The sequence below is a fragment of the Stenotrophomonas sp. 05L413 genome (assembly GCF_056397945.1).
Genome location: NZ_JBFTOL010000005.1, coordinates 340,631 through 397,408, shown reverse-complemented (window position 1 = coordinate 397,408; position 56,778 = coordinate 340,631). Strand labels below are relative to the sequence as shown.

Below are 56,778 nucleotides of genomic sequence, written 5' to 3'. Positions count from 1 at the left end.
GGTCGAATATGCCGGTCAGCCGCAGCAGCGGCTGGCGCACGTAGACCACGGCCGCCCCCTGCGGGCCAAGCTCCACCGCCGCGGCCAGGCCGAGGCGCTGTCCGCCGGCATCGCGCACCACGCGGCCGACGGGTTTGTCATCGGCGATGGCCGCCTCGAGCAGGGCCAGGCGCGAGTAGCCGAAGGCCTTCGGATCGGCGTAGGCCGCATCGAGATCGGCGGTGAGGATCTGGACGTCTTCCACACCGGGCCAGCCTTCGCGGATGGCGACGGCGGCACCGTGTGCGTTGCCGCTGGCCAGTGCGCTGGCAACGCGCTCGGTCTTGAGCACCTTGCCGAACGTGCCGAGCTGACCGGTCAGCGCCGTCTGCAGCCCCTCGACCACCTGATCGCGCGACTGTTCAAGCTCGGCGCCAACGGCCGCCTGACGCCATTGGCGCACACCGCTCCACCCGAACCAGACCGCCAACAACACCAGCAGCACGGCCAACAGCGGCACCGAGCGCCCTGTGGTCAACCGCGGCCGTCCTTCCGCCTTCGCCTTGCTCATGAAGCTCCCCTGTCAGCGCACCCCGGTATGGCCGAATCCACCCGTTCCCCTGGCGCTGTCGGTGAAAGTATCCACTACCTGAAGCGCCACGCGTGCAATCGGCAGCACCACCAGCTGGGCGATGCGATCGCCGGGCTGCAGCGTGAACGGCTCACGGCCGCGGTTCCAGGCGCTGATCAGCAGCGGGCCCTGGTAATCGGCGTCGATCAGGCCGGTGCCGTTGCCCAGCACGATGCCGTGGCGATGGCCAAGCCCGGAGCGCGGCAGCACCACGGCGGCCAGGTTCGGATCGGCGATATGGATGGCGATGCCACTGGGAATCAGCGCGGTGTCGCCGGGCTGCAGGGTGAGTTCGGTCTCCAGCGCGGCGCGCAGATCCAGCCCGGCGCTGTGTTCGGTGGCGTAGGCCGGCAGCGGCCATTCGTCGCCGAAACGCGGGTCGAGCAGCTTGACCTGCAACGGCTGCAGGGAGGAATCGATGGTCATGCGTGCAACCTCTGGGCAATCAGGGACAACAGTTGTTCGGCCAACACGGCCTTGGAGGTGCCGGGGAACACCTGTTCGCCGCCCTGCCAGTAGGCCGTGGCCGCGTTTTCATCGCTCTCGAAACCGCCGGTGCTGATCCCGACCTGGTTGGCGATCACCAGGTCCAGGCGCTTGTCGACCAGCTTGCCGCGCGCGTACTTCTCCACATCGTGGGTCTCGGCGGCGAAGCCGACCACCAGCTTGAGCGCGTTGGTCTGCGTGGCCACTTCGGCCAGGATGTCCGGGGTGCGCACCAGCTCCAGCGTCAGGCTCTGGGTGTCGGCGGTCTTCTTCAGTTTCTGCGGGGCAACCTGGCGCGGGGTGTAATCGGACACCGCGGCCGCACCGATATAGATGTCGGCCGGCAACGCACCGAGCACCGCTTCGCGCATCTGCGCGGCCGAGCGCACATCAACGCGCTGCACACCGGCGGGCGTGGCCAGCTGGACCGGGCCACTGACCAGCACCACCTGCGCGCCCAGGCGGGCGGCGGCGGCGGCCAGGGCGTAACCCATCTTGCCGCTGCTGCGGTTGCCGACGTAGCGCACCGGGTCGATATCTTCATAGGTGGGGCCGGCGCTGATCAGCACGCGCAGGCCCTTCAGTTCACTGCTCGGCGGTGGCTCGGCGGGGGCCGGCGCGTGCAGCCCGGCCAGCGCGGCCACGATCGCGTTCGGTTCGGTGAGCCGACCGGGGCCGGACTCGCCTTCGGCCAATGGACCGTCTTCCGGCCCGATCACCTGGGCACCGCGCTCGCGCAGCAGGCCGATATTGGCCTGGGTGGCCGGGTGCAGCCACATGCGGTGGTTCATCGCCGGGCACACGGTCAGCGGCGCGGTCGTGGCCAGGCACAGGGTGGTGACCAGATCGTCGGCGTGGCCGTTGGCCAGGCGCGCGAGCAGATCGGCCGTGGCCGGCGCGACCACGACGCGATCAGCCCAGCGTGCCAGCTCGATATGGCCCATGGCCTGCTCGGCCGCGCTGTCCCACAGGGTGGTGCGGGTGGGCTGGCCGGACAGCGCCTGGAAGCTCAGTGGGGTGACGAACTGCTGGGCCCCGGCGGTCATCGCGACCTGCACCTGGGCTCCGGCATCGCGCAGGCGGCGCACCAGTTCCAGCGACTTGTAGGCAGCAATCCCGCCACCAACGCACAACAACAGCTTCTGGCCTTCCAACGGGCGCGCGGACGCCGGAGAAGCCTGGGGGGAGTCAGCCACCTTGGGTGTTCCTGTCGAACCGAGGCGATTAGCTTACCCGATGGTCCGTAAGCCGCCTGATGCGCCAGCGGCATAAGGAGGCAGGTTTTCGTCATAAGCAACCGCCTGACTTGGCACGATGCCCTGCATTTACCGACACGATGCCGCCCGGTTCACCGATGGTGGCCCGCTCCGCACCGAGGGAGACTGGGGCCATGTCGATCCGAGACTGGCCCAGTGCCGAGCGTCCCCGCGAAAAGCTGCTTGCCCAAGGCGCCGGCGCCCTGTCCGATGCCGAGCTGCTGGCGATCTTCCTGGGGTCCGGCCTGCGCGGCCGCGACGCGGTCGAAACCGCCCGCGACCTGCTGCAGGCCCACGGTCCCCTGCGCAACCTGCTCGACCTCCCGGCCGCCGCGTTGGCGGCCCTGCCCGGCCTTGGGCCGGCGCGCAGCTGCAAGCTGGTGGCCGGGCTGGAACTGGCGCATCGGCATCTGGCGGCCGAGCTGGCCCGCGGGGAGAGCCTGCGCGACCCGGCCGCCGCCGGGCGCTACTTCAAGCAGCGGCTGCGCGCCCGGCCCAACGAGGTGTTCGCCGCGCTGTTTCTCGACAACCAGCACCGCACACTGGCCTGCGAGGAGCTGTTCAGCGGCACGGTGGATGCCGCGGCGGTCTACCCGCGCGAAGTGGTCCGCCGCGCCCTGCTGCACAACGCGGCCGCGGTAATCGTCAGCCACAACCACCCCTCCGGCAGTGCCGAGCCCTCGTTGGAGGACCGCCGGATCACCGCGCTGCTGCAGCAGGCCTTGGCCCTGGTGGATATCCGTCTGCTTGACCATGTCGTGATCGGCGACGGGGCACCGGTATCGATGGCCGCGCGCGGCTGGATGGGCCCCGGAACCACCTGAGCCGGGGTGGGAAACGGCGCCGCTCTGCCCCGGTTCAATGGATCGGGGTGGCTTCTGGGCTAAAATTGCCGATTCCGCCGCTCCAGTCCCAAAGCAGGCCTTGTGAAAAATCTCCTCCGCGCCCTGATCAGCCAAGGCATCGAAGCCTTGCGCGCCAACGGCACTCTGCCGGCCGATACCCTGACCCCGGAATTCGTGGTCGAACGCCCGAAGACCCGTGAGCACGGCGATTTCGCCACCAATGCCGCGATGCTGCTGGCCAAGCCGGCGCGCAGCAACCCGCGCGCCCTGGCCCAGGCGCTGCTCGATGCGCTGCCCAAGAGCAATGATGTGCTGCGCGTCGAGATCGCCGGCCCCGGCTTCATCAATTTCCATCTCGCTCCCAGCGCTTACCAGCGCGAAGCGGCCAGCGTGCTCAAGGAAGGCGCCGATTACGGCCACAACCTGAGCGGCAACGGCCGCACCGTGGGCGTGGAATACGTGTCGGCCAACCCGACCGGTCCGCTACATGTCGGCCACGGCCGCGCGGCGGCGATCGGTGACTGCCTGGCGCGCCTGCTGGAAGTGAACGGCTGGAACGCCAAGCGCGAGTTCTACTACAACGACGCCGGCGTGCAGATCGAAAACCTGGCGCTGTCCACCCAGGCGCGTGCGAAGGGCCTCAAGCCCGACGACGCCGGCTGGCCGGAAGCCGGCTATCGCGGCGATTACATCGAGGATGTGGCCAAGGCCTACCTGGCCGGCGCCACGGTGGAGCTGGAAGGCCACTCGGTGGTCGGCGAGCGCGACCCGGACAACCTCGATGCGATCCGTCGCTTCGCGGTGGCCTACCTGCGCAACGAGCAGAACCAGGACCTGGCCGCGTTCGGCGTGGATTTCGACATCTACTTCCTGGAAAGCTCGCTGTACAAGGACGGCAAGGTCGAAGAGACCGTCGCCCAGCTCAACGCGGCCGGCCATACGTATGAGGAAGGCGGCGCGCTGTGGCTGCGCTCGACCGACTTCGGTGACGACAAGGACCGCGTGATGCGCAAGTCCGACGGCACCTATACCTACTTCCTGCCGGATGTGGCCTACCACCTCTCCAAGTGGCAGCGCGGCTACGAGCGCGCGATCACCGAGCTGGGCGCGGACCATCACGGTTCGCTGGCGCGCGTGCGTGCCGGCCTGCAGGCGCTCGACGTCGGCATCCCGAAGGGCTGGCCGGAATACGTGCTGCACCAGATGGTGACGGTGATGCGCGGCGGCGAGGAAGTGAAGCTGTCCAAGCGGGCCGGCAGCTACCTGACCCTGCGCGACCTGATCGAAGAAGCCGGCCGCGATGCCACCCGCTGGTTCCTGATCGCGCGCAAGCCCGATTCGCAGCTGACCTTCGATATCGATCTGGCCCGCCAGCAGAGCAACGACAACCCGGTGTTCTACGTGCAGTACGCGCATGCCCGGGTGTGCAGCCTGCTGCGCCAGGCGCAGGAGAAGAAGCTGAGCTACACGCCGGCCGAAGGTCTGACCGGGCTGTCGTCACTGGGCGATGAGGCGTCGCTGTGGCTGATGGTGGAAATGTCGCGCTTCCCGGAAGTCGTCGAAGCGGCCGGCCTGGCGCTGGAACCGCACCTGATCGCGCAGTACCTGCGTGAATTGGCGCACGCCTTCCACACGTGGTATCACGGCACGCAGGTACTGGTAGCCGACGAAAGCGAACGCAACGCCAAGCTGACGCTGGCCTGCGCCGCGCGCCAGGTCCTGGCCAATGGTCTGAACATCCTGGGCGTTTCCGCCCCGGAAAAAATGTAAGCAGTGGAGAAGCAGTAAATGGCAGCACGACGCGGCAAGAGCCAGGCACGGCGCAACAGCAACCAGGGCACCCCGGGATGGGTGTGGCTGGTCGCGGGTGTGGCGATTGCGGCCGTGGTGTTCCTGGCGGCACCGAACCTGTTCAAGAACGACGGTGATGGCTTCCTGCGGGTCGGCCCGCAGCCGGACCCGAACGCCCAGCCGGCCCCGGTGAGCGATGCCGATACCGACGTCGGCACCGAGCTGCCCAAGTCCGGCGCCGCCAAGCCCGCCGAACCGGCCAAGCCGGCGGCGACGCAGTACGACTTCTACACCCTGCTGCCCGGCAAGGAAGTGGAAATGTCCGATGCCGAGCTGGCGGCCAGCGCACGCGCCGAAGATCAGCGCCGTGCCAAGGCCGATGCGCAGCGCGCGCAGGCGGCGCTGGAAGGCCGTCCGTTGCCGCCCGCACCGGCGCCGACCAGCACCGCCGCGACCACCACGCCTGCGCCAGTCAGTACCGCTGCGTTGCCGGCGCCGGTGAATGAACGTCCGGCTGCCACGCCGGCACCGGCGGCATCGGCCCCGGCCACGGTGGCCACCGCGCCGAAGCCGGATGCACCTGCGGCGACCGCCCCGGCTGCCGCCGCTGCCGCCGCCGATCCGGCCGCGGGCAACGTGCGTTACATCCTGCAGGCCGGCGCCTTCGGTGCCTCCGGTGATGCGGAAGCGACCAAGGCCAAGCTGGCGATGATCGGCCTGGCTGCACGCGTGGAATCGGCCCAGATCAACGGCAAGACGGTGTACCGCGTGCGCATGGGGCCGTATGGCAGCGCGGGCGAGCTGGCCGAAGCCAAGCAGAAGCTGGATGGGACCGGGCTTCAAGCGATGGCGATCAAAGCGCAGTAGCCGCGCTGCGACGTATACAGGAACGCCGGGCATCGCCCGGCGTTTTTTTTGATCGCCCAGAGCAGCCGACCAACGGTCGGCTCTACCGGGTGGCGGTCCGGTTGGATCAGTCGCGCGCGACCTGGAACCCGGCGAACGACTGGCTGACCGGCATCACTTCGAGGCGATTGATGTTCAGGTGCGCCGGCAGCGAGGCGACCCAGAAGATCTGCTCGGCGATGTCATCGGCGGTCATCGGGTTGGCACCGGTGTAGAGCTTGTCCGAGGCCGCCTGGTCGCCATGGGTGCGGACCACGGTGAACTCGGTTTCGGCCATGCCCGGCTCGATCGTGGTCACGCGCACGCCGCTGCCGTGCAGGTCCGAGCGCAGCCCCAGCGAGAACTGGCTGACGAAGGCCTTGGTGCCGCCGTAGGCGTTGCCGCCCGGGTACGGGTACACGCCGGCGACCGAGCTGATGTTGATGATCGCGCCCTTGCGTGCGACCAGCTGTGGCAACAGGCGATGGGTCAGCGTCACCAGGGCGGTGACGTTGGTGTCGATCATGGTGCGCCAGTCTTCCAGCGAGGCGCTCTGGGCCGGGGCGGTGCCCTGGGCCAGGCCGGCGTTGTTGACCAGCAGGTCGATGTCGGCGAAGCCGGCCGGCAGGGCGGCCAGGGCCGCTTCCATCGCCACGCTGTCGCGCACGTCGAACACCGCCGCGTGCACGCGCTCGGGACCGTAGGCATCGACCAGCGGCTGCAGGCGCTCGGCACGGCGCCCGGTGGCGATCACGCGCCAGCCGGCCTGGGCGAAACGGTGGACAGCGGCGGCGCCAAAGCCGGAGGTGGCGCCGGTAATCAGAGCGGTACGGGTCATCGAGGTACTCCGTGGAGATCCCGACCATTTTCGCACCGATGCCCGCCCGGTGCAGAGCCGGGCGCTGCTCCGCTGCCTGCCGCTACGGGGCGTCGCGTCAGCGGATGCGGAACACCCGTGCCTTGGGCAGGTCTTCATCCACCTGCAGGAACCAGCGGCCGGCAATGCCCGGCACCACGACAATCCCGGGGTTGCTGCGGGCGGTCTTGAGCGTCATCTCGCCCTTGAGCACCTGCCACTGCTGGCCGTTGTCGAGGGTGAACACGGTGCCGGGAGCCCAGCCGCTCACCTGGCCGGTGACCTTGGCGGTGATCGGGCCATCGTCCAGCCCGGGGAACATCGGGGCCGGCGTCGGCACACCCGGGCCTGCGGCAGGTCCTGCCGCGACGGCCACCGGTGCCGGGGCATCTGCCTCGGCCTGGCGCAGCAGGCGGTTCAGCGTCTGCAGCTGGGCCGGGGTCAGCCCGACCTCGGCCAGCGCCTGCGGATCCAGCCGCTGTTCCAGCGCCACATACGGAACCTGCGCGCCCGCCTGGCCCGCCAGCAACATGCCCACACACCCGAGTACCTGCCACCTGCGCATTGCCTGCTCCACTGCCTGTCGATGCCTGATCGCGGCACTGTGCTTCACTTTCATGGCAGCCAGATGACAGCGACCACCGGTCGCAGCCGGCGGCGCGCCCGGCACGGGGTAAAATGGCCGCCAGCCGCGCAGCCGCGCCGGCGGTATTGGACGTCCCATGATCAACAACGATGTACTGCGCAGCATCCGCTACATGCTCGACCTCAGCGACGGCATGATCGCCGACACCTGTGCCCTGGCCGATCCGGCCTTCGTGGTCGACAAGGCCGATGTGGCCGGCTGGCTGCGCAAGGAAGACGAAGAAGGCTTCGTGCCCTGCGACGACCGCACCCTGGCGCATTTCCTGGATGGCCTGATCGTGCATTTCCGTGGCCGCGACGAGAGCCAGCCGGTGCGCCCGGTGGAAAAGCGCATCACCAACAACCTGGTGCTGAAGAAGCTGCGCGTCGCCTTCCAGCTGAAGGACGTGGACATGCACGACGTATTCGACGCAGCGGGGTTCTCGGTCTCCAAGCCGGAACTGTCCGCGCTGTTCCGCCAGCCGGACCACAAGAACTACCGCGCCTGCGGTGACCAGATGCTGCGCAATTTCCTCAAGGGCCTGACCCTGCGCGTGCGCGCCGCCTGAGTGAGGCCTTGGTGCGTGGCTCCGGTGCCGGGGCCACGTGCTGCAGCAGCGCCTCCATGAAGGCCCGCGCCGCCGGCGTGGGCAGGTGTGACCAGACCGCATGTACGCGCCGCGTCGGTGCGCCCTGGATCGCCACACAGGCAACATCGCTGAAGCCGGCCGCGATGGCCTGCGGCACGATGCCCACCGCCAGGCCCTGCTGTACGAAGCGCTCCACCAGCGCCATGTGATTGATCTCGAACGGTACCCGGTGCGGCAGCCCCGCGGCGGCGAAGGCTTCATCGGTCTGCCTGCGCGCACCACTCCCATGCGCGAAATCCACCAGTGGCAGCTCGGCCAGCGTCGCCAGCGAGAGCCGTTTACGCCTCGCCAAAGGGTGGTCCGGAGGCAGCACGGCGACCATCGATTCCTCGGCCAGCAATCGGTGCTGGGTGCCCTCGATCGGGGTGCCCGGCGACAGCCCGACCAGCGCCACATCCAGCCGCCGCTCGCGCACATCGGCCATCAGCACTTCGCTCTTGTCCATGCGCAGGCGGAACTCGACCTGCGGATAGCGCCGGTGAAAGGCCGCCAGGCAAGCGACCAGATCCACCGCGGTCAACGAGGTGATCTGGCCGATGTGCAGGATGCCGCGCACCTGGCCACCGACGGCGGCAACGTCATCGCGCAGATGCCGCAGCGAGGCGAGCACCTGGCGTGCGTGCGTCAAGAGTGCTTCACCGGCGGGCGTTACCCTGACCTGACGCGGCAGGCGCTCGAACAGCGTGGCCTGCAGTTCGTCTTCAAGATGGGCGATCTGGTGGCTCAGCGCCGACTGCACGACGTGGCAGCGCTGGGCGGCACGGGTGAAGTTGCCTTCTTCGGCCAGCGCCACCGCGAACTCGAGTTGCTTGAGGTTCATCGTGCCATCTCATTTTCAGATGCATTGGATGATAACTATTCATTTCCCTCATTTTCCGATCGGGCGGACACTGGCGCCCCTTCTTTCCTGGAGCCCGTCATGACCCACGACGTGCCCTCGCCACTCAGCCGCTGGCAGGTCCTGCTGATGGCCTTCGCCACCGGTGTCGCCGTGGCCAGCAACTATTACGCGCAGCCGCTGCTGCACACCATCGCCGGGCAGTTCGGGGTGTCCTTCGCGCGTGCCGGGACGGTGGTGACCGTGGCCCAGCTGAGCTATGCGGCGGGCCTGATCCTGCTGGTGCCGCTGGGCGATCTGTTCGAACGGCGCCGGCTGATCGTGGTGATGTCGCTGCTGTCGGCGGCGGGGCTGGTGCTGAGCGCGCTCAGCCATCAGTTCGTCTGGCTGCTGGTGGGCACCGCGCTGACCGGGCTGTTCTCGGTGGTGGCACAGGTGCTGGTGCCGTTCGCGGCGACGCTGGCGCGGCCGGAAGAGCGCGGCCAGGTGGTCGGTACGGTAATGAGCGGCCTGCTGCTCGGCATCCTGCTGGCGCGCACGGTGGCCGGGGCGCTGTCCTCGCTGGGCGATTGGCGCACCGTGTACTGGATCGCCGCAGCCGCGCTGGTGCTGACCACGGGCATGCTGTATCGGCATCTGCCGCGCTTCCATCAGACCGCCGGGCTGGGCTATCTGCAGCTGCTGCGCTCGATCGGCACGCTGTTCGCGCAGGAACCGGTGTTCCGCCTGCGCACCGTACTGGGCGCGTTGAGCTTTGCGATGTTCGCGATCTTCTGGACGCCATTGGCGTTCCTGCTCGCGGCCGAACCGTATGGCTACAGCGATGCGACGATCGGCCTGTTCGGGCTGGTGGGTGCAGCCGGCACGCTGGCCGCCGGTGTAGCCGGGCGCATGGCCGACCGTGGCAAGGCCGCGTTGGCGACGACCGTGGCGCTGGTGCTGCTGGCCGCATCGTGGCTGCCGCTGGGCTTCTCCACGCACTCGCTGATCGCACTAGTGCTGGGCGTGATCGTGCTCGACCTGGCCGCGCAGCTGTTGCACGTGAGCAACCAGAACGTGGTGTACGCCCTGCGACCGGAAGCACGCAACCGGCTCAATGCCGGCTACATGACCGGGTATTTCATCGGCGGCTCGCTGGGCTCACTGGCCTCGGCGCAGGTGTTTGATCGCTTCGGCTGGACCGGCGTGTGCCTCACCGGTGCGGGCGTTGCGCTGGTGGCGATGGGCATCTGGGCGGTGTCGCAGGCAAAGCGGGAGCTTTGAAACCACGCCACCGCGGGACGTAGGCAAGGGAACGGTAGATCCACGCATGGTGTGGATCTACCCGAACGCGCCTCAGAAGGTGGTCTGTACCGCGACCTCGACGCGCGATCCCGCATTGCCCGGGAACAGGCGTTTCGCGGCGCCGCCGGTGTCGTGCCCGGTCACCCGCAGCTCCCACGGGCCGTGCACACGCCACACCACGCTGAGCTGGCCATGCGGGTAATCATCGGCCTGCGCGCTGTCCAGCCAGTAATGGCCCACCGCGCCCTCGACACGCCACTGCTCGCCCAGCGGCAAACGCGCGCCGAGCTGCGCATAGGTGCCGCCGTGGCCGCCGGCCAGCGCGTTGTCGGACACGCCGACCTGCAGCCAGGCGCGTTGCCGCCAGGTCACCGTGCCATTGAGCTCGGTCCAGTCCAGATCGACCGTGGTCGAGGGATAAAGGTAGCGGGTCAGATTGACGTCCACGCTCCAGTCCGGCGTCAGCGCACCGCTCCAGCCGGCGATGAGGTCGAATTCGCTGCGCGCGCCGTTGTCCGGGCGGAACGAGACGCCCGAGCCCCACGCCGAGGCATACCAGCCGTTGGCCGTACTGAGCTTCACGCCGGCCTGCGCGGCCGGATCGCCGTCGCTCTGCGAGCTGCCGCGCCAGATGTAATCCGAGGTCAGCGCTGCATTGCCTTCCACCGCGGCCGCGGCCGCCCCGCTCATGACCAGCCCCACCAGCACCACGCCGCAGCGCAGGCGCTGTTTCCACTGTTGATCCACCACGTGTCCCACTCCAGATGACGGCCGCGCCGTCGAGAGCGATAGTCTCCCCAGGTGGGCCGTAACGCCGCCATGGCCTACCCGCGCGATCGGCGCAACGTTTCTGTAAATCCTGCGTCAGGATGGCGCCCGCGGGTGCGCGGTATCATGGCCACTCTGACCTGTTGCGAGTAATGGCGTGGACGCGATCCTGACCCCGGTATCGATTGGCGAGCTGATCGACAAGATCACCATCCTGGAAATCAAGGCCGACCGCATCGCCGATGCGGGCAAGAACGCCAACGTCCGCAAGGAACTCGAGGGCCTGTGGCCGCTGTGGCAGCAGCAGGTAAGCGCTCAGCCGGGGCTGGAGGCATTGAAGACGCAGCTCAAGGCAATCAACGAGCGCATGTGGGAGATCCAGGATCAGCTGCGCGACAAGGAAGCGGCGCAGGTGTTCGACGATGCCTTCATCCAGCTGGCGCGCGGTGTCTATGGCACCAATGGCGAGCGGGTCAAAGTGAAGAACGAGATCAACCGCATCGCCGGCTCGCAGCTGGTCGAAGAAAAGCAGTACCAGGGCGAGTAAGCCCGCCGGTGCGCGCCGGGCTCAGTGCCCGGTCGCGGCCATGAAGCGTTCGCGGTCCTGCTGGGTGCGCCGGCGGATTTCAGCCAGCGCTTCATTCTCGGTGGCTTCCAGCATCGATTCGAACAGCCGCTGGAAGTGGTTGCGCATGGCCGACCGCGCCGCTGCCGGGTCGCGCTGGCGCAGTGCATCCAGAATCCGGGTGTGTTCCTCGTCGCGGGTGTCATCGTCGTTGTGGCAGACGTTGGCGTAGACCTGCTTGACCCGCGGCAGCTCGTTGCGCATCCGCCAGATCAGCTGCACGCAGTGCTCCACCACCGGGTTGCCGGCGATCCGCGCGATCGACAGGTGGAACTGCCGATCCGCCTCGCTGGCCGCTGCCTCGCCCGAATTCGGGTCGACCATGGCCGCGATCAGGCCGGCCAGGTCCTCCAGTTCGTCATCGGTGATGCGGCTGGCCGCCATCGCGGCCGCCTCGGCCTCGATCACCGCACGTGCCGCGGTCAGGTCGAACGCCGAGACGTCGGGCAGTGCGCCCGGCGCCTGCGACGGCTTGGCCTTCACGTACACGCCGGAGCCGGTCTTGATGGTGATCAGGCCCTGTGCTTCCAGCGCGATTTCTGCCTCGCGCACCGTCACCCGGCTCACGCCCAGGCGTTCGGCCAGGTCGCGCTCGCCCGGCAGGCGCGAGCCCGGCGGGAACTCGCCCTTCTCGATCAGCGCGACGATTTCGGCAGCAATGGACTGGTAAAGACGGGGTTCGGACATCATCAAAGGCCTGCTGACAGGTGGCTGGGGACCGACAGGCGACCGCGCCTTCAGAGAGCGGCGCGGTCGGAAAAACCGCGCCACTGACCTCAGAAGCGGTAGCGCACCCCCAGATAATACCGCCGCCCGTACGTGGTGTACTCGCGGAAGCTGCCGAGGATGGGCATATCCGACACCCGCGGCTCATCGGTGAGGTTGCTGGCCGACAGCGACAACGACAAGTGCTTGTTCACTTTGTAGGTGGCGCGGAAGTCCAGCGAGCCATTGTCCCGCACATAGCGGTTCTGCGACGGGTCGCCGACAAACTGCTGGTAATAGTCGGAGCGGTACTTGTAGATCGCCTGCAGATCGAGCTTGCCCAGGCCCCAGTACACCTGCGCCGAGGCCACATGCTTGGAGAGGCCGAAGATGTTGGCCGGTTCGACGATGCCCGGTGTCACCACGCCGGTCGAGGGGTCGGTGGACTCGCCCAGGCGCAGGTCTTCGGTCTTGAAGTTGGAATCGGCGTAGTTGTAGCTGGCCTTCACGCCCAGCCCGGAGAAGATGCCCGGCAGGTACGAGAAGCTGTGCGAGGCGGTGAACTCCACGCCGAACAGATCGCTCTTCTGGTCGCTGGTGGCCAGCTGCTCCACCGGCACGGTCACGCTCTGACCGTCGATATCGAAGGTCTCGTTGACGATCACCGGCATCGAGCCGCCGTTGAATTGCTTGTAGTACAGCGCACCGGACAGCATGGTGTCTTCGTTGGCGTACCACTCCAGCGAGAGATCGCCATTCCACGACATCAACGGCTTGGCGCGCGGGTTGCCGGTGGCGGTGATGCTGCGCAGCGCATCGCCCACACTGTTGAACTCGGTATCCACCTCGCCCAGGTTGAAGGTGCGGCCGTAGCCTTCAGCGGCCAGGTCCGGGCGCGACATCGCCCGATACGCACCGACGCGCAGCAGCAGGTCCGGGCGCAGTTCGAAGGCGGCGTTGAAGCTGGGCAGCCATTCGGTATTGCTGGATTTGAGTACCTGCGAGGTGAAATCGCCGGTCGGCTCCAGGGTCACGGTGCCGTCGGGATTGTTGATCACATCCAGGCCGCTGCGCAGGCCGACCGAGCGCACTTCGGTCCGCACGCCGCGCACGCCGATGTTGCCGGTCACCGGCAGGCCAAACCATTCGGCGCTGTAATCGCCCATCAGGTACAGCGCGCTGGTTTTCTCGGTGACATCGTTATTGGCCGGGTTGCGCAGGTCCGCGCTCAGGCCGGTGTCGTCCACGCCGGTGAAGGCCTTGAACAGGCAACGGCTGTCGAAGCTGGCCCACTGGTCGATGGTGTTGCCGCTGGCATTGGCCAGGAAATCGTCCTGCGGGAAGGCTTGGCGGCAGGCCAGGTTGGCAGCGCGGATCGCAGCGACATTGGTGGTGGTCACATCCACGGTGTCGGTGTAATCGGTGTAGGTCGCCTCGGAGCGGCGCAGGCCGCCCTTGATCGCGGTGAAGAAGCCGCTTTCCGGGGTGAACGTGGCATCGAAGCGGCCGGCACGGATGGTGTGCTCGCGATGCTGCTGGCGACGACGCACCAGCGCCGAATCGGTGAAGTTGTCCGGGTTGTTCACATCGAACGCGGGATCAAGATAGATGCTCGGCACGTCACCGCTGTAGTCATAGGTGTAATCGACGTAACGGGTGTTCTTGATGCCGCCGACCGGCCGACCGTTGACGTCGGTGCGACCGGCGCGCAGGCGGGTGCTGCGTTCGATCTGATCGCGCTCGGTGTTGGAGTAGGACAGATCGGTGGACAACGTCCACGCCGGGCTCGGCCGGAAGATCACGTTGAGCCCGCCGCCGGTGTATTCCTCCTGGCGCTCCAGGAAATTGCCGGTGGAATCGACCGTGGTGCTGCCGGTGTGGTGCAGCAGCGCGCCGTCGTCGGTGACCACGCGGTTGTTGAGGTTGCGCATCATCGAGGACAGCGACAGATCCGAGCGGTCTTCGGTGTAATCACGCTTGGAGTGCTGGTAATCCAGGTTCACTTCCACCGTATCGCTGGGCCGCCACTGCAGCGCGGCGAACTGCGAATCGCGCTTGTCGTGCTCGATGAACTGGCGGTAGATGCGGCTGCTGGGCACCAGGTAATACGGCACGCCGTTGGCGACCTGGTTGCCGTTGACCTGGGTGCAGTTGCGCGTCGCGCCGACCACTTCACGGCCATCGCAGGCCACCCAGGTGGAGCTGCTGGAGAACATCTCTTCCGGGTTGCTGCCTTCCAGCGCCTGCACACCGATGGAGACACCGAGCTTGCCGGCGTTGCCCATGTCGAACTGGTCGATGTAGCTGGCGGTACCGCGCCAGCCGACGCCGTCCTTGTCCTTCAGACGGTCATCGTAGTCCTGCCAGGTGCCCCGGCCATCGAGCTGGAACGTGCGTTTGCCGTACTCCAGTGGTTTGACCGTCTCCATGTTGATCGTGCCGGCCACGCCACCTTCGACGAAGTCGGCGCGCTGGGTCTTGTAGATCGCCACGGTGTTGATCAACTCGGACGGGAACTGGTTGAAGTTCACCGAGCGGTCGCCACTGCCATTGGTGGCCTCGCGGCCATTGAAGGTGGACGAACCGAGGAACGGGCCCAGGCCACGGATCGAGATTTCCGACGCACCGCCCTTCTCGCGATGGGTGGAGGCACCGGTGATCGTCTCGATCGCTTCACCGATCGACAGCGCCGGCAGATCACCGATGTCGTCGGCGGCCAGCACATCGGAGACCACGGTCTCCTCGCGCTTCTTGTCGATCGAGGTCTGGATGGTACTGCGGATGCCGGTCACCTGGACCTGATCCAGGGTGGTGGCTTGCCCCGGCGGCGAGGCCGGTGCGTCGGCATCCTGTGCGTGGGCCAGCGGCAGTGCCGCGGTGGCGCACAGGGCATAGAACAGCGCGCTGTGCAGCGCGGTGCGGCGGAGGCCTCGTGGTGAGGCCGTACGGCGGTCATGCAACATCGTGATCTCCCTCCCAGGATGGATCGTCCGATTACACGGATTCGATCCGGACGATTCACGACTGATGAACCAATGTCAATGAATTGGTACTAAAGTCTACCCCGCACCACTGTCCAGACCACTTTGCATGGAATTAATGTGCGGACGCAGCAGAAAAATGCGCAAACCACATACCACATTCATCTAAAGTGGTATGCGATTGTGGTTGACGTGCGCGCCCGGCAACCTGTTAGGATCGTGGCTCGCGTCAGTCGCCACGGTTCATCTGGGAGGGTAAGCCCGTGACTTTGCAACACTCGTATGCGCCGTTGGCGCGGCGTCCCATGGCCAAGGCCCTGCTGTTGAGCCTGTCCCTGGCGGCATTCCCTGCCGTGGCGGCCGATTATCTGGTGCGCGACGCTGCTGCCTATGCCACCGCCGTACGCGCCCTCGCCCCCGGCGATACGGTGATCCTGGCGAACGGCGTCTGGCGCGACGTGGACCTGCTTTTCCGGGGCACCGGCAAAATTGGTCAACCAATTAAGTTGACGGCGCAGACGCCCGGCAAGGTGATTCTCAGCGGGCAGTCCCAGCTGCGTCTGGCCGGTGAGCACCTGGAGGTGTCCCATCTCGTCTTCCGGGATGGTTGGGCGCCTGGCGGTGAAGTGATCTCGTTCCGGCGGTCAGCCAGCGAATGGGCCAACCACAGCCGGGTGACCGGGATCGTGATCGACCGCTACAACAAGCCGGATCGCCAGCAGTCCGATCACTGGGTGGCGCTGTACGGCCAGCACAACCGCTTCGACCACAGCCAGCTGGTCGGCAAGACCAATGCGGGCACCACCCTGGTGGTGGTGCGCAACGCCACCAGCGGCCTGGACAACCAGCACCGCATCGACCACAACTGGTTCGGCCCGCGCCCCAACCTCGGCTCCAACGGCGGCGAGACGATGCGCATCGGCACCAGCCACGACTCGCAGTCCGATTCGCGCACCGTGGTGGAGAACAACTGGTTCGAGCAGTGCGATGGCGAGGTGGAGATCGTCTCCAACAAGTCCGGCGGCAACACGTACCGCGGCAACGTCTTCCAGGACTCGCGCGGCTCGCTGGTGCTGCGCCACGGCCACGGCAATCAGGTCGAACGCAATGTGTTCCTCGGCCATGGCAAGGCGCATACCGGCGGCGTGCGCGTGATCAACCGCAACCAGACCGTGCGCGACAATTACTTCGAAGGCATCGCCGGCGACAACTTCGCTGCGGCGTTGAGCGTGATGGCCGGTACCCACAACGCGCCGTTGAACCGCTACGAGCAGATCGATCACGCGGTGATCGAACGCAACAGCTTCATCCAGGTCGGCACGCTGTTGCTGGGCGCGGGGCTGGATGAAGAGCGCAATGCGATGCCGATGAACAGCCGCATCGCCGGCAACCTGTTCATCGGCGATGGGAAACGCGATCTGCTGCGTACGCAGGGCGATCTCTCCGGCATCACCTTCGCCGGCAACGTGCAGAGCCCTGCCGTGTCACCCGGCTTCCCCGGCGGTGTCAGCGGCCAGTCCGTGTCCCTGCAGCGCGCGGCCAACGGCCTGCTCTACCCCACCGCCGCCATCGATGCCGGTGCCCCGCGCGATCTGACCCCGATTCCCCGCGACCAGGTCGGCGTGGACTGGTACCCCAAGACACTGCCCAGCACCGCACTGGATAGTGGCGCGGTGCGCAGGGTCGCACCGGGCGAGGACACCCTGACCGCCGCCGTGGCGGCCAGCGCCCCCGGCGACCGCCTGCAACTGCAGCGCGGCCGCTACACCGTGAGCCAGGTGCTGGCGGTGAATCATCCGCTCAGCGTGGTCGGCCCCGCACATGGCCAGGCCAGCGTGCAGTTCTCGCGGCCGAGCCTGTTCGAGATCGGCGCGCGTGGTTCGCTGCGCCTGGCGCGGCTGGATATCGATGGTGCGCTCGCCCCGGATGCCGCCGGCAACGCGGTGATCCGCGTGCCGCCGGGCAGCCAGGCCTTCAACTACACGCTGCGCATCGAGGACAGCCGCGTACACGGGCTGACCGCCAACAAGGCCTTCGATGTGATCGCCACCGGCAAGGGCAGCCTGGCCGCGCAGATCGCACTGGCCAACGTCACGGTGGAGGACATCACCGGCAGCGTGATCGCCGCGGCCGCCGAGACCGATGATCTGGGCACCTACAACGCTGAGCAGGTGGATCTGCTGGACTCCACGTTCCGCCGCATCGGCGGGCCGGTGGTGAACCTGTATCGCGGCGGCACCGACGAAAGCACCTTCGGTCCGGCGCTGCAGGTGCACGGCAACCAGTTCGAGCAGGCCGGGGTGGCCGATGACACCAGCCTGCGCCTGCATGGCGTGCAGTTCGCCAGCATCCGCGGCAACCGCTTCGACCGCAGCGGCCGCATCCGTTTCAGCCATCGCGTCGGGGAACCGACCCTGCGCATGGGCGACAACCCGCTGACGGCCACCGCGCCGTTGCTGTCTGATACCCCTGTTGAGGCCCTGCCATGAATCACGCCCCGCCCCTGATGCTGCTGCTCGCCGCCACCCTTGGCGGGGCCGCGTTGCCCGCTGCGCAGGCCGCACCCGCCGCCCGGCAGGCGCCCGCCGAGGCCGCCACCGCGCCGGTGCTGGTCACCGCCGCGCCGGTGCTGGTCACCGCCGCGCAGTGGACGCAGATGCGTGCCGAGGGTGCGCGCTCGCCGCTGTTCGCCAAGGAACAACAGCGTGCCGAACAGCGCGTGCGCGCGATGATGAAGGCCGGCATCGACGTGCCGGTGCCCAAGGACAAAGGCGGCGGTTACACGCACGAACAGCACAAGCGGAATTACCAGGCCATCCAGGCCGCCGGCGCGCTGTATCGGCTGACCGGTGACAAGGCCTATGCCACCTTCGCCCGCGACCTGCTGCTGGGCTACGCCAAGCTCTACCCGGGGCTGGGCGCGCACCCGCAGGGCCGCGGCCAGATTCCCGGCCGGCTGTTCTGGCAGACCCTCAACGATTCGGTCTGGCTGGTCAGCGCGGCGCAGGGCTACGACGCGATCCGCGACACGCTCAGTGACGCGGATCGCAAGACGATCGACGACAACGTGTTCCGCGCGATGGCCGATTTCCTGTCCGGCACGCCGGAAAATTTCGACAAGATCCACAACCACGCCACCTGGGCGGTCGCTGCCGTGGGCATGACCGGCTACGTGCTGCGCGATGCCAGCTACGTCGACAAGGCCCTGCAGGGCAGCAAACGCGATGGCAGCGCCGGCTTCCTGAAACAGGTGGATCAGCTGTTCTCGCCGGACGGGTATTACGAAGAAGGCCCGTACTACCAGCGCTATGCGCTGGCCCCGTTCATCCTGTTCGCCAACGCCATCGAGCGCAACGAACCGCAACGCGGCATCTTCAAGCGCCGCGATGGCGTGCTGCTCAAGGCCGTGGATGCGCTGGTGCAGAGCAGCTACGGCGGCTACTTCTTCCCGATCAACGACGCCATTCTCGACAAGGGCCTGGACACCGAGGAACTGGTGGCCGGCATCGATATCGCCTACGCGCAGACCGGTGATGCACGCCTGCTGTCCGTCGCCAAAACACAGAAGCGCGTGCTGCTCTCGCCCGAAGGCCTGCAGGTGGCCCAGGCACTGGCAGACAACAAGGCCAAGCCGTTCGCCTTCGTACCGACCCTGCTGCGCGATGGCCCGGACGGCACCGAAGGCGCACTGGCGATCCTGCGCATGGGCGGCGAGAACGGCCAGGCGCTTGTGATGAAGAACACCAAGCAGGGCATGGGGCACGGTCACTTCGACAAGCTCAACTGGTTGTTCTACGACAACGGCCAGCGTGTGGTCACCGATTACGGCGCCGCGCGTTTCCTCAATATCGAAGCCAAGGCCGGTGGCATCTACCTGCCGGAGAACAGCAGCTGGGCCCGGCAGACCATCGCGCACAACACGCTGGTGGTGAACGAACAGAGCCACTTCGGCGGCGACTGGAAGCAGGGCCAGCCACTGGCGCCGACACCGCTGCTGTTCGCGGTCAGCGACGACACCCAGATCGCCTCGGCACGGATGGAGGGCGCCTATGACGGGGTCAGCTTCACCCGCACCCAGGCCCTGCTCTCGCACCCTGCGCTGGGCGAGCCGGTGGTGCTGGACCTGCTGCGCGTCACCGGCACCAAGGCGGCGCGCTATGACCTGCCGCTGCACTTCAACGGTCACATCATGGACGTGGGCTTCAAGACGCAGTCCGCGGTCGCCGCACGTCCGGTGCTGGGCAAGGCCAACGGCTACCAGCATGTGTGGATCGATGCGGCCAGCGAGCCGACCCGCGACGCACGCAGCCTGACCTGGCTGCTGGACGGTCGCTTCTATACCTACCGGTTCGCCAGCACCGCGCCCTCGCGTGCGTTGATCGGCGAGAGCGGCGCGAATGATCCCTCGTTCAACCTGCGCCGTGAGCCGATGCTGCTGCAGCGGGTGGATGGCCAGGCCGCCACCACGTTCTACGGCGTGCTCGAACCGCACGGCCAGTACGACGGCACCGCCGAAACCGTGCGGGGCGCCAACAGCCGCATCGACCGCCTCACCCACTACCGCGGCAAGGATGCAGACGTGCTGGTGCTCGACCTGGCCGGCGGCAAGCAGCTCGCCGTGGGCATCGCCGATGATCCGGCCAAGGGCGGATCGCATGAAGTGAGCGGCGGCGGACACAGCTGGCGCTGGGACGGTGGCTGGAAGCGCTTCGATACCGGCACCCGTACCGGCAAGGACGGCAAATGAAGGTCACCACGCAGGCCCGCACCTATGTCCGTTGGCTGATCGTGGCGCTGATCGCCATTGCCACGGTGATCAACTACATCGACCGCAACGCGTTGGCCGTGATGTGGCCGCAGATTTCCAAGGACGTCGGTGCGACCAAGGAAGACTACGCGCTGCTGGTCACGGTGTTCATGCTGTTCTACGCCGCCGGCCAGTTCGTGTTCGGCCGCCTGTTCGACATCATCGGTACGCGCCTGGGCTTCGCGCTGTCGATCGCGGTGTGGTCGATCTCGATCGCGCTGCACTCGGTCACCCATTCCATCCTGTCCTTCAGCATCGTGCGCGCCATGCTCGGCATCAGCGAAGCTGGCGCGTGGCCGGGTGCGGTCAAGGCCAATGCCGAGTGGTTCCCGGCGCGTGAGCGTGCGCTGGCACAGGGCGTGTTCAATGCCGGCGCGTCGATCGGCGCGATCGTGTCGGCACCGCTGATCGCCGTGCTGTTCCTGTGGCTGGGCTGGCGCGGCACCTTCATCCTGATCGGTGCGATCGGCTTCATCTGGCTGCTGCCGTGGCTGATCATCTACCGCGCAGGCCCGGACAAGCACCCGTGGGTGAGCGCGGCCGAGCGCGCGTTGATCCTGGATGCACCCACCGAACAACCAGCCGTGCCGGTCCCCGAGTACGTGCCCAGCATGCGCCAGCTGCTGGGCCATCGGCAGACCTGGGGCATCCTGATCTCGCGGTTCTTCCTGGACCCGATCTGGTGGCTGTTCGTGTCCTGGCTGCCGCTCTACCTGGCCGATACCTTCGGTTTCGACATCAAGCAGATCGGCATCTTCGCCTGGGTGCCGTATGTCGGCGCGATGATCGGCAGCCTCGGCGGCGGCTGGTTGTCCGGGCGCCTGATCGGCGCCGGCTGGAGCGTGGACAAGGCCCGCAAGGTGGTGATCACCCTGGGCGGCGCGATCATGGCCCCGGCGCTGCTGGGCGCGGTGCTGGCCACCGATCCGGTCTGGGCCGTGGTGACCATCGCCTTCGTACTGTTCGGCTTCCAGATCGCCATCGGCAACATCCAGACCCTGCCCGGCGACATCTTCAGCGGCAAATCGGTCGGCTCGGTCGCCGGCCTGGGCGGCATGGCCGCGGTGGCCGGCACGCTGATCACCACCTGGCTGGTGCCGGCGATGACCCACGAATCCTACGCACCCATTTTCATCCTGGTGGCCGCCCTGGTGCCGGCCTCCCTGCTGGCGCTGTGGCTGGTCACCGGTCGCGTGGAAAAACTCCACGGCCCGGTCGAGCGCCGCTGAGCCCGCTTCTTCCCTTTCCCCCAACGCATCAAAGGAGTGTTTCATGACCCAATTCAAGGACAAGGTGGCGATCGTCACCGGTGGCGGCCGTGACATCGGCCGCGAGATCTCGCTCAAGCTGGCCGCGGCCGGTGCCAAGGTCTGCATCAACTACGCCAACGACGAAGCCAGCGCGCAGGAGACCCTCAAGCAGGTCGAAGCCGCCGGCGGCACCGCGATCGTGCATCGCGCCGATGTCACCGATGCCAAGGCCGTGGCGGCCATGGTCGCTGCGACGCAAGCCGCGTTCGGCCCGCAGATCGACGTGCTGGTGAACGTCGCCGGTGGCATGGTCCAGCGCCGTCCGCTGGCCGAGATCGATGAGGCGTTCTTCCATAAGGTGATGGACCTCAACATGAGCTCGGTCTACCTGACCACGCATGCGGTGGTGCCGCACATGCCCGAAGGCGGCGCGATCGTGAACTTCGCCTCGCAGGCTGGGCGCGATGGCGGTGGCCCGGGCGCGGCGATCTACGCCACAGCCAAGGCTGCTGTGATGACTTTCACCCGCGCCATGGCCAAGGAACTGGGCCCGCGCGGCATCCGTGTCAACGCACTGTGCTGCGGCATGATCGCCACCCGCTTCCATGACGAATTCACCAAGCCGGAAGTGCGCACCGCCGTGGCCGGCAATACCCCGCTGCGCCGCCAGGGCCGACCGCAGGAAGCCGCCGATACCGCGGTGTATCTGGCCTCGGATGCGGCCGGTTTCATCACCGGTGCCAACGTCGACGTCAACGGCGGCACCTACTTCTCCTGATTGACCCGCTGACCGCCTGGGAGGGCCGCCATGCTGCGCTGGATCACTGCATTCTCTCTTGCACTTGCCACCAGCGCTGCGGCGCTGCCCGCCCAGGCCCAGGTCTGGGTGCCGGCCTGGACCGCCTCGCCGGCGCCGGATCGTCTTGATGGCACCCCCGAGGCCCCGGTGCAGTTCGCCAACCAGACCGTGCGCCAGGACATGCGCCTGGCCAGTTCGGCCCGCGCCCTGCGCTTCCGCATCAGCAATGAACTCGGCCAGGCCCCGCTGCATATCGGCGGGGCCTCGGCCCACCTCACCGGCACCGCCACCGCGGCCAAGCCGGTCACCTTCAATGGTCGCGGCGAGATCGTGGTGCCGGTCGGCGCTGCGCTGCTCAGCGACCCGGTCGCGATCACGGCGCCGGCGCTGGCCGACGTCTCGCTCACCGTGTATTTCCCGGATGCCACACGGCCGGCCGTGCGCCGCACCGCGCTGCGCATCGCCGATGGCCGCGCAGCCACCGTGGGCGACGCGGTCAAACTCGCCTACCGGCAGAACGTGGTCTCCGCCGTGCTCGCCGAACGCACGCGCACGCCGATCGTGGTGGTTGCCCTCGGCGACTCCATCACCGAAGGCGCCACCGCCACCCGCGGCAGCAATGGCGACTGGCCTGCACTGCTGTCCGCCCGTCTGCAGCAGGCGTGCCCGGATCAGGTGGTGGTCGTCAACGCCGGCATCAGCGGCAACAAGGTCATGGACCACGGCCGCAGCCACAGCGCGCTGGCGCGGCTGGACCGCGATGTGATCGCGCTGCCGAACGTGGACCGCGTGATCCTGTTCGAAGGCATCAACGACATCCGCCATGATGGCGGCACCCCACCCGTGGCCGGCCGCAACGCAGAGGACATGGTGCTGGGCTACCGGCAGATCGCCGAGCGCCTGCACAGCAACGGCATTCGCCCGATCGCCGCCACGATCACGCCCTTCGGTGGTTCGGACCGGTACGAGCCGATCGCCGCCGCCACCCGCACCACGCTCAACACCTGGATGCGCGGCGGGCGCAGCGGTTTCGATGGCCTGATCGACTTCGACCAGATCCTGCGCGATCCGTCCAATCCGGAGAACCTGCCCGAGGAGATCACCCGCGACCACCTGCATCCCAACGACGAGGGCTACCGGCGGATGGCCGAGGGGATCGATCTGGCGCTGCTCGGGTGCCCGGCGCGATGAGTGCCCTGACCTTCCAGGTTGCGGCCGAGAATGGCCAGCGTTGGGACGCGCTGGCGCTAGGCGAGGTGATGCTGCGCTTCGATCCCGGCGAAGGCCGGATCCGCAGCGCCCGCCAGTTCAACGTGTGGGAGGGCGGTGGCGAGTACAACGTCGCCCGCGGCCTGTGCAGCACCTTCGCCCATCGCACCGGGGTGCTCACCGCCCTGCCGCGCAACGAGTTGGGCCTGCTTGCGCAGCAGCTGATCCAGGCCGGCGGGGTGGATGCCAGCCAGATCGTGTGGCGCGACTATGATGGCATCGGCCGCAACACCCGCATGGGCCTGAACTTCACCGAGCGCGGTTTCGGGGTGCGTGCGCCGCTGGGTATTTCCGATCGCGCGTACTCGGCGGCCTCGCAGCTGCAGCCGGAGGCGTTCGACTGGGATGCGCTGTTCGGGCAACACGGCGTGCGCTGGCTGCACACCGGTGGGATCTTCGCCGCGCTGTCCGAGCACAGCGCGCAGACCGCGATCACCGCGGTGCGGGCCGCACGCCGGAACGGCGTGGCGGTCTCCTACGATCTCAACTACCGCGCCAGCCTCTGGAACAGCCATCCCGACCCGGATGCCGCGCGTCACGCCAACTGCGCCATCGCGGCCGAGTGCGATCTGTTGATCGGCGATGAGTATTCGTTCGCCGCGTGCCTGGGGATGGACCTGAGCGATCTTGGTCGCCGCCACACGCCGATGGATGTCGGTCCGGCGGAGGCAGCCGCCGTGCGCGCGATGGCGCAGTTCCCGGCGCTGCAGGCGGTGGCGTTCACGCTGCGCGACGCCGCCAACGCCGCCCGCCACGGCTGGGCCGGTGCGCTGCGCACGCGGTCGCAGCTGTTTGTCTCCGACGCTCGCGAAGTGGATCTGCTCGACCGTGTCGGCGGCGGCGATGCCTTCGTGGCCGGCGTGGTGCATGCCCTGCTCAGCGGCAAGGGCGAGCAGGCGGCCGTGGATCTGGGTGCGGCACATGGCGCGCTGGCGATGTCCACGCCGGGCGACTACGCCATCACCAGCCTGGCCGAAGTAGAGGCCGTGGCGCGGGGAGATGGCGCCGCCGCACGACGCTGAGCGCCCTGCGCGCGAGGACTCAGTGCGCGATCGAGAGGTGTTCCAGGGCCTTGCGCGTAGAGAGCGTCAGCGGCGCGGGCAGTGCATCCGCGGTGAACCAGCCCAGCCCGAGCAGTGCCTCGGGCTCCTGCACGGACGCGATCGTGGTGTCCTGGGCGCGCACCAGATACACCGGGGCGACCCAGTGCTGGGCAAGCGCCGGCTCGAAATGATCGACCACACATAACAGACGCTCCACCGTCACCTGGAGTGCGGTCTCCTCCTCCACCTCACGGATCACCGCGTGTTCGACGGTTTCCATCCAATCGACCTTGCCACCGGGCAGCCCCCAATGCCCCTGCTCGGGCGGGCGCCCACGCTGGACCAGCAGGATCGCGCCGTCGGCGCGCTGGATCACGGCACCACAGCCGAGGCGAGGCTGCTGCAGATCGGAGGACGGGGGCATTGGGCATCTCCATGAGGGTGCCGCATTATCCCCCGCGCCCGCTGCGGACATCGCGCTCACGAAAAAGGCCCGGCAATGCCGGGCCTTTTCTGCCACGCCGGTCAGGCACGTGGCGATGCGGTCACGCTGGGATTACCAGCTGAAGCGCGGGCCGACCGACCATTCCTTGTCACCATGGCGATCCATCTTGATGTCGCCGTTGATGCCCCAGTTCTGGTTCAACTTCACCTGGCCACCCAGGCGGCCGTAGAACTGGCCATCCGGATTGACGCCGTGCTTCTTGCTGTAATCCTCGTAGCCGGCCATGGCATAGACTTCGGCGTGCTGGCCGAACGCGGTACGGATACCGGCTTCAGCGCTGTAGCCGTTGAAATCCAGGCCTTCCTTCGGGTCGAACTTGTTGTAGGCAACGCGGCCCACGAAGTCGGTGCTGTTGCCGATTTCCTGGTTGTAGCCGACGCCGACGCGCCACTGGTCAACCTTGAAGTTGCCGATGTCGGTCTTCTGCTGGTTGTACTCACCGAAGGCGTGGAAGTTCGGCAGGAAGGCATAGGAACCCTTCACGCCCCAACCGTCGGCCTTGCCGCCATCTGCGTCGGTCTTGACGTAGTCGGCTTCAGCGTAGTTGTAGGACAGGCCTTCAGCCGCCGAAGCGGTGAACGGGAGGGCGGCGGCCAGGGCCAGAGCAATCAACGAAGTCTTCATGGGGGTACACCTTTATGTCTTGGACTACTTGCACCCGGCATGGAGGCCGGACTGCATCGGGAATGTAAATTCTCCGTTATTCGACACAACCCGCCCTGAAGTTGACCGCGTCGACAAAAGTGAATTTTAGGGCGCCGTTCAGACGCGCTCTGGCATACGCGCGTGGCCTTTTTCAGGCGATGAGGACGTGAATGCCCGTCCTGCGCGGCGATCACGCGGGTAACTGAAAAGGGGCGGGGCGAAGGCCACGCGCGGGAACCGCGCGGGGAAAGGATTCTGGTCACGACGGTGCCCTTTCGGGGCGTCACGCGCTGGGGAAGCCGCTCTTGGGGAGTTATCGGCTAACGCGTCCATCCTCCTGGATGCACCGAGGTCCGTGCCGTGGGGCGTTGGACCGCAGGGCGCCGTGGGGCGTCCTGCCCGGCAAGGCCATCATGTGCTGAATGCGTCAGCTGGCCTATCAGGATGTTCCGCACCATGACTCAGAGTTTTCTGACGTTTGTCCCGAAGGCCGCCGAAATTGGCGGATTGGATGCTGAATTTGTTCACTTCGTGACCGTCCTGGACAGATTCACCGCCCGCAACGGCCACCGCGCGCACTGTCGATGTTCCATCCCCCGGTTCGTCGTATGTCATGAAGGCGCCCATCCCGGCGCGTCATCTGGAGCTTTTGCCATGGCCTATATCGATGGTTTTGTACTTGCCGTGCCGACCGCGAACAAAGCGAAATTCCTGGAACACGCGCACATGGGCGATGCGATCTGCATCGAGCATGGTGCGCTGCGCGTGGTGGAGTGCTGGGGCGACGATGTCCCGCACGGCAAGCAGACCGACTTCCATCGCGCGGTAGCGGCCAAGGATGATGAGGCCGTGTTGTTCTCCTGGATCGAATGGCCGGACAAGGCCACGCGCGATGCCGGCATGCAGAAGATGATGGAGGACCCGCGGATGAACCCGGAGAACAATCCGATGCCGTTCGACGGTAAGCGGATGATCTACGGCGGCTTCGTGCCGGTGGTGGAACTCAAGAGCTGAGCGGGGCCAGGAAGGGCATACCCGCTGCGGCAGCGCCGCTTGAGTGCGCGCTGGAGCACCGGCATGCTCGGGGCTCCAGGCTGACAGGAGCACGCGCCATGAGGACGATGCTGCCTGCCGGGCGACCGTCATCAGGGAGCGAGACGCATGGCCGCAGCACGTTCGGGAATGTTTCACTGTCTGCTCGTTCTGGGGCTGGCGGTCACCGCGACCGCCAGCCCGCCGGCCAAGGCCGAGGCACCGGGCCTGATGCAGTACCAGCGCGCCGAACGTGTGCTCGACCAGCGGCTGCGCGGCAAGGTCCGCAATGCTACCGTCGCGCCACACTGGCTGGAGGACGGTCGCTTCTGGTATGCCCGCCAGGAGGACGATGGCCGCACCCGCTACCTGCTGGTCGATCCGGCGGCCTCCACGCGCACGGCGCTGTTTGACCAAAACGTCATGCAGGCGGCACTGCAGGCTGCCGGGGTCGCCGATCCAGGCGCGGTGATGCAGCAGGTGGACCGCGTCGCCCGCAGCGGCGATGGATTGCGGATCACGCTGCGCGTGGACGCAAGGCAGGTCGTGGCCTGCACGCTGCCGCTGCCGTGTGCGCTGCAAACCTCAGCGGTCGCCGATCCCCGCGACCTGCCTGCGCCGGACGGTCGGCACAGCGTGCGGGTCGAGCAGGACAACCTGTGGCTGCGGCGTGGTGCCGACGGTGAACGACGGGCGCTCACCGTGGATGGCGAGCCCTCGTACGGCTATGGGGTACTGCCCGATTTTGCATTGCGCGGCATTCCGCGACGGGAAGGCCGGATGCAGATGCCGCCGTTCGCGGTCACCTGGTCACCGGACAGCCAGCGCCTATTCGGCGCGCGCTACGACGAACGCAAGGTCCTGCCCTATCCCTACCTGGCGACTGCGCCGACCACCGGGTTCCGCCCGGTCGTGCATGAAGTACGCCTGGGCCTGCTGGGCGACGCCGAGCAGGTCCGCGATGCATGGTTCGTCACCGAAGTGGTCGGCGGCACACGCAGCATCGCCGTTCCCGAGGGCTGGCACACGTTGACCGAGGCCGGCGTGCTGGGCTGGTCGGCCGATGCCGCCAAGGTCTATACGGCGATCGTGCGCTATGACCACCCCGCGCGGCTGCGTCTGGTCGAGGTGGATGTCCGCACCGGCGGCGTGCGTACCGTACGGGAAGAGCGCAGCGATACCCGTGCGCAGCTCAACAGCTATCCCTACAACCGGCCGGCGGTGCACGTTCTGCAGCGCGACGATGGCATCGTCTGGTTCTCGCAGCGCGATGGCTGGGGCCATCTGTACCTGGTCGATCGCCGCGATGGACGTGTCGTCCGTCAGCTGACCACGGGCGCATGGCTGGTGCGCGATGTGGTCGGCGTCGATGAGGTGCGTCGCCAGGTGCTGTTCACCGCCGGCGGGCGCGAGCCGGGGGATCCGTACCAACGACGCCTGTACCGCGTGTCGCTGGACGGTGGCGCGCCGGTCCTGCTGACACCGGAAGCAGCTGATCACGCGATCGATGGCGGAACCGGCGTGCTCATGGGCGGGCGGCCCTCCCACCTGCTGTCGCCCTCGGCGGCGTACGTGGTCGATGGCTACTCGCGGGTGGACCAGGCGCCGGTCAGCGTGCTGCGCTCAACGGGCGATGGCCGGGTCGTGCTGGAACTGGAGCGCGGCGACGACCGCGCCGTGCGCGCCGCCGGCTGGACGCCACCGCAGCGGGTGAGTGTCCTGGCCGCCGATGGACGCACCCAACTGCAGGCCACGGTCTATCTGCCGCCTGGCTACCGCGAGGATGGACGGCATCCGGTCATCGATGCCATGTACGGCGGACCGCACATCACCAATACCCCGGTGGGCTTCGTCGACGCCACCGCGACGATGAACCCCGTCGCGCGCTCCAGCCTGGCCCAGCTCGGCTTCGTGGTGGTGAGCATCGATGCGCGTGGCACACCCGGACGTTCCAAGGCTTTCCACGATGCCAGCTTCCTGAGCGCGGCGGATCTGCAGCTGGACGATCACGTCGCGGCGATCCGCCAGCTGGCCAGACGTTATCCGGGCATGGACCTGACGCGGGTCGGCATCTATGGGCATTCCTTCGGCGGCTACAGTGCGGCGCGTGCCCTGCTGCGCCATCCGGCGTTCTACAAGGTCGGGGTGGCTTCGGCCGGCAGCCACAGCTTCCAGGGCATGTACGGCGGCGCGATCCACGGCATGGACCGCCTGGTCGGCGGCCAGCCGGTCTATGCAGACGGCACCGCCGTGCGCCCAGCACCGGATGCAGTACCAGCGCTGTTCCAGCCACTGGCCAACGATGCACTGGCCGATCGCCTGCAGGGTCGGCTGATGCTGGTCTACGGCGACCTGGATGAGAACGCGATGCCGGCGTTGACCCTGCAGTTGGCGCGCGCCCTCACGCTGGCCAACAAGGACTACGACCTGCTCTACCTGCCCAACCAGGACCACGAACTGTTCCGCAACGACGATTACTACATGCGCCGGATGTGGGATTACTTCGTCACCCATCTGATGGGTGCGACGCCGCCGCCCTACCGGATCGGGGCGGCCGCCTCGCCGTGAGCGGATGCGGGCCGCTCAGCGATGAGCGTCGGCAGTATCGTCCGCTCCACCTCCCATGCCAGCACCGCCCATTCCTCCCATACCACCACCGCCTCCACCGCCCATCCCTCCGCCGCCTTTGCCGCCGCCCTTGTCACCCGCATCGCCCTTGCCCTTCGCACCGGCCGAGGGCCGTGCGGGACCCTGGCGCGGGATGGTGACCGTGGTTGGAATCGGATCCAGGTCCAGCGCCTGACGGATGAAGTCACGCAGCGACACCACCAGCTCGGCCGTGGGAACGAGGCGACCCTGGGCCATCTCGTTGGCGGCGTGGGCGGCCAGGCGCACCTGCTCGTCGGTGCCCAGCAGGACGATGTCCGACAGGGCCGCTTCCACCGCATCACGGATCCGCCGCGCACGCTCGCCACCGTTCTCGGCCTCCGCCGGCAGGTGCAGCGCATCGCCGTCTTCGCTGCCGTCGGGCAGCGCGCGGAAATCCCGGCGATGGCGTGGATCGACATCGAGCGTGCCGGTGAATGAGCCGCCAAGGACCTTGTAAGCGGCGATCAGCGTACGCAGACGCTCGTTGATCTGACGATTCTCGCGCTCGCGACGCTGCTGCATGGTCTGCATGACCAGGAGCCGGATGCCGACGCCGATCAACGTAATGATCGCCAACCCGACCAGGGTGGAGAGCATGGCCTGCCAGGAGCTGAAGTCGAGACCGCGCATTGCATCTTCCCGTGAACGTGTGCCGGTCAGGTTAGCAACAGACGCAGGGAGGCACCGTCAAGCATGCTCCGGCTGGGCGCAGGAGCCGAGGGAAGCGGAACAGTGGGGGCATGATCCGGGAGCCTGATCGCACAGTGACGCGATGCGCTCGACCGGGGATGCCGAAATGACCCGGGACGGGCAAATGACCGGGGACGGGGACAGGCCGTTCCCACCATGCCGCTCCCGCCCTCAGGCAGGAGCAGCACGTTACAACTTACTTACTTGCGCGCGCGCTTGGCCGGCGCCTTGCGGGCAACCGGCTTGGCAGCAGCACGCTTGGCCGGGGCGGCCTTGCGGGCCGGAGCCTTCTTCGCCGGGGCCTTCTTGGCCACAGCCTTCTTGGCGGTAGCGACCTTCTTGCCGACGGTCTTCTTGGCGGCCGCGGTCTTCTTGGTCACGGCCTTCTTGGCGGTGGCGACCTTCTTGCCAACCGACTTGCGGGCGACGGCGGTCTTCTTGCCGGCCACCTTCTTGGCGGTCGCGGTCTTCTTGGTCACCGCCTTCTTGGCGGTCGCCGACTTCTTGGCCACAGCCTTCTTGGCGGTGGCGACCTTCTTGCCGACGGTCTTCTTGGCGACGGCGGTCTTCTTGCCGGCCACCTTCTTGGCCGCTGCGGTCTTCTTGGTCACGGCCTTCTTGGCGGTCGCCGACTTCCTGGCAACAGCGGTCTTGGCAGCGGCGACCTTCTTGCCGACGGTCTTCTTGGCGGCAGCGGTCTTCTTGGTCACGGCCTTCTTGGCGGTCGCGGTCTTCTTGGCGACAGCCTTCTTGGCAGTGGCAACCTTCTTGGTCACGGTCTTCTTGGCAGCAGCCGCCTTCTTGGTCACGGCCTTCTTGGCGGTCGTGGCCTTCTTGCCGGCAGCCTTGGTGGTCTTGGTCACGGCCTTTTCAGCGGCGGCCTTCTTCTTGGCGACCTGCTTCTTGATGGCAGTGGCTTCGGCCTTGGCGTTCTTCTTGGCCGCTTCCAGCTTCTGCTTGGCGGTGGCCAGGGTCTTGCCGACCGACTTGGCCGCCTTGTCAGCCTTCTTGGCGACGGTCTTCTCGACCTTGGTCACGGCCTTCTTGACCTTGGCGACCTGGGTGGTGGCCGCCTTGCGGGCGCGCTTGGCGGTCTTCTTGACCGAAGCGACGGCATCTTCCGCAACGTGTGCGATGGTCTCGCCGACGTTGGTGGCGGTTTCTTTTGCATCTTCGACGGTCTGCGAGAGAACCGTGGTCACACCATTACCGTTGCTCATTGAGTGCCTCCTAAGGGGCCTGGTTAGTCAAATCGCTGGCGATGCTATACCGGCGCGGTCCATCGTGGAACGGTCTTGATGCGATGCTCGTGCCACGCCGACAGTAGCACCCCCATCGTCGGCAGCAAGCAACGCACCAACCACTTGCACGAAACCCCTTGAAAACAGCATCGGCGCTCCAGCGCGTGGCGCACGCGATGTGTCTCGATGCGCATGTCGGCTGCATTCAATGAGCCCATGATTGATCGTCGCACTTGATCCATTCCCTGCCCTCGCACCCGGCATTTGCGCTGGTTTCGATGACGCGGATGCGCCTTGCAGGTGCATGACCCGGGTGCGCCTGGACGTTGCCAGGCACACCACACCGCCCTCCTTCGCACCTCGCCACCGGCCCATATCGGCCCCGCCATCCGTGCCCAGGCAACGTCACCGCAAGGCCGACGACGCGGCGAATTTCATCCAAGGTTTAGCCGATTGCGGACACACTCATTCAGGTTGAATTACCGTATACGTGTTTCCCCTGCCCCGTCCCCTCCGACACGGAACCGCCGGACCATGCGACCGCTCCCGACCCTGCTCACGCTCGCCCTCGCCGCTGCCTTCGGCGGGTTCACCGCCACGGCCATCAACGCGCACCTGGACAACCGTGCCGAAGCGGCGCCGGCCGCGTACACGATTCCAACCACGGCCGCGCTGCCCGCAGCGATCGCCGGCCAGGCGGTGCCCTCGCTGGCGCCGATGCTGGAGCGGGTGATGCCGGCAGTCGTCAGCGTCAACACCAAGCAGGTGGTGCGCGTGCGCAACCCCTATTTCAACGACCCGTTCTTCCGCCGGCTGTTCCCGGAAGTGCCGCAGGAACGCATCAACGAATCACTGGGCTCGGGCGTCATCATCGATGCCGCCGAGGGCCTGGTGCTGACCAACCATCACGTCATCGACAACGCCGACGACGTGCAGGTGACCCTGGCCGACGGGCGCACGGTGAAGGCTGAATTCATCGGCTCCGATGCCGATACCGATGTCGCGTTGATCCGCATTCCGACCGGCAACCTGACCGAGATCAAGCTCGGCGACAGCGCCCAGCTGCGCGTGGGCGACTTCGTGGTGGCGATCGGCAACCCCTTCGGTTTCAGCCAGACGGTCACCTCCGGCATCGTCTCTGCGGTGGGCCGCAGCGGCATCCGCGGGCTGGGCTACCAGAACTTCATCCAGACCGATGCCTCGATCAACCCGGGCAATTCCGGCGGTGCGCTGGTCAACCTGCAGGGGCAACTGGTCGGCATCAATACCGCCAGTTTCAATCCGCAGGGCAGCATGGCCGGCAACATCGGCCTGGGCCTGGCGATCCCCTCCAACCTGGCGCGCGATGTGGTCGACCAGCTGGTCAAACACGGCGTGGTGGTGCGTGGCACGCTCGGCATCGAGGCGCAGAACCTGACCCAGCAGATCGCGCAGGGCCTGGGCCTGACCGAGACGCGGGGCGCGCTGGTGACCCGCGTGCTGGCCGGGTCCAGTGCCGCGGCCGCCGGACTCAAGCCGGGCGATGTGGTGGTGTCGGCCAACGGCCAGCGCGTGGACAGTGCCCAGGCGCTGCACAACGTGGAAGGCCTGCAACCGGTCGGCAGCACGCTGACCCTGGACGTGCGCCGTGAGGGCAAGCCGCTGCAGATCAAGGCCACGCTGAAAGAACAGGCACGCGCGGTCACCGGCGAGTCGCTCGATCCGCGCTTGGGCGGGGCCACCTTCGTCGATCTGCCCGAGTCGCTGCGCCAGGCCGGTGTCAGCGGGGTGTTGGTCAGTGACGTCAAACGCGGCAGCCGCGCGGCAGCCTCCGGGCTTGCGCAGGGCGACGTGATCACCGCGGCAACGGCAGGTGAGTTTGCCGACCTCGCCAGCTGGCGCGCCAACTTCCAGCAGCGCCCGGCGCAGCTGGTGCTCAGGATCATCCGGGGAAATGGCGGCGGCCAGCTGGTGATGCGCTGAACGCGGCGTCAGCCGTAACGTCGCTTACACCCGGCCGATGCTATTACCTTGTGTTCGTTGCCGTCGGATCGTCCGCGGTCACCTTCCCCATCGCATAGCAGGAGATACACGATGAGCCCCACCAATACCGAGAACCTGAAGGAACACCTGGGCGAAGCCGGCTCGCACCTGAAGTCGGCGGCCACCGCTGCCGGCGGTGCGATCAAGGGCGCCACCGGCGCTGCCGGTGATGAGCTGCGCCTCGGCAAGGCCAACGTCAAGGCCGAGCTGTCCGATACCGCGCTGTCCGGTCTGGCCGCGGCCGAGTTCGGTGGTGCCGCTGCCAAGGAACAGGTCGATGCACTGATGGACAAGGGCAAGGACCTGGTCGACAGCGCCGCCGAACTGATCCGTGAGCGTCCGCTGGCCTCCTTCGGCGTCGCCTTCGCCGCCGGCTGGATCATCGCCAAGCTGGCCCGCAGCGGCGGCGACAAGTAAGCAGCGGCGTGAGCGATCAAGCCCAGTCGCCCGCCCCCGGTGGCGCGGATACCCCGCCACCGGACAGCGGTGAAAAAGCACCCCGCCTGGACGAGAGCATCCGCCAGGTGGGTGAGGCCGGTCGCGAGACGGTGGATTCGGCCAAGCACACGCTGCGCTCCCTGCGACGGTTGGCCTCGGCCGACTTCGCATTGGCGCGCAGCGCGTTTGGCCGGGCACTGGCCTGGGCCGGCGTGGCGATCGTATTCGGCGCGTCGGCCTGGTTGTTGCTGGCCGGTACGCTGATCGCCCTGATGCAGCGATGGGGCCTGTCCTGGTTCCATTCGCTGCTGATCACGTCGATCGTCAGCCTGCTCGTCACCGGTTACGCGATGTGGCGGGTCTCGTTCTTCTTCCGCCATACCGGCATGCATGCCACCCGCCGCCAGTTGTCGCGGCTGGGCCTGTATGACGAACCGAGCGATGAAGATCCCGATGCCGACGTGGATACCACGGGGGTGAAGCGATGAACTTCGAAGCCTTGCGGCAACGCGTCCAGCGTGCCGAGCTGGTGGTGGCGGTGCGGGTCGAAAAAACCCGCAGCAGCTGGTCCACCCTCAGCACCGTCTGGCGTACCGGATGGACACCGCTGCGCATCATCACCGTCGGTCTCGCCGGCGGCTTCCTGGCCGGCAAGCTGGAGCCGACCGGGCTCGGCGCGAAAGTGCAGGGCGCGCGTTGGCTGCAGATGATCGGCTCGGTCTCCAATCTGGTGGCCAGTACCCAGGCCGCGTTCGCCTCGATGCAGGCCAGCGAAGCGGCTGACACCGCCGAGCAGGCGGCCGACAAGGTGGATGACGCCACCGATCAGGCGCCGCGTCAGGCGGCTCGGGCTCCGGCAGCAGCCGCGCCACGGCTCACTCCGGAACGGCGTGCCGATCCGGCCTCGCCGCATCAGCCGCAACCGGCGGAAGCCGCCACGGACCTGTCCGAACGCTGATCGCACCGCGCTCGGACGCACTATCCAAAGGCCCTGCGATACCCGTCGCGGGGCCTTTCTTCGTCTGCACGCCCCCCACACGCCATGCGCACCCGGCTTGCCCAATAATGACGCTCCTTTCCAGTGTGCGACCTGCATGAGCGTTCCGGTATCCCCTTCCGCTGAAGCCGCTGTCGCACCTTCCCCGCCCCGGCCACGCGCGCCGATGTCGCTGGTGATCCTGGCCACCCTGGCGGTGGCCTTTACCCTGTGGGCGGCGCAGGACGTGGTGCTGCCGATCCTGCTGGCGATGTTCTTCGCGCTGGTCGGCAACCCGATCCTGCGGGTGCTGCAGAAGATCTGGATCCCCCGTTTCCTCGGTGCGGTGCTGGTGCTTGGCGTGGGCCTGAGCGGCGCTGCCGCACTGGGCGTGCAGTTGGTGGGCCCGGCGATGGAGTGGGCCCAGGAGGCACCGCAGCAGCTGCGCAAGGTCGCCCGCCAGGTACAGAACCTGACCAAGCCGGTGCAGCAGGCCAACCAGGCCGCCGAGAACTTCGCGCGGGTGGCCGGTGGCGAAGGCAGCCGCCGGGTGCAGATCGTGCGCACCCAGATGGATGATCCGTACAAGGTCCTGACCCGTGCACCACGGTTGGCTGCTTCGGTGCTGGCGGTGGTGCTGTTGACCCTGTTCTTCATGATTTACGGGCAGAGCCTGCAGAAGCACGCCATCGCCCTGTTCCCCAGCCGCCAGCAGCAACGGTTCACGACCGACATCCTGCGTTCGATCGAACGCGAGGTGTCCCGCTATGTGCTGACCATCACCGTGATCAACACGCTGGTCGGCCTGGTGTTCGCCGGCATCCTGCTGCTGCTCGGCATCTCGCTGCAGGAGGCGCTGCTGTGGGGCACCGTGGCGGCGCTGCTGAACTTCGCGCCGTATGTGGGACCGCTGATCGGCGTGGCGCTGATGCTGCTGATGGGCTTCGTGGAGTTCAGTGATCCGTTCCAGGCGCTGCTGCCGGCCGCGTGCTATCTCGCCCTGCATACCGTCGAAGGCCAGGTGGTGACGCCGATCGTGCTCGGCCGCCGGATGGCGATCTCACCGCTGATCCTGATCCTGGCGCTGATGGTGTTCGGCTGGCTGTGGGGCATGATCGGCCTGCTTCTGGCGGTGCCGCTGCTGGTCTGCATCAAGCTGGTGCTGGCGCGGCTGGATGGCACCCAGGGCTGGGCCAAGCTGCTGGAATAAGCGGTTCAGGGCAAGGATACGGCTGGGCGCGCGATCCCCGGTGCTGCCAGAATACCGGCACCTTTTCGGATGGATCCCGGCCCTGATGTCTTCCCTCGCTGTCCGTTGCCTCGCCCTCGCCGGCCTTGTCACCCTTGCTGCCCCGACGTTGGCCGCTCCCCCACCCAGCGCCGAGGTGGCCAGCCGCCAGCTGATCGAGGCGGTCACCTGCAAGCGTCACCTGACGCCTGCGCAGTTCGCCGCGCTGGCAAAGGTGCTCAAGCCGACCGAGCTGCAGGCGTACGGCGAACTGTCCGATGGCGAGTATGCGCTGACCAAACCATTGCTCGTGCTGGGCCAGCCGGTGAACCGCCTGCACCTGTACGACGGCGCCAGCGGCGAGGACAGCATCGACAGCTATACCGCCTACTTCAGCACGGCCGGTATCGACCAGATCGCAGCGCTGGCGAAGATTCCGCGCAATGAAGCCGGCGACTACACGCTGGAAGTGGGCCGCCACGACCTGAGCGTGCGGCAGGACGAGGGCCAGGCATCCATCGCCTGCTCCTACGACCTGCGCTGAAGCACCTCACCTCGGCGCCTGCGCGCGCCATGAAAGCCCGCGCGCGCAGGCGTAGAATGGCGGGGTGAATTTCCCAGTCCAAGCCATCACCCTCGACCTCGACGACACCTTGTGGCCGTTCGCCCCCATCGGCGCCCGCATCGACCAGGTGTTGTACGAGTGGATGCTCCAGCACAGCCCCGCCACCGCCGCGATGTATCCGGTGGCGGCGATGCGCGAACTGCGCGAGCGCTCCTTCCATGACAACCCGCACCTGCACTACGACCTGAGCGCGCTGCGCCGGTTGACGCTGAGCGAGGCGCTGGACAAAAGCGGCGCCGATCCGGCGCTGCTGGAACCGGCCTACGAGGCGTTCTACGCCGCGCGCAACCAGGTGGAGTTCTACCCGGATGCGATGGACGCACTGGCCCGGATCGCCGCGCGCGTGCCGGTCGCCGCGCTCAGCAACGGCAATGCCGATCTGCAGCGGATTGGCGTGTCCCACCACTTCACCTTCCAGCTCGGCTCGCGCGAGCACGGTGCGGCCAAGCCGGCCGCCAGCATTTTCCACGCCGCCTGCGATCGCCTCGGCATCGCACCTGCCCAGGTACTGCACGTCGGCGACCACGCCGAGATGGACGTGGTCGGTGCGATGCAGGCCGGCCTGCGCGGCTGCTGGATCAACCGCGAAGAACACACCTGGACCCACCCTTCACTGCAGCCCGATCTGCAGTTCGACACCCTGACCGGGTTGGCCGACTGGCTGGATGCGAACGCATCCGCCCAGCACGCGTAAGCCGCCGCCCAAGGAGCACTCGAGTCCCATGTCCCAGATCAACGGTTTCACTTCCGAGACGCGCAACGCCCTGCCGCTGCACGTGATGACCCGCGAGCAGTACGCCGGCTGGCGTGCGCAGCAATCCGACGCGCTCGGCGCGTGGCTGGATGCGCAGCGGTTCAACGGCAGCGGTGGCAGCGTGGTGCTGCTGCCGGGCGAACACGGCCTGGCCGGCGCCATCGTCGGTGTGGGCGACCCGGGGGATGTCTACAGCTACGCGCATGCGCCGTTCGCGCTGCCCGAAGGCACCGTCTGGACGCTGGCGGATGCACTGGCACCGGAGATCGAGACCCTGCTGCAGCTCGGCTGGGGCCTGGGCAGCTACCGCTTCGCGCGGTATCGCAAACCGAACCGCGCGCCGGCCCAGCTGGCCGCCACGCCCTCGGCTGAAGTGCGCGACGTGATCGCCGCCAGCCTGCGCGTGCGCGACTGGGTCAACACCCCGACCGAAGACATGGGGCCGCAGCAGCTCGAAGACGCCGCGCGCGAGCTGGCCACCGCGCATGGTGCGCAGATCGAGGTGATCACCGGCGATGCGTTGCTGGAGCAGAACTTCCCGTCCATCCACGCGGTGGGCCGCGCCTCGCATCGCGCGCCGCGCCTGATCGTGCTGCGCTGGGGCAACCCGGGCCAGCCGCATGTGGCGCTGGTCGGCAAGGGCGTGTGCTTCGATACCGGCGGGCTGGACATCAAGCCGGGCGACGGCATGCGCAACATGAAAAAGGACATGGGCGGCGCCGCGCACGCACTGGGCCTGGCCGGCCTGATCATGGCCCAGCAGTTGCCGGTGCAGCTGACCCTGCTGATCCCGGCGGTGGAAAACGCGATCGGTCCGGATGCGTTCCGCCCGGGCGAAGTGATCGCCACCCGCAAGGGCCTGAGCATCGAGATCGACAACACCGACGCCGAAGGGCGCGTGATCCTCGCCGATGCACTGACCTATGCCAGCGAGCAGCAGCCGGAGATCGTGCTCGATTTCGCCACCCTGACCGGCGCGGCCCGCATCGCGCTCGGCCCGGATCTGCCGGCGCTCTTCAGCAACGACGACACCCTGGCCCAGCAGTGGCTGCAGGCCGGTGAATCGGTGCGCGATCCGGTCTGGCGCATGCCGCTGTGGCGCCCGTACCTGCGCTACCTGCACAGCAACATCGCGGATCTGGCCAATGCCGGTTCGCGCATGGCCGGCTCGGTCACCGCCGCGCTGTACCTGGAGCGCTTCATCGCGGAAGGCCAGACCTGGGCGCACCTGGATGTATACGCTTGGAACGACGGCGAACGCCCGGGCCGCCCGGCCGGTGGCGAGGCGCTGGCGCTGCGTTCGGCGTGGGCGATGCTCAAGACGCGCTACGCCTGAAGCACGGCCGGGTGATGCCCGGCACGCGCTGAACCACACGATCCCCGCCCCGGCGGGGATCGTCGTTTTTGAAACGTTGTCGAAAATGTGAATATCGGCCTGCGCCGGGTTCTGACACCATGCTCCTGTCGCCCACCCACACGCATCGTGAAGGCAGGAATCCGGACATGTCGCTCTTCGGCTATACCCGCGCTGGTCGCGAACCGGGCGCCCCACGCCCTCCCTCACCGTTGCTGTGGATCGCCCTGATCGCCCTGATCGCCGGCGGCCTGGTGCTGGCCTTTGCCTGGCTGGCCGGCTGGATCGGCCGCGACCGCGTCACCGCGCAGACCTTCACCGATGCCATCGAGGCGACCGGCCCCCCGCAGCCCGGCTTCCGCCGCGCGCATACCAAAGGTGTCTGCGTCAGCGGCGTGTTCCAGGGCACACCGGAGGGCGCGGCGCTGAGTTCGGCACGCGTGTTCCGCCAGCGCCAGGTACCGGTACTGGGCCGCCTCTCGATCGGCGGCGGTGACCCGCATGGCGCCGACAACAAGGCCCGCGTGCGCAGCATGGCGCTGCAGCTGGTCAGCGACGACGGCCAGGAATGGCGCATGGCGATGAACAGCTTCCCGTTCTTCGCGGTGCCCACTGCCGAGGCCTTCCTGGAACAGACCCGCGCCGGCATCCCGGACCCGGCCACCGGTAAACCGGACCCGGCAAAGATGGCCGCCGTGCTGGAGAAGTACCCCTCCGCGCGTGCCTTCCAGCAGTGGGCCAAGACCGCCCCGTGGTCGAACAGCTGGGCCAACACCACCTACAACGGCGTCAACAGTTTCCGCTTCACCGCCACCGATGGCAGCCACCGCTTCGTGCGCTGGAGCATGCGCCCGCAGGCGCCCTTCGAGGACATGACGCCGGAGCAGCGCGCGCAGTCCGACGATGATCTCCTCAGTGAGGAGTTCGCGCAGCGGCTGGCGCAGGGCCCGGTGCGCTGGGATATGTGGGTGACCCTCGCCAATGATGGCGACCCGGTCAATGATCCCTCGCAGGTCTGGCCGGAGGACCGCCGCCAGGTGAAGGCCGGCACACTCACCCTGAGCAGCATGCAGCCGCAGGCCACCGGCGCGTGCCGCGATCTCAATTACGATCCGCTGATCCTGCCCAGTGGTGTAGCGGGCACGGATGATCCCATCCTGGCCGCACGCTCGGCGGTGTATTCGCAATCGTTCAATCGCCGCGAGCGCGAAATCGCCAGCGGCAAAGCACCCGTTGCGACGGGCAAGGAAGGTGCGCGATGAACCGTGATGCCGGCCATTTCAATCTCCTCGCACGCGTCCTGCACTGGCTGATGGCGGCGATGATCCTGACCATGCTGTTCGTCGGTGTGACCATGGTCGCTTCGCTGCACTGGCGGCCGATGCTGATCGATCTGCATCGACCACTCGGCATCGCGATCCTGCTGCTGGTGCTGGTGCGCCTGTACAACCGCCTGCGGCATCGCCCACCGCCGCTGCCAGCCGATCTGCCCGCCTGGCAGGCCGCGGCCGCGCATGCCTCGCACTGGGTGCTGTACGGACTGATGCTGGCGATGCCGCTGGTCGGCTGGGGCATGCTCTCTGCCGGCGGCTACCCGATCGTGATGGGAGGAGGCGTCCACCTGCCGGCGATCCTGCCACACAACCCGGCGCTGTACGCCGCCCTGCGCAACGCACACAGCCTGCTCGCCTATGTGCTGTTCGCCACGGTGGTGATGCACCTGTCAGCGGCGCTGTTCCACCTGTGGGTGCGCCGCGATGGCGTGTTCCAGGCGATGGCGAAGGGGCCGGAGAAAGAGCGCAACGATGATGCCGGATAAATCAGGCTGCCTGGCATCCTGGTAGCCACCGACCGCGTTACAGCCAGCCTTTCTGCCGCGCCAGCCGATACGCTTCGATGCGGTTGGCGACGCCGAGCTTGCCGATGCACTCGGACAGGTAGTTGCGCACCGTGCCGTGCGAGAGGCCGAGCTGGGTGGCGATCTCGCTGGCCGAGCGGCCGTCGCCGGACAGGCGCAGCACCTGACGCTCGCGGTCGTTGAGTGGATCGGCCTGCGACCATGCATCCAATGCCAGCTGCGGGTCGATCGCGCGGCCGCCGTGCTGCACCTGGCGCAGCGCATCGGCCAGGCGCTCGGCCGGGGCGTCCTTGAGCAGGTAGCCGCAGACGCCGGCATCCAGCGCGCGGCGCAGGAAACCCGAACGCGCGAAGGTGGTGACGATCACCACCTTGATCGGCAGCCCCTGGCGGGCGATCCGCTGCGCCAGCTCCAGCCCGGACAGCCCAGGCATTTCGATGTCGGTGACCAGGATGTCCGGTTTGAGCTGCTGCAGCATCCGCCACGCGGCCTCGCCGTCGGCCGCACTGCCGAGCACCTCGATGTCCGGCTCCAGCCCGAGCAGCGCGGACAAGGCGCCACGCACCATCGCCTGGTCTTCGGCGAGCACGATGCGGATCATGATGCGCCCCCGGCAGGCAGCGACGGCGCGGTCGGCATCTCCACCGGCGCCACCACGGCGGTGGTCGCGGCCGGCAAGGTGACCCGCACCGTCACGCAGGTGCCCTCCCCTTTTGCCGACTGCACCGCCAGGGTGCCACGCAGTGCAGCGACGCGTTCGCGCATCCCGGTCAGCCCGTTCCCATCAACGTGGACGCCGCCGCGCCCGTCATCACGGATCTGCATCAACAGACTGCGCCCGTCCTGTTCGAAGGTGATCCACGCCTGCCGCGCCTGCGCATGGCGGGCGACATTCGTCACCGCCTCGCGCAGCACCAGCGACAGCGCACGCTCGGTATCGACCGGCATCGGCGGCGGCGGCGCGTAGTGCAGATGCACATGCTGGTACTCCAGCAGCAATCGGGCCGAAGCCAGTTCGGCGGCCAGATCGCTGGCGCGGATACCGGTCACCGCGCTGCGCACTTCGGCCAGCGCCTGCCGCGCGATCGTTTCAGCCTCGTCCACTTCGCGGCGCGAGCCCACCGGATCGCGGTCGGCCAGCTTGCGCGAGAGCTCCAGCTTCAAGGTGATCAAGGACAGCGTATGCCCCAGCAGATCGTGCAGATCGCGGCCGATGCGCTCGCGTTCGGCAGTCGCCGCCAGCCGGCGCACTTCATCCTGGGACAGCTGCAGCGCTGCATCCTGTTCATGGCTCGCGGTTTCGAAATTGACCACCAGGCTGATGATCATTGCCATGCTCGGGATCCAGATCAGCGCCTGCCACGGATAGTGGGCCAACAGACCCACCACCACGAACAACGCGTTCAAGCCCACCAGCTGCAGCAGATAGCGCCCGTAGCCACTGCGGCGCGAGACGCGCAGGGTGACACAGCCGAAAATGAAGTAGCTCACCGCCGAGGGGTACCACGCCAGCGGCACCAGCCCCAGCACCACCATCGACAGCGCATAGCGCGGTGCGTGGCAACGCGGTGCGAGCAGCACCCCGGCGTAGAGGACCAGGAACACAGGGTAGGTCAGCAGGGTCAGCGCCGCCCAGCGCCACGTGTAGCCACCGCCGAACAATGGCGTCAGGAACACCCACAGCGTCCACAGCAGGTGGATCGCATCGACCCACGGCGATCTGCCGCGCCGCAGGTTCTCGGCCACGGCCGAATCCGGCGCAGGGCGCAACAGGGAGGCGAGCCGACTGAAGGACACGGACGATTCCAGGGCAGAACGAACAGGCGCGATCATGCCACTTCAGCCGATCCGCCGCAGGCGGCGCCGTGCCAGCCCAAGCGCCATGACGGTAATGCAGAGCAGCACGGCCACATGCACCCAAGCACTGCCCTGCGCCGGCTGGCCGACCGCCGGCAATGCCAGCTGGGCCAGGTGCCAGGTCGGCCACAGCGGTGCCAGCGAAGGCAGGCCAGTGACGAGGCAGTGGATTCAGTCATGGCGGACTCCCGAAGAGGACAGCCACAGCGTCCGTCATCGGCGCGGCCCACCGCAGTGGCCGTCGTCAGCCCATGCGGGTGACAGCTGTCACTGCCGGCGCCGCAGGCTGCCGGGCATGCTGTGCACCACCCCGGCCACCGTGCCGGTTTGCCCCTCGGCCGCCGATGCGGTCACACTCGGCCCGATTCCCCGTCCAGACTCACGATGAACGCATCCGCTGAACTGCTCAAGGAACTCCGCATCGACCGCAAGGCCGGTTCGCCGCCCCCGTCGCCCTCGCGACGTGGCCGCTGGATCGTGCTGGCGATCGTCCTTCTCATTGTGCTGGCCGGCCTGGCCTGGTTCGTGCTCGGCCGCGAGCGCCCGATCGCTGTGACCACCGCGCCCGTGGTGGCGATCCAGCAGGGCGGCGCCAGCAGCTCGGTGCTCGACGCCAGCGGCTACGTGGTCGCCCGGCGCATGGCCACCGTCTCGGCCAAGATCACCGGCAAGGTCCGGGAGGTGATGATCGAGGAAGGCATGCGCGTGGAAGAGGGCCAGGTGATGGCCACACTCGACCCGATCGATGCCAACGCCCAGCGCAGCCTCTCCGCCTCGCAGCTTGAAGCCGCACGCAGCCAGTTGGCCGGGCTGCAGGCCCAGGTGGCCCAGGCCGACGCCGAAGCGGGCCGCCTGCAGGCACTGGTTGGCCAGCAGCTGGTCTCGCGCTCGCAGTACGACCTGGCCATCGCCCAGCGCGACAACCTCCGCGCCCAGCTCAGAACCGCCCAGCGCAACACCACCGTGGCCAGCGATTCGCTGGCGATCGCCGACCTCGGCGTGGACAACAACATCGTGCGCGCGCCGTTCTCCGGCGTGGTCACCGCCAAGGCTGCCCAGCCGGGCGAGATCGTCTCGCCGCTGTCGGCGGGCGGCGGCTTCACCCGCACCGGCATCGGCACCATCGTGGACATGGATTCGCTGGAGATCGAAGTCGAGGTCGGCGAATCCTTCATCGGCCGCGTGCAGCCGAAGATGCCGGTCGAAGCCACGCTCAATGCCTACCCGGACTGGAAAATTCCGGCCGAGGTGATCGCGATCATCCCCACCGCCGACCGCGGCAAGGCCACCGTGAAAGTGCGCGTGGCGCTGAAGACAAAGGACCCACGCATCGTTCCCGAGATGGGCGTGCGGGTCAGCTTCCTGGAGAGCGCCCAGCCTGCCGAAGCCGCCAAACCGCAGGGCGTGCGCGTCCCGGCCTCGGCGATCGTGGAGCGCGAGCAGAAGACGGTCGCCTTCGTGGTCAAGGATGACGCGCGGGTGGAACAGCGCGCGATCACCGTGGGCACCACGCTCAACAACGACCGCCAGGTCACCCGGGGCCTGAGCGCCGGCGAGGTCGTGGTGACCACACCACCGGCCGAGCTGCACGACGGCAGCAAGGTCACCGAAACCCCCTGACGGATCAGCAGCTGCATCACGCGAGCCACTCTCACGCTCGCGGCAAGTGCGATTCCCTCGTGCCGTCACGGCGCGCACGGTGGCGGCTGCCCGTCACTGTGGAACCCGGCGGTCCTCGCCCGGACGCGCCGGATGCCCTTTCTTCCCGATCCACGGAGAACCACCCATGTCCACCCTGGTTTCGCTCCGCAACATCACCAAGACCTACCAGCGCGGCCCCGAGAAAGTGCAGGTGCTGCACGGCATCGACCTGGACATCCAGGCCGGCGATTTCGTCGCGTTGATGGGCCCGTCCGGCTCGGGCAAGACGACCCTGCTGAATCTGATCGGTGGGTTGGATACGCCCACCGCCGGCGAGATCGAGATCGAAGACGAGCGCATCGACCGCATGAGCGGCGGCCAGCTCTCAACCTGGCGCAGCCACCACGTCGGCTTCGTGTTCCAGTTCTACAACCTGATGCCGATGCTGACCGCCCAGAAGAACGTGGAGCTGCCACTGCTGCTCACGCACCTGGGCGCCGCGCAGCGCAAGCGCAACGCCGAGATCGCGCTGACCTTGGTCGGCCTGGCCGACCGCCGCAGCCACCGCCCGAATGAACTCTCCGGTGGCCAGCAGCAGCGCGTGGCGATTGCCCGTGCGATCGTTTCCGACCCGACCTTCCTGATCTGCGATGAGCCCACCGGTGACCTGGACCGCCAGTCCGCCGAGGAGATCCTGGGGCTGCTGCAGCAGCTCAACCGCGAACACGGCAAGACCATCATCATGGTCACCCATGATCCCAAGGCCGCCGAGTACGCCACCCACACGGTGCACCTGGACAAGGGCGAACTGGCCGACGCGCCAGCGGCCCACTGACGGAGGATGCGGCGATGAAATATTTCTCGCTGGTCTGGGCACAGCTGTTCCGCAGCAAGACCCGCACCCTGCTGACGTTGTTGTCGGTGGTGGCGGCTTTCCTGCTGTTCGGCATGCTCGATTCGGTCCGGGTAGCGTTCAACTCCGGCGGTGACACCATCGAAGGCGCCAAGCGGCTGGTGGTCTCCTCCAAGCTCTCGATCACCCAGAGCCTGCCCCTGCGGCTGCTGCGCGATATCGAAGCCACCCCGGGCGTGCGCAAGGTCAACTATGCCATGTGGTTCGGCGGCATCTACCAGGACCAGAAGAACTTCTTCCCGAGCTTCTCGGTCTCGGACAACTACATGGACCTGTACCCGGAGTTCGAGCTGCCGCCCGAGCAGGCCGAGGCATTCAAGAACACCCGCACCGGTGCACTGGTCGGTGAAGCCCTGGCCAAGCGCTTCGGCTGGAAGGTGGGTGACACCATTCCGATGCAGGCCACGATCTTCCCGCGCAAGGGCAGCAACGACTGGCCGCTGGAATTGAGCGGCATCTACCGGGCCAAGGACCGCAACAACGCCGGTGCGGAGAACCAGATGATGCTTCACTGGAGCTACTTCGATGAATCCAACGACTACATCAAGAACCAGGTCAGTTTCTACACCGTGCAACTGGAGAACCCTGCCCACGCCTCACGCGTGGCGCAGGCGATCGATGCGCTGTCGCTGAATTCGGATCACGAAACCAAGTCGCAGACCGAGGCTTCGTTCTCACAGGCCTTCGCCAAGCAGTTCGCCGATATCGGCCTGATCGTCACCGGGATCATGGCCGCGGTGTTCTTCACCCTGGTACTGCTGACCGGCAACACCATGGCCCAGGCCGTGCGCGAGCGCGTCCCGGAGCTGGCGATCCTCAAGACGCTGGGCTTCAAGGATGGCACCGTACTGGTGCTGGTGATGGTCGAGTCGGTGCTGCTGATCGTGCTCGGCGGGCTGATCGGCATGGGCCTGGCCTCGATCGTGATGCCGGTGATCAGCGCCAGCAGCCAGGGCATGATCAGTCTGCCCGGCGTGCCGGCGCAGACGTGGGTGGTGGCGCTGTGCCTGATGGCGGTGATCGGGATCGTGGTGGGCCTGCTGCCGGCATTGCGCGCGCAGCGGTTGAAGATCGTCGATGCACTTGCGGGGCGCTGAGGAGACCACCATGAAAACGCACTGGATGTGGAACGTATTGACCGTAGTGGCGCTGCTGGTCGCCCTGGTGGTGTGGATCGTGCTGCCGTGGTGGATGGTGTTGGCGATCGCGGTGCTGCTGGCCGCGTGGCTGGTGCTGACCCGCAGTGGCCGCTTGTCGCTGGCGGCTGCACGGATCGGCATTGCCAGCCTGCCGCAGCGCTGGGGTGCCTCCTCGGTGATCGTGGTCGGCATCGCCGGCGTGGTCGGGGTGCTGGTGGCGATGCTGGCCATGGGCGATGGCTTCAAGGCCACCCTGGAGCGCAGCGGCAGCGATGACGTGGCGATCGTGCTGCGCGGCGGCTCGCAGGCGGAAACCAACTCGGTGATCATGCGCGACCAGGTCCCGCTGATCGAGAACCTGCCCGGCGTGGCCCGCGGCAGCGACGGCAAACCGCTGATCTCCGCCGAGCTGTCGCAGGTGATCAGCCTGCTCTCGCGCAGCGACCACAGCGATACCAACGTGCAGTTCCGCGGCGTCGGCGAGCAGGCATGGGCCGTGCGCGACAACGTGCGCATCATCGCGGGACGCAGGTTCAAGCCGGGCCTGCGCGAGATCGTGGTCGGCAAGGGCGCGCAGGCGCAGTTCGAGGGCCTGGAGATTGGCAAGACCCTGCAGCTGGGCAAGCAGGAATGGACGGTGGTGGGTGTGTTCGCCTCCAATGACGTGCATGAGTCGGAGCTGTGGTCGGACACGCAGACGTTGTCCACCACGTACAACCGCAGTGCGTATCAGTCGGTCAACGTGCGCACCGAAGGGGCGGCGGGCTTCAAGCAGTTCAAGGACGCCATGGAGGCCGACCCGCGCCTGAAGCTGGATGTGGAGACCACCCGCGACTACTACCGCAAGCAGTCCGGCGGCCTGAGCAAGCTGATCAGCATCCTGGGCACGGTGATCGGCGCGATCATGGCGATCGGCGCGGTGTTCGGTGCACTCAACACCATGTATGCGGCCGTGGCGACACGGGCGCGTGAGATCGCAACGATGCGGGCGATCGGTTTCCGCGGCGTGCCGGTGGTGACCGCAGTGATGCTGGAGACGATGCTGCTGGCCCTGCTCGGCGGCCTGCTCGGTGGGCTGGTGGCGTGGCTGGTGTTCAACAACTACACCGTCTCCACGCTGGGCAACAACTTCAGCCAGGTGGTGTTCCAGTTCCAGGTCTCGCCGCAGCTGCTGTGGACAGGCTTGAAGTGGGCGCTCGGCATCGGCCTGGTCGGCGGCCTGTTCCCGGCCCTGCGCGCAGCGCGGCTGCCGATCACCACGGCGTTGCGTGAGACCTGAGCGATACGTTTGAACAACGCGCCTGCGCGTGATCGCGCACGCGAAATAGCAACTTCGGAACCGCACTTGCAAGAGTGCGGTTCTTTTTTTATGCGTGCGTGTTCACTGCACGTTTAGCTGTGGAGCGCGCAGCTGTACGCAGGCTGCGACGGCAGGTCGTATCCACTCAAGTTGCTTCGCACCTCGCCGCTATTGCTGCCTCGGCCCCACGCGAGGGTGCTGTTTGGTGTGCACCTCACGACGATGTGAAAAAGGTTTCGTCTGAATGCGTGGTTTTGTCAGCCATCGTTCATTTACAGCGCTTTTTACGCTTTCAAATGAAAGTAAAAAATTTGAAAAGTCATTAGACTCCCGCCCCCCACGTCGTGGTGTGTTGTTCCCCACGCCGCCCCAACGGGCGAATGTTTTTACAGAGAAAGAGAAACGCACGGATGTATTTGAAGACCAATCCGCTGCGCAACGCGATCGCCATCGCGCTTGTCGCCAGCTGCACTGCCCCCGCCTTCGCACAGAGTGCCGATGACGGCACCACCAACCTGGATCGCATCGAGATCACCGGCTCGCGCATCCGCCAGGCCAGTGTCGAATCGGCCCAGCCGGTCGTCGCGCTGAACCGCGCCGAGATCGAGAAGAAGGGCTACGTCAACGTCGCCGACATCCTGCAGGACGTCACCGCCGCCGGCTCGCCGAGCATGAGCCGTGCTTCCTCGCTGGAATCGGGTCGCGACTTCGGCGGCATGTACGTGAGCCTGCGCAACCTGGGCCCGGAACGCAGCCTGGTGCTGATCGACGGCCGCCGCATGGGCGTCAGCGCCGGCGGTTACTCCGATCTGGCCTCGATCCCGTCCTCGATCGTGGAGCGCGTGGAAGTGCTGACCGACGGTGCCTCGGCCCTGTACGGCTCGGACGCCATCGCCGGCGTGGTCAACATCATCACCCGCAAGAACTTCGACGGTGCCGAAGTCAGCGCCTACGTCGGCCAGTACAGCGAAGGCGACGGCCAGAAGACCGCCTACAGCGCGACCTTCGGCAAGACCTTCGAGCGTGGCTGGGTCACGGTGGGCGGCGAGTACACCGACGAAGATCCGGTCCTGGGCGGCGCACGTGAGTTCACCGCGTACCCGAACGGCCCGCGCCACACCGGCGACGGCCTGAGCGGCGTCACGCCGTGGGGCTACGCGACCGTGGATGGCAAGAACCTCAGCGTGGGCCCGGGCGGCGATCCGACCCAGCTGGGCAATTTCAAGCCGGCGGACAAGGCCAACGACGCCAACACCAAGACCAACATGAGCCTGGTCACCGGGCTGCAGCGCAAGTCGGTGTTCGCCAACGGTGGCTTCTCGATCACCGATGACCTGCGCCTGGTCGCCGATGCGCTGTACAGCGAGCGCGAGTCCAGCAAGCAGCTGGCCGGCTACCCGTACCAGAGCACCGGTTCGCGTGCGCTGCTCTCCAAGGACAGCGCGTTCAACCCGTTCGGCCGCGACGTTGCCTTTGCGCACCGCACCGAAGAGCTGCCGCGCGGTACCGAGAACAACCTGACCACCAAGCGCGCCAGCCTGGGCCTGGAAGGCAGCTTCGAGACCGGTTCGCGGTACTGGGACTGGAACGTCAGCTACATGTACAACCGCAACGAAGGCGAGCGCATCGGCACGGGCAGCATGTACCAGCCGAACGTGAACCAGTCGGTCGGCCCGTCGTTCCTGGATGCCAACAACGTCGCCCATTGCGGCAGCGTCGGCAACGTGATCGCCGGCTGCACCCCGTGGAACCCGCTGGCCCCGATGGGCTATAACGGCCCGGGCTCGCTGAGCAACCAGGACGTGCAGGACTTCCTGTTCACCCGCTTCACCGACACGATGCAGAGCACCACCAAGGTGGCCAGCGCGAACATCTCCGGCTCGCTGTTCAGCCTGCCGGCCGGTGACATCCTGGGTGCACTGGGTGTGGAGCACCGCAGTGAAGAAGCCAGCTACTCGCCGGACCTGATGGTCCAGAAGGGCCTGATCGCCGGCACCACCGGCCAGCCGACCCAGGGCGACTACTCGCTCAACGAGGTCTACCTGGAACTGCAGGTCCCGCTGCTGGCCGACATGGCCTTCGCGCGTGAACTGTCGCTGGACATGGCCGGTCGCTATTCGGACTACAACAACTTCGGCTCGACCACGAACACCAAGTTCGGCCTGAAGTGGAAGCCGATCGACAGCCTGCTGGTGCGCGCCACCTACGGCACCGGCTTCCGTGCGCCGACCGTGGAAGATCTGTACGGCGGCACCACCAGCACGCGCGATTCGTACACCGATCCGTGCGACACCAGCTTCGGCGCGGCCGCCAACAACCCGCAGGTCCTGGCGCGCTGCCTGGCCAACGGTGTCCCGGCCAACTTCCGCCAGCTCGCCGCTGACGGCACCGCCGCGACGGTACCGGGCCAGCAGGGTGGCACGGACTTCAGCTCGGGCTCCAACGCCGCACTGAAGCCGGAAACCGCCAAGACCTGGACCGTGGGCGTGGTCTACAGCCCGGAGTTCGTCTCGGGCCTGGACCTGAGCCTGGACTGGTGGAAGATCCGCATCAATGACGTGATCGTCGGTGAGTCGGCCACGGACATGCTCAACCAGTGCTACGTGCTGGGTGTGGATGCCGCATGCGACCGCTTCACCCGTGCCAAGTCGGGCCGCACCATCGGCCAGGTCAACGGTCTGGACCGCACGCTGTTGAACGCGGGCTATCAGGAAACGGCCGGCTATGACCTGTCGGTCCGTTACCGTCTGCCGGAGCTGGCGATCGGCAAGTTCGCGGTCTCCTGGAACACCACGTACGTGGATTACCTGGAGCGCAAGAACGACAACGTCGACACCACGCCGGTGCGTCAGTACACGGGCTGGGAAGGCAACTTCCGCGTGCGTTCGAACCTCAACCTGGACTATCAGTTCGGCAACTTCGGTCTGGGCTGGACGGCGCGTTACTACTCCAGCATGAAGGAGAACTGTGCGTACACGACGGAGTGCAGCAATCCGGGCTTCAGTTCGGCGTACACGGGCCGCCAGGGCGTCAACAAGGTGGGTTCGAACACGTTCCACGATATCCAGGTGCGTTATGTGCTGCCGTGGAATGGCACGGTCTCGATGGGCGTGAACAATGTGTTCGACCATCAGGGCCCGATCATGTACAGCCAGCCGAACAGCAGCTTCACGTACTACGGTGGGTTCGATATCGGCCGCTACATGTACATGAAGTATCAGCAGCGTTTCTGATCGGGTTCGCCTGATCAACCTTTTCTGATCTGCGGCTTACTCTCTCCAAGCCGCTGAGTGGAAGTAAGACGGCGCCTTCGGGCGCCGTCTTTTTTTTGATCTTCGTTATTGGAGCAATGGCTCTTAGAGTGACGGCCCTTAGAGCGACGGCCTTCAGAGCAAGAGCCTTCAGTGCTGGACTCGCTCTGGCTTGGGCGGGCACGGGTGGGTTGTCGGGACCCGCTGCAAGTACGTCCATGTAAGCTCATATGCCGCCATCCATGGCGGCATATGGTCCCGCCAACCCACCCGTGCCCACCCTTTGACAATGGGCTGGTGCGCAACGGAAAAGCGGCACCGCGGCGTCGGCTCTTGATCTGCTCAGCTTTGATCTGCTCGGCTTTGATCTGCTCGGCGTTGATCCGCCCAGCTTGATCGGCTCAGCGTTGCTTTGCTCTGCCTCACAGACTCCGCGCCAGTTCGCTCGACGTGCGTGGCTACGCTCTGTCGTGGCTGCGCTCTGTCATGTCCACGCTTCGACCGTCGTTGCTTCCACCGGATCAATACGCTTGGCGCAGCAGCAATGGCGCCGAAGTGCCGAGCCGCCCGTCGCTTTGACCTTGGCCACCAGCCCACTGTCGGAGGCGGGGTGTGGGTGGGTGTGCGGGACCATATGCCGCCATGGATGGCGGCATATGAGCCCCCATGGATGGGTTCACGGCGGGTCCCGCGCACCCACCCACACCCCGCCTGGCCAAGCAGCCCGGCAAACCAAGGCTCCCGCTCTCAAGCTCTCAAGCTCTCAAGCTCTCAAGCTTCTTAGCCTTCAGCGCCTCAACGCACCACCCACCCGCGACCGCCACACACCGTCGCCGATGAACAGCAGCAGCCCGGTCCAGATCGCCGCGAAACCCACCGCCTTGGCCGTATCGAACGGCTCGCGGAAAAAGAACACGCCCAACAACAACCCGATACTCGGCGCGATGTACTGCAGAATCCCAACCAGCGACAACGGAATCCGCTTCACCCCATACGCAAACCCGATCAACGGCAACGCCGTCACCGCACCACCGAAGATCAACAGCGCATCGTTGCGCCAGCCCCAGCCGCTGAAGAAAGCGCCCCCGTGCCCATTCTCGCTCCATAGCGCGAACCCGATCGCCGGCAGGAACAGATACAGACTCTCCACGCCGAGCCCGGCCACCGGGTCCACCGAAATCATCTTGCGCAGCAGTCCGTACAGGCCGAACGAACAGGCCAGCCCCAGCGCGATCCAGGGCGGCGTTCCCGCATCGAGGGTCAGCCATGCCACCCCGAGGGCCGCGCAGCCCACGGCGAGCCACTGCAGGCGGCGCAGGCGCTCTTTCAGCACCACCACGCCGAGCACCACGCTGACCAGCGGGTTGATGAAGTACCCCAGGCTGGTCTCGATCACGTGCCCGGCGTTGATCGCCCAGATGTACAGGCCCCAGTTGAACGCGATCGCCACGCTGCTCAGTGCCAGTGTCGGCAGCGCGCGCGGCTGCGCGGCAATGGCCTTCCACCAGCCCAATCCGTTGCTCAGCAGCAGCCAGGCCACCACCAGCACCGTGCTCCAGATGATGCGGTGCGCGATGATCTGCTGCGACGGCACGGCCTTGAGCAGGTGCCAGTAGACCGGCACCAGGCCCCACAGGGTGAAGGTGAAGGCAGTGATCGCGAGCCCGCGGCGTTGTTCCTGCAGGCTGTGGTGGGCGGGCAGGCTCACTTCGCGCGCGTCCGGGCCAGGGTCAGCACCACCACGCCGGCCAGGATCACCGCCATCGCGAGGAAGTCGCGGCCGCCAAAATGCTCGTTGCCGATGATCACGCCCAGGATCACCGCGATCACCGGATTGACGTAGGCGTAGCTGGCCACCAGCGCCGGGCGCACGTTGTGCAGCAGCCACACGTAGGCGGTGAAGGCGACGATCGAACCGAACATGCACAGGTAGGCCACCGCCAGCAGCCCATTCATGCTGGGCAAGGTAGTCGGACGTTCGCCACTGAGCAGGCCGAGCACGATCAGCATCGCGCCACCGCAGAGCATCTGCCCGGCGGCGGTCATGAACGGGCTGGGCAGATCCAGGCCGCGCGCCCAGATCGAGCCGAAGGCCCAGCCGATCGGGGCGATCAGCAGCAGGATCAGGCCCTGCGGCGTAGCGGTCAGGCTGCTGCCGGCGTTGAGCCAGACGACGCCGAGGAAGCCGATCGCGATGCCCAGCCACTCGCCACGGCTGGCGTTCTGCCCGCGCATCGCGCCGAACAGGGCCATCCACAGCGGCACCGAGGCCACCGCGGTCGCGGCCAGGCCCGAGGACACCGTGCGCTCGGCCAGTACCACCATGCCATTGCCCAGCACCAGCATGGTCAGGCCCATGATCGCCAGGTTGCGCCACTGGCGCTTGGTCGGGGCAGGCGAGCCACGCCACCGCAGCACGACGTACATCAGCGAACCGGCGATGATGAACCGGCCCCCGGAAACCATCGTCAGCGGCAGCGCGCCGCCCTCCAGCGCCAGCCGGATCCCGAGATAGGTGGACCCCCAGACCACGTACACCAGCAGCAGCGCCAGGACGACCAGGCCGCTGCGGGGAGCGGCCGACGGGGATTCGGGTAGGACGGCCATGGGCCACCACGGTGCGGGGGAACACGAATTCTAGGCCGTTGCCGATGGCGCGGCACCCATTGTGCTGGCACGCTGATTTCACCGGGCCGCATCGTGATGCCTGACACGCACCCGTTTTTGACGTGCGGTAAGGTAACAAGAGCAATCAACGCTTCCCCGCCAGGACCCCCTACCCTGTATGAGTACATCCGTCCCCGCCACCGCGGCACCTTCTGACCGGGCCGCCCTGCGGCGTTCCATCTCCAATACCCTCAAAGGCTCGGCCGGCAATCTGGTCGAGTGGTATGACGTCTACGTCTACTCGGTCTTCGCGGTCTACTTCGAATCCCAGTTCTTCTCGGCCGCCGACAAGAACTCCACGATGTACGTGTGGGCGATCTTCGCCGCCACCTTCCTGATGCGCCCGATCGGCGCGTGGTACTTCGGCCGCTTCGCCGACCGCTACGGCCGCAGGCTGGCGCTGACGGTGTCGGTCACGATGATGGCCGCCTGTTCGTTCCTGATCGCGATCACCCCGACCGCCTCGCAGATCGGGATCTGGGCGGCAGTCATCCTGCTGTTCGCGCGCCTGCTGCAGGGCTTCGCGACCGGGGGTGAATACGGCACCAGTGCGACGTACATGTCCGAGGCCGCCCTTCCCGGCCGCCGCGGCTTCCTGTCCTCGTTCCACTACGTCACGCTGGTCGGTGGCCACGTGCTGGCGCAGCTGACCCTGCTGGGCATGCTGACCTTCTGGGACAAGCCGGAGATCTCCGCCTGGGGCTGGCGCGTGGCGTTCGGCATCGGCGGTGTCGCGGCGATCGTGGTGTTCTGGCTGCGCCGCAGCATGGACGAATCGCTGCAATCCGATTCCATCGAGGCCGCACGCGATGGCCGCGCCAAGGCCTCCGGCTCGATGCGTGAGCTGTTCGTCAACCAGTGGCGTCCGCTGCTGCTGTGCTTCCTGATCACCGCCGGCGGCACCGTCGCGTTCTATACCTATTCGGTCAATGGGCCGAAGATGATCCAGAGCGCATTCGCGGGCGATGACGTCATGACCGGGACGATGATCAACCTGGGCGTGCTGACCTTCCTGATGGTGCTGCAGCCGATCGGCGGCTGGCTGTCGGACATGGTCGGGCGCAAGAGCCTGCTGGTGTTCTTCGGCATCGGCGGTGTGCTGTACAGCTGGTACCTGATCACTGAACTGCCCAACCAGCACGATCCGTTCATGGCTTTCCTGGTGCTGGGCATCGGCTTCGTGATCCTGACCGGTTACACCTCCATCAACGCAGTGGTCAAAGCCGAACTGTTCCCGACCCATGTGCGCGCACTGGGCGTGGGCTTTGGGTATGCGATGGCCAACTCGCTGTTCGGTGGTACCGCGCCGCTGCTGTACCAGGGCGCGCTGAAAACCGGCCAGGTCGGCATGTTCGCGGTGTACGTCACGGCGATCATCGCCGTATCGCTGGTGGTCTATATGTTCTTCCTGACCAACAAGGGCCCGAACTGGCTTGATGGCACGCGCAAGTAACCGCCGCACCCCCCACCCCGCGATCGCGCGGGGTGGGGGGATGCTCGCGATGCTGGTCCCGGGGTTCGCCCAGGCCAGCACCGCGGCTCATGCAATCAGCGCCCCTGCGGGCGCTGCATTGTTATGGGGGGCTGCCCTGCTCGCCGCCGGCACGACCGTGGCGTGGGTGCTGGGGCGGCCATCGGCGCAGGCCCGCTGGCCGCGGATCGGTTTCGGCCTGGCGCTGCTGGCGGTGATGGGCGCCCTGGCACTGCAGCTGGCGGCCGACCTCGGCAGCGGTCACAGCGCGCTGCAGCTGCGTTTCGGCCGGCATGCCGCCAGTGCCGACACCCAGCCGACGCAGTTCGGCTGGATGATCGCCTGTTACCTGGCCGCGCTCGCGGCCAGCGGCTGGGGCGCCTGGCGCCTGTTGCGGCGGCGCTGAGCGCCGCCGACGGTCGCCTCAACGGCGCGCCGATTCACTCTTCTCGCGCTCGGCGCGGAACTCGGACCCTTCTTCCCACTGCGGCCAGCGACGGCTGTTGGCCAGCTCTGCGCCCAGGTCGTAGACCAGCAGGGTATCGGCGGCGTGGCCGCTCGGATCCCAGCTCGGGGTCCATGCATCGCAGGCCTGGTGATAGCAGGCAGCGAAGTAGGCATCACGCAGTTCACGGCCCTTCTCGATCCCGCCCTCACGCATGTCCAGCCCCGGGCCGATGGTGATCGCCGGCACGCCGAGGCGGGCGAAGGCGAAGTGGTCGGCGCGGTAGAAGAAGCCCGCTTCCAGGTTCGGATCCGGCGAATAGGTCCGGCCACGGGCCTTGGCCACACGCTCCAGGTCCCCTTCCAGCGAGACCCGGCCCTTGCCCCATGAGGCGATGTCGCGGGTCGGGCCATCCGGGCTGAACATCTCGATGTTCAACACGGCGGCGGTCTTGTCCAGCGGGGCCAGCGGGTGCGCGGCGTAGTAGCTGGCGCCAAGCAGGCCTTTCTCTTCGGCGGTCAGCGCCACGAAGTACAGCGTGCGCTGCGGCTGCGGGCCGGCGGCGAAGACACGGCCCAGCTCCAGCACGGTGGCCACGCCGGTGGCGTTGTCGATCGCACCGCGACGGATGCGGTCACCCTTGGCATCGGGCTGGCCGATACCGAAGGCATCCCAATGCGCGGAGAAGATCACCGCTTCATCGGCATGTGCGCCGCCCGGCAGCTTGGCCACCACGTTGCGGGTGATCACCTGCTCGCGCTTGAGCTTGAAGTCCACCGAGAGCTGCGCATCGCCCAGCGCAACCGGCTTGAAGGCCGGGGTCATCGCGCGGCGCTTCTCGGCCTCGAAATCCAGGCCCGCGTCGCGGAACAACTGCTCGGCCAGGCTGCGCTGCATCCAGCCGCGCACCGGCACGTGCTGGGCCAGCGCCTGCTCGCGGGTGCGTTCGATATCGAACAGCGGCGAGGTGCCCGAGCTCTTCACCGTGGCCCAGCCATACGCGGCCGGCGCGGTCTCGTGCACGATCAGCACGCCCTGCGCACCGCGGCGGGCGGCTTCTTCGAATTTGTACGTCCAGCGGCCGTAGTAGGTCACGGCCTTGCCATCGAACGCGCCCGGCTGGTCGGCCTCGAAATCGGCGTCATTGATCAGCACCACGGCGATCTTGCCGTGCAGATCGACGTCCTTGTAATCGTTCCAGTGGCGTTCGGGTGCATCGATGCCGTAGCCCACGAACACCAGCGGGGCGTTCTTGATCGCCACCGCATCCTGCGGACGCAGGCTCTGCAGGGTCACGTCCTCGCCATTGGCCAGGGCGCGCTGCTTGCCCTTCTGGCGCAGCTGCGCGCGCACCGGGCCATCGACCTGCGCACGCACCATCGGCACCGGCTGCACCCAGCTGCCATCGACGCCGCCGGGCTGCAGGCCGTACGTCTTGAATTCCTCGATCAGGTACTGGACCGTGCGCTCTTCCCCCGGCGTGGCCGGCGCGCGGCCTTCGAACGCGTCCGAGGCCAGGATGCGGACATGCCGCGACAGGGCCTGTGGATCGATACCGCCACCAGGCAGGTCATTGGCGGCGTGGGCCAGGCCGCCCACGAACAGGCAGGACGACAGCAGCAGCATGCGCATCGGATTCACGGCAGACACCAGGACGGAAAACAGGACACCGGAGTGTAACGTGACACCTCCGTGACCGTGCACT

Annotated in this window: 50 protein-coding genes (2 of these 50 only partly in view); 31 read left to right on the top strand and 19 right to left on the bottom strand. The window is 67.1% G+C overall.

Features of this window, described 5'->3' with window-relative positions:
• The 3 genes in view from AC1DIQ_RS13735 to coaBC are tightly spaced (at most 12 nt apart) and all read right to left on the bottom strand, a layout consistent with a single transcriptional unit that may run on beyond the window.
• Positions 1-550, bottom strand: the 5' end (the start) of a protein-coding gene (locus tag AC1DIQ_RS13735; RefSeq protein WP_121044090.1) for a phosphomannomutase/phosphoglucomutase. It extends 1,799 nt beyond the left edge of the window; the window shows 550 of its 2,349 coding nt (coding positions 1-550); its start codon is at positions 548-550; its stop codon lies off the left edge, out of view.
• 12 nt (positions 551-562) lie between these two features.
• Positions 563-1,036, bottom strand: a complete 474-nt coding sequence (gene dut, locus AC1DIQ_RS13730; protein ID WP_046272982.1) for a dUTP diphosphatase — start codon at positions 1,034-1,036, stop codon at positions 563-565.
• Complete coding sequence (coaBC, locus tag AC1DIQ_RS13725) at positions 1,033-2,292, bottom strand: bifunctional phosphopantothenoylcysteine decarboxylase/phosphopantothenate--cysteine ligase CoaBC (protein ID WP_121044094.1); 1,260 nt, start codon at positions 2,290-2,292, stop codon at positions 1,033-1,035. The genes dut and coaBC overlap by 4 nt, the downstream gene beginning before the upstream one ends.
• A gap of 194 nt (positions 2,293-2,486) precedes the next feature.
• Here coaBC and radC point away from each other — a divergent pair, with 194 nt between their 5' ends.
• The 3 genes from radC to AC1DIQ_RS13710 all read left to right on the top strand — a co-directional run bounded on the left by radC (position 2,487) and on the right by AC1DIQ_RS13710 (position 5,855).
• Positions 2,487-3,176, top strand: coding sequence for a RadC family protein (gene radC, locus AC1DIQ_RS13720; protein ID WP_121044096.1), 690 nt, complete (start codon positions 2,487-2,489; stop codon positions 3,174-3,176).
• A 102-nt stretch (positions 3,177-3,278) separates the two neighbouring features.
• Positions 3,279-4,967 carry an arginine--tRNA ligase gene (argS, locus tag AC1DIQ_RS13715; protein WP_121044099.1) on the top strand — a complete coding sequence of 563 codons (1,689 nt, stop codon included), beginning with the start codon at positions 3,279-3,281 and terminating at the stop codon, positions 4,965-4,967.
• An 18-nt stretch (positions 4,968-4,985) separates the two neighbouring features.
• Positions 4,986-5,855, top strand: a complete 870-nt coding sequence (locus AC1DIQ_RS13710; RefSeq protein ID WP_461770737.1) for an SPOR domain-containing protein — start codon at positions 4,986-4,988, stop codon at positions 5,853-5,855.
• A 106-nt stretch (positions 5,856-5,961) separates the two neighbouring features.
• Here AC1DIQ_RS13710 and AC1DIQ_RS13705 read toward each other — a convergent pair whose 3' ends face one another.
• Both AC1DIQ_RS13705 and AC1DIQ_RS13700 read right to left on the bottom strand, forming a co-directional pair.
• Positions 5,962-6,711: an SDR family NAD(P)-dependent oxidoreductase gene (locus AC1DIQ_RS13705; protein WP_019185578.1), complete on the bottom strand. Its 750-nt coding sequence runs from the start codon at positions 6,709-6,711 to the stop codon at positions 5,962-5,964.
• A 97-nt stretch (positions 6,712-6,808) separates the two neighbouring features.
• Positions 6,809-7,294, bottom strand: a complete 486-nt coding sequence (locus tag AC1DIQ_RS13700; protein WP_478050234.1) for a hypothetical protein — start codon at positions 7,292-7,294, stop codon at positions 6,809-6,811.
• Positions 7,295-7,451: 157 nt separating this feature from the next.
• Here AC1DIQ_RS13700 and AC1DIQ_RS13695 point away from each other — a divergent pair, with 157 nt between their 5' ends.
• Positions 7,452-7,922, top strand: a complete 471-nt coding sequence (locus tag AC1DIQ_RS13695) for a YehS family protein (RefSeq protein ID WP_152152868.1) — start codon at positions 7,452-7,454, stop codon at positions 7,920-7,922.
• On the opposite strand, the gene AC1DIQ_RS13690 is transcribed toward AC1DIQ_RS13695, so the two are convergent.
• Entirely contained in the window at positions 7,888-8,823 is a 936-nt protein-coding gene (locus AC1DIQ_RS13690; RefSeq protein WP_461770738.1) for a LysR family transcriptional regulator, read from the bottom strand. The genes AC1DIQ_RS13695 and AC1DIQ_RS13690 overlap by 35 nt on opposite strands.
• 99 nt (positions 8,824-8,922) lie before the next feature.
• Here AC1DIQ_RS13690 and AC1DIQ_RS13685 point away from each other — a divergent pair, with 99 nt between their 5' ends.
• Positions 8,923-10,104, top strand: coding sequence for an MFS transporter (locus tag AC1DIQ_RS13685; protein ID WP_121044113.1), 1,182 nt, complete (start codon positions 8,923-8,925; stop codon positions 10,102-10,104).
• A gap of 72 nt (positions 10,105-10,176) precedes the next feature.
• Here AC1DIQ_RS13685 and AC1DIQ_RS13680 read toward each other — a convergent pair whose 3' ends face one another.
• Entirely contained in the window at positions 10,177-10,815 is a 639-nt protein-coding gene (locus AC1DIQ_RS13680; protein WP_478050242.1) for a TorF family putative porin, read from the bottom strand.
• Between the two features lie 235 nt (positions 10,816-11,050).
• On the opposite strand from AC1DIQ_RS13680, the gene AC1DIQ_RS13675 reads away from it, so the two are divergent.
• Positions 11,051-11,440: a DUF6165 family protein gene (locus AC1DIQ_RS13675; RefSeq protein WP_121044117.1), complete on the top strand. Its 390-nt coding sequence runs from the start codon at positions 11,051-11,053 to the stop codon at positions 11,438-11,440.
• 21 nt (positions 11,441-11,461) lie between these two features.
• Here AC1DIQ_RS13675 and AC1DIQ_RS13670 read toward each other — a convergent pair whose 3' ends face one another.
• Entirely contained in the window at positions 11,462-12,205 is a 744-nt protein-coding gene (locus AC1DIQ_RS13670) for a FadR/GntR family transcriptional regulator (RefSeq protein WP_152152870.1), read from the bottom strand.
• An 89-nt stretch (positions 12,206-12,294) separates the two neighbouring features.
• Positions 12,295-15,186, bottom strand: coding sequence for a TonB-dependent receptor (locus AC1DIQ_RS13665; protein ID WP_121044120.1), 2,892 nt, complete (start codon positions 15,184-15,186; stop codon positions 12,295-12,297).
• Positions 15,187-15,509: 323 nt separating this feature from the next.
• On the opposite strand from AC1DIQ_RS13665, the gene AC1DIQ_RS13660 reads away from it, so the two are divergent.
• Genes AC1DIQ_RS13660 through AC1DIQ_RS13635 form a run of 6 tightly spaced genes read left to right on the top strand, consistent with a single transcriptional unit; the run spans position 15,510 to position 24,351 of the window.
• Positions 15,510-17,693, top strand: a complete 2,184-nt coding sequence (locus tag AC1DIQ_RS13660) for a polysaccharide lyase 6 family protein (RefSeq protein WP_478050233.1) — start codon at positions 15,510-15,512, stop codon at positions 17,691-17,693.
• A complete protein-coding gene (locus AC1DIQ_RS13655) occupies positions 17,690-19,951 on the top strand; it encodes an oligoalginate lyase (protein ID WP_478050232.1) in 2,262 nt (753 codons plus the stop codon). The genes AC1DIQ_RS13660 and AC1DIQ_RS13655 overlap by 4 nt, the downstream gene beginning before the upstream one ends.
• Positions 19,948-21,240 (top strand): MFS transporter, encoded by a 1,293-nt coding sequence (locus AC1DIQ_RS13650; RefSeq protein ID WP_121044130.1) that lies wholly within the window; start codon positions 19,948-19,950, stop codon positions 21,238-21,240. The genes AC1DIQ_RS13655 and AC1DIQ_RS13650 overlap by 4 nt, the downstream gene beginning before the upstream one ends.
• Positions 21,241-21,283: 43 nt before the next feature.
• Positions 21,284-22,039 carry an SDR family NAD(P)-dependent oxidoreductase gene (locus AC1DIQ_RS13645; RefSeq protein ID WP_019185567.1) on the top strand — a complete coding sequence of 252 codons (756 nt, stop codon included), beginning with the start codon at positions 21,284-21,286 and terminating at the stop codon, positions 22,037-22,039.
• A gap of 30 nt (positions 22,040-22,069) precedes the next feature.
• Positions 22,070-23,251: a GDSL-type esterase/lipase family protein gene (locus AC1DIQ_RS13640; protein WP_478050231.1), complete on the top strand. Its 1,182-nt coding sequence runs from the start codon at positions 22,070-22,072 to the stop codon at positions 23,249-23,251.
• The gene (locus AC1DIQ_RS13635; protein ID WP_478050230.1) at positions 23,248-24,351 is read left to right on the top strand and encodes a sugar kinase; all 1,104 of its coding nucleotides are present in this window, start codon (positions 23,248-23,250) and stop codon (positions 24,349-24,351) included. Before AC1DIQ_RS13640 ends, AC1DIQ_RS13635 begins: the two co-directional genes overlap by 4 nt.
• A 19-nt stretch (positions 24,352-24,370) precedes the next feature.
• Here AC1DIQ_RS13635 and AC1DIQ_RS13630 read toward each other — a convergent pair whose 3' ends face one another.
• Entirely contained in the window at positions 24,371-24,796 is a 426-nt protein-coding gene (locus AC1DIQ_RS13630; RefSeq protein ID WP_121044139.1) for an NUDIX domain-containing protein, read from the bottom strand.
• Between the two features lie 132 nt (positions 24,797-24,928).
• The gene (locus AC1DIQ_RS13625; RefSeq protein ID WP_121044142.1) at positions 24,929-25,501 is read right to left on the bottom strand and encodes an OmpO family porin; all 573 of its coding nucleotides are present in this window, start codon (positions 25,499-25,501) and stop codon (positions 24,929-24,931) included.
• Positions 25,502-26,176: 675 nt separating this feature from the next.
• Here AC1DIQ_RS13625 and AC1DIQ_RS13620 point away from each other — a divergent pair.
• Positions 26,177-26,536 carry a DUF1428 domain-containing protein gene (locus AC1DIQ_RS13620; protein WP_282258849.1) on the top strand — a complete coding sequence of 120 codons (360 nt, stop codon included), beginning with the start codon at positions 26,177-26,179 and terminating at the stop codon, positions 26,534-26,536.
• A 147-nt stretch (positions 26,537-26,683) separates the two neighbouring features.
• Positions 26,684-29,122: a S9 family peptidase gene (locus AC1DIQ_RS13615; protein ID WP_478050229.1), complete on the top strand. Its 2,439-nt coding sequence runs from the start codon at positions 26,684-26,686 to the stop codon at positions 29,120-29,122.
• Between the two features lie 15 nt (positions 29,123-29,137).
• Here AC1DIQ_RS13615 and AC1DIQ_RS13610 read toward each other — a convergent pair whose 3' ends face one another.
• Positions 29,138-29,833, bottom strand: coding sequence for a hypothetical protein (locus AC1DIQ_RS13610; RefSeq protein WP_478050228.1), 696 nt, complete (start codon positions 29,831-29,833; stop codon positions 29,138-29,140).
• Positions 29,834-30,093: 260 nt separating this feature from the next.
• Entirely contained in the window at positions 30,094-31,113 is a 1,020-nt protein-coding gene (locus tag AC1DIQ_RS13605) for a histone (RefSeq protein ID WP_461770744.1), read from the bottom strand.
• 555 nt (positions 31,114-31,668) lie between these two features.
• Between AC1DIQ_RS13605 and AC1DIQ_RS13600 the strand changes: the two genes are divergently transcribed.
• The 10 genes from AC1DIQ_RS13600 (at position 31,669) to AC1DIQ_RS13555 (ending at position 40,350) form a co-directional block, all read left to right on the top strand.
• Positions 31,669-33,096 (top strand): Do family serine endopeptidase, encoded by a 1,428-nt coding sequence (locus AC1DIQ_RS13600; protein WP_121044158.1) that lies wholly within the window; start codon positions 31,669-31,671, stop codon positions 33,094-33,096.
• A 111-nt stretch (positions 33,097-33,207) separates the two neighbouring features.
• Positions 33,208-33,573 (top strand): hypothetical protein, encoded by a 366-nt coding sequence (locus AC1DIQ_RS13595; RefSeq protein ID WP_121044161.1) that lies wholly within the window; start codon positions 33,208-33,210, stop codon positions 33,571-33,573.
• Positions 33,574-33,581: 8 nt separating this feature from the next.
• A complete protein-coding gene (locus tag AC1DIQ_RS13590) occupies positions 33,582-34,082 on the top strand; it encodes a phage holin family protein (RefSeq protein ID WP_193222801.1) in 501 nt (166 codons plus the stop codon).
• A complete protein-coding gene (locus tag AC1DIQ_RS13585) occupies positions 34,079-34,552 on the top strand; it encodes a protein sip-5 (protein WP_121044164.1) in 474 nt (157 codons plus the stop codon). The genes AC1DIQ_RS13590 and AC1DIQ_RS13585 overlap by 4 nt, the downstream gene beginning before the upstream one ends.
• 136 nt (positions 34,553-34,688) lie before the next feature.
• Positions 34,689-35,780, top strand: a complete 1,092-nt coding sequence (locus AC1DIQ_RS13580) for an AI-2E family transporter (protein ID WP_121044167.1) — start codon at positions 34,689-34,691, stop codon at positions 35,778-35,780.
• Between the two features lie 85 nt (positions 35,781-35,865).
• Positions 35,866-36,342: a hypothetical protein gene (locus AC1DIQ_RS13575; protein ID WP_282258598.1), complete on the top strand. Its 477-nt coding sequence runs from the start codon at positions 35,866-35,868 to the stop codon at positions 36,340-36,342.
• Between the two features lie 64 nt (positions 36,343-36,406).
• Positions 36,407-37,117: an HAD family hydrolase gene (locus AC1DIQ_RS13570; RefSeq protein ID WP_121044173.1), complete on the top strand. Its 711-nt coding sequence runs from the start codon at positions 36,407-36,409 to the stop codon at positions 37,115-37,117.
• A 28-nt stretch (positions 37,118-37,145) separates the two neighbouring features.
• A complete protein-coding gene (locus AC1DIQ_RS13565; protein WP_152152882.1) occupies positions 37,146-38,513 on the top strand; it encodes a leucyl aminopeptidase family protein in 1,368 nt (455 codons plus the stop codon).
• 167 nt (positions 38,514-38,680) lie between these two features.
• Positions 38,681-39,793 (top strand): catalase family peroxidase, encoded by a 1,113-nt coding sequence (locus AC1DIQ_RS13560; RefSeq protein WP_478050227.1) that lies wholly within the window; start codon positions 38,681-38,683, stop codon positions 39,791-39,793.
• Positions 39,790-40,350, top strand: a complete 561-nt coding sequence (locus AC1DIQ_RS13555) for a cytochrome b (protein ID WP_121044183.1) — start codon at positions 39,790-39,792, stop codon at positions 40,348-40,350. The genes AC1DIQ_RS13560 and AC1DIQ_RS13555 overlap by 4 nt, the downstream gene beginning before the upstream one ends.
• A 37-nt stretch (positions 40,351-40,387) precedes the next feature.
• On the opposite strand, the gene AC1DIQ_RS13550 is transcribed toward AC1DIQ_RS13555, so the two are convergent.
• Positions 40,388-40,990 carry a response regulator transcription factor gene (locus AC1DIQ_RS13550; RefSeq protein WP_046274363.1) on the bottom strand — a complete coding sequence of 201 codons (603 nt, stop codon included), beginning with the start codon at positions 40,988-40,990 and terminating at the stop codon, positions 40,388-40,390.
• The gene (locus tag AC1DIQ_RS13545; protein WP_478050226.1) at positions 40,987-42,222 is read right to left on the bottom strand and encodes a sensor histidine kinase; all 1,236 of its coding nucleotides are present in this window, start codon (positions 42,220-42,222) and stop codon (positions 40,987-40,989) included. The genes AC1DIQ_RS13550 and AC1DIQ_RS13545 overlap by 4 nt, the downstream gene beginning before the upstream one ends.
• A 408-nt stretch (positions 42,223-42,630) precedes the next feature.
• Between AC1DIQ_RS13545 and AC1DIQ_RS13540 the strand changes: the two genes are divergently transcribed.
• The 5 genes from AC1DIQ_RS13540 to AC1DIQ_RS13520 all read left to right on the top strand — a co-directional run bounded on the left by AC1DIQ_RS13540 (position 42,631) and on the right by AC1DIQ_RS13520 (position 50,472).
• The gene (locus AC1DIQ_RS13540; RefSeq protein ID WP_121044189.1) at positions 42,631-43,866 is read left to right on the top strand and encodes an efflux RND transporter periplasmic adaptor subunit; all 1,236 of its coding nucleotides are present in this window, start codon (positions 42,631-42,633) and stop codon (positions 43,864-43,866) included.
• A gap of 166 nt (positions 43,867-44,032) precedes the next feature.
• Entirely contained in the window at positions 44,033-44,722 is a 690-nt protein-coding gene (locus AC1DIQ_RS13535; protein ID WP_478050225.1) for an ABC transporter ATP-binding protein, read from the top strand.
• Positions 44,723-44,736: 14 nt separating this feature from the next.
• Complete coding sequence (locus AC1DIQ_RS13530) at positions 44,737-45,897, top strand: ABC transporter permease (RefSeq protein ID WP_282258582.1); 1,161 nt, start codon at positions 44,737-44,739, stop codon at positions 45,895-45,897.
• Positions 45,898-45,907: 10 nt separating this feature from the next.
• Complete coding sequence (locus tag AC1DIQ_RS13525) at positions 45,908-47,218, top strand: ABC transporter permease (RefSeq protein WP_121044514.1); 1,311 nt, start codon at positions 45,908-45,910, stop codon at positions 47,216-47,218.
• A gap of 431 nt (positions 47,219-47,649) precedes the next feature.
• Entirely contained in the window at positions 47,650-50,472 is a 2,823-nt protein-coding gene (locus tag AC1DIQ_RS13520) for a TonB-dependent receptor plug domain-containing protein (RefSeq protein ID WP_478050224.1), read from the top strand.
• Between the two features lie 805 nt (positions 50,473-51,277).
• Here AC1DIQ_RS13520 and rarD read toward each other — a convergent pair.
• Positions 51,278-52,198 (bottom strand): EamA family transporter RarD, encoded by a 921-nt coding sequence (gene rarD, locus AC1DIQ_RS13515; RefSeq protein WP_121044202.1) that lies wholly within the window; start codon positions 52,196-52,198, stop codon positions 51,278-51,280.
• Positions 52,195-53,097 carry a drug/metabolite exporter YedA gene (gene yedA, locus AC1DIQ_RS13510; protein WP_478050223.1) on the bottom strand — a complete coding sequence of 301 codons (903 nt, stop codon included), beginning with the start codon at positions 53,095-53,097 and terminating at the stop codon, positions 52,195-52,197. Before yedA ends, rarD begins: the two co-directional genes overlap by 4 nt.
• Positions 53,098-53,275: 178 nt before the next feature.
• Here yedA and AC1DIQ_RS13505 point away from each other — a divergent pair, with 178 nt between their 5' ends.
• Entirely contained in the window at positions 53,276-54,610 is a 1,335-nt protein-coding gene (locus AC1DIQ_RS13505) for an MFS transporter (protein ID WP_461770751.1), read from the top strand.
• A 40-nt stretch (positions 54,611-54,650) separates the two neighbouring features.
• Complete coding sequence (locus AC1DIQ_RS13500) at positions 54,651-55,034, top strand: hypothetical protein (protein WP_478050222.1); 384 nt, start codon at positions 54,651-54,653, stop codon at positions 55,032-55,034.
• An 18-nt stretch (positions 55,035-55,052) separates the two neighbouring features.
• On the opposite strand, the gene AC1DIQ_RS13495 is transcribed toward AC1DIQ_RS13500, so the two are convergent.
• Positions 55,053-56,705 (bottom strand): M28 family metallopeptidase, encoded by a 1,653-nt coding sequence (locus tag AC1DIQ_RS13495; RefSeq protein WP_461770938.1) that lies wholly within the window; start codon positions 56,703-56,705, stop codon positions 55,053-55,055.
• A 71-nt stretch (positions 56,706-56,776) separates the two neighbouring features.
• Positions 56,777-56,778, bottom strand: a 2-nt sliver of a protein-coding gene (locus tag AC1DIQ_RS13490; protein WP_121044214.1) for an MBL fold metallo-hydrolase. Its footprint extends 931 nt past the window's final position; a 2-nt sliver of its 933-nt coding sequence is all that appears in the window; its start codon lies beyond the right edge, outside the window; its stop codon straddles the right edge of the window (only 2 of its three bases are visible, at positions 56,777-56,778).

Excerpts from the sequence above, each read along its gene's own strand:
- AC1DIQ_RS13585 (WP_121044164.1), top strand. The coding sequence starts at position 34,079 with ATGAACTTCGAAGCCTTGCGGCAACGCGTCCAGCGTGCCGAGCTGGTG.
- AC1DIQ_RS13645 (WP_019185567.1), top strand. The coding sequence starts at position 21,284 with ATGACCCAATTCAAGGACAAGGTGGCGATCGTCACCGGTGGCGGCCGT.
- AC1DIQ_RS13575 (WP_282258598.1), top strand. The coding sequence starts at position 35,866 with ATGTCTTCCCTCGCTGTCCGTTGCCTCGCCCTCGCCGGCCTTGTCACC.
- AC1DIQ_RS13640 (WP_478050231.1), top strand. The coding sequence starts at position 22,070 with ATGCTGCGCTGGATCACTGCATTCTCTCTTGCACTTGCCACCAGCGCT.
- AC1DIQ_RS13660 (WP_478050233.1), top strand. The coding sequence starts at position 15,510 with ATGGCCAAGGCCCTGCTGTTGAGCCTGTCCCTGGCGGCATTCCCTGCC.
- AC1DIQ_RS13580 (WP_121044167.1), top strand. The coding sequence starts at position 34,689 with ATGAGCGTTCCGGTATCCCCTTCCGCTGAAGCCGCTGTCGCACCTTCC.
- AC1DIQ_RS13650 (WP_121044130.1), top strand. The coding sequence starts at position 19,948 with ATGAAGGTCACCACGCAGGCCCGCACCTATGTCCGTTGGCTGATCGTG.
- AC1DIQ_RS13695 (WP_152152868.1), top strand. The coding sequence starts at position 7,452 with ATGATCAACAACGATGTACTGCGCAGCATCCGCTACATGCTCGACCTC.
- AC1DIQ_RS13545 (WP_478050226.1), bottom strand. The coding sequence starts at position 42,222 with ATGATCGCGCCTGTTCGTTCTGCCCTGGAATCGTCCGTGTCCTTCAGT.
- AC1DIQ_RS13680 (WP_478050242.1), bottom strand. The coding sequence starts at position 10,815 with ATGAGCGGGGCGGCCGCGGCCGCGGTGGAAGGCAATGCAGCGCTGACC.
- AC1DIQ_RS13500 (WP_478050222.1), top strand. The coding sequence starts at position 54,651 with ATGCTCGCGATGCTGGTCCCGGGGTTCGCCCAGGCCAGCACCGCGGCT.
- AC1DIQ_RS13635 (WP_478050230.1), top strand. The coding sequence starts at position 23,248 with ATGAGTGCCCTGACCTTCCAGGTTGCGGCCGAGAATGGCCAGCGTTGG.
- AC1DIQ_RS13520 (WP_478050224.1), top strand. The coding sequence starts at position 47,650 with ATGTATTTGAAGACCAATCCGCTGCGCAACGCGATCGCCATCGCGCTT.
- AC1DIQ_RS13690 (WP_461770738.1), bottom strand. The coding sequence starts at position 8,823 with ATGAACCTCAAGCAACTCGAGTTCGCGGTGGCGCTGGCCGAAGAAGGC.
- AC1DIQ_RS13540 (WP_121044189.1), top strand. The coding sequence starts at position 42,631 with ATGAACGCATCCGCTGAACTGCTCAAGGAACTCCGCATCGACCGCAAG.
- AC1DIQ_RS13670 (WP_152152870.1), bottom strand. The coding sequence starts at position 12,205 with ATGTCCGAACCCCGTCTTTACCAGTCCATTGCTGCCGAAATCGTCGCG.
- dut (WP_046272982.1), bottom strand. The coding sequence starts at position 1,036 with ATGACCATCGATTCCTCCCTGCAGCCGTTGCAGGTCAAGCTGCTCGAC.
- yedA (WP_478050223.1), bottom strand. The coding sequence starts at position 53,097 with ATGGCCGTCCTACCCGAATCCCCGTCGGCCGCTCCCCGCAGCGGCCTG.
- AC1DIQ_RS13505 (WP_461770751.1), top strand. The coding sequence starts at position 53,276 with ATGAGTACATCCGTCCCCGCCACCGCGGCACCTTCTGACCGGGCCGCC.
- AC1DIQ_RS13550 (WP_046274363.1), bottom strand. The coding sequence starts at position 40,990 with ATGATCCGCATCGTGCTCGCCGAAGACCAGGCGATGGTGCGTGGCGCC.
- AC1DIQ_RS13710 (WP_461770737.1), top strand. The coding sequence starts at position 4,986 with ATGGCAGCACGACGCGGCAAGAGCCAGGCACGGCGCAACAGCAACCAG.
- AC1DIQ_RS13705 (WP_019185578.1), bottom strand. The coding sequence starts at position 6,711 with ATGACCCGTACCGCTCTGATTACCGGCGCCACCTCCGGCTTTGGCGCC.
- AC1DIQ_RS13530 (WP_282258582.1), top strand. The coding sequence starts at position 44,737 with ATGAAATATTTCTCGCTGGTCTGGGCACAGCTGTTCCGCAGCAAGACC.
- AC1DIQ_RS13495 (WP_461770938.1), bottom strand. The coding sequence starts at position 56,705 with ATGCGCATGCTGCTGCTGTCGTCCTGCCTGTTCGTGGGCGGCCTGGCC.
- AC1DIQ_RS13600 (WP_121044158.1), top strand. The coding sequence starts at position 31,669 with ATGCGACCGCTCCCGACCCTGCTCACGCTCGCCCTCGCCGCTGCCTTC.
- AC1DIQ_RS13525 (WP_121044514.1), top strand. The coding sequence starts at position 45,908 with ATGAAAACGCACTGGATGTGGAACGTATTGACCGTAGTGGCGCTGCTG.
- AC1DIQ_RS13665 (WP_121044120.1), bottom strand. The coding sequence starts at position 15,186 with ATGTTGCATGACCGCCGTACGGCCTCACCACGAGGCCTCCGCCGCACC.
- radC (WP_121044096.1), top strand. The coding sequence starts at position 2,487 with ATGTCGATCCGAGACTGGCCCAGTGCCGAGCGTCCCCGCGAAAAGCTG.
- AC1DIQ_RS13605 (WP_461770744.1), bottom strand. The coding sequence starts at position 31,113 with ATGAGCAACGGTAATGGTGTGACCACGGTTCTCTCGCAGACCGTCGAA.
- AC1DIQ_RS13620 (WP_282258849.1), top strand. The coding sequence starts at position 26,177 with ATGGCCTATATCGATGGTTTTGTACTTGCCGTGCCGACCGCGAACAAA.
- AC1DIQ_RS13625 (WP_121044142.1), bottom strand. The coding sequence starts at position 25,501 with ATGAAGACTTCGTTGATTGCTCTGGCCCTGGCCGCCGCCCTCCCGTTC.
- AC1DIQ_RS13630 (WP_121044139.1), bottom strand. The coding sequence starts at position 24,796 with ATGCCCCCGTCCTCCGATCTGCAGCAGCCTCGCCTCGGCTGTGGTGCC.
- AC1DIQ_RS13685 (WP_121044113.1), top strand. The coding sequence starts at position 8,923 with ATGACCCACGACGTGCCCTCGCCACTCAGCCGCTGGCAGGTCCTGCTG.
- AC1DIQ_RS13565 (WP_152152882.1), top strand. The coding sequence starts at position 37,146 with ATGTCCCAGATCAACGGTTTCACTTCCGAGACGCGCAACGCCCTGCCG.
- AC1DIQ_RS13595 (WP_121044161.1), top strand. The coding sequence starts at position 33,208 with ATGAGCCCCACCAATACCGAGAACCTGAAGGAACACCTGGGCGAAGCC.
- AC1DIQ_RS13535 (WP_478050225.1), top strand. The coding sequence starts at position 44,033 with ATGTCCACCCTGGTTTCGCTCCGCAACATCACCAAGACCTACCAGCGC.
- AC1DIQ_RS13560 (WP_478050227.1), top strand. The coding sequence starts at position 38,681 with ATGTCGCTCTTCGGCTATACCCGCGCTGGTCGCGAACCGGGCGCCCCA.
- AC1DIQ_RS13615 (WP_478050229.1), top strand. The coding sequence starts at position 26,684 with ATGGCCGCAGCACGTTCGGGAATGTTTCACTGTCTGCTCGTTCTGGGG.
- AC1DIQ_RS13610 (WP_478050228.1), bottom strand. The coding sequence starts at position 29,833 with ATGCGCGGTCTCGACTTCAGCTCCTGGCAGGCCATGCTCTCCACCCTG.
- AC1DIQ_RS13700 (WP_478050234.1), bottom strand. The coding sequence starts at position 7,294 with ATGCGCAGGTGGCAGGTACTCGGGTGTGTGGGCATGTTGCTGGCGGGC.
- AC1DIQ_RS13555 (WP_121044183.1), top strand. The coding sequence starts at position 39,790 with ATGAACCGTGATGCCGGCCATTTCAATCTCCTCGCACGCGTCCTGCAC.
- AC1DIQ_RS13655 (WP_478050232.1), top strand. The coding sequence starts at position 17,690 with ATGAATCACGCCCCGCCCCTGATGCTGCTGCTCGCCGCCACCCTTGGC.